This window comes from Streptomyces sp. NPDC005435 (genome assembly GCF_040703155.1).
Lineage (GTDB): Bacteria > Actinomycetota > Actinomycetes > Streptomycetales > Streptomycetaceae > Streptomyces.
Genome location: NZ_JBEXEQ010000021.1, coordinates 56176 through 113440, shown reverse-complemented (window position 1 = coordinate 113440; position 57265 = coordinate 56176). Strand labels below are relative to the sequence as shown.

Annotated in this window: 48 protein-coding genes and 2 tRNA genes (1 of these 50 cut by a window edge); 38 read left to right on the top strand and 12 right to left on the bottom strand. The window is 72.5% G+C overall.

Annotation, left to right across the window (positions count from 1 at the left end):
• Positions 1-132 precede the first annotated feature (132 nt).
• The 4 genes from AB0898_RS25305 (at position 133) to AB0898_RS25290 (ending at position 2430) form a co-directional block, all read left to right on the top strand.
• Positions 133-1623 (top strand): MFS transporter, encoded by a 1491-nt coding sequence (locus AB0898_RS25305; protein WP_407078400.1) that lies wholly within the window; start codon positions 133-135, stop codon positions 1621-1623.
• Positions 1624-1870: 247 nt separating this feature from the next.
• Entirely contained in the window at positions 1871-2104 is a 234-nt protein-coding gene (locus tag AB0898_RS25300; RefSeq protein WP_006136074.1) for a hypothetical protein, read from the top strand.
• Positions 2105-2229: 125 nt separating this feature from the next.
• Positions 2230-2302, top strand: a tRNA-Ala gene (locus tag AB0898_RS25295).
• 55 nt (positions 2303-2357) lie between these two features.
• A tRNA-Ala gene (locus AB0898_RS25290) sits at positions 2358-2430 on the top strand.
• Positions 2431-2575: 145 nt separating this feature from the next.
• On the opposite strand, the gene AB0898_RS25285 is transcribed toward AB0898_RS25290, so the two are convergent.
• Both AB0898_RS25285 and AB0898_RS25280 read right to left on the bottom strand, forming a co-directional pair.
• The gene (locus AB0898_RS25285) at positions 2576-4189 is read right to left on the bottom strand and encodes an NADH-ubiquinone oxidoreductase-F iron-sulfur binding region domain-containing protein (RefSeq protein WP_366805261.1); all 1614 of its coding nucleotides are present in this window, start codon (positions 4187-4189) and stop codon (positions 2576-2578) included.
• Positions 4186-5430, bottom strand: a complete 1245-nt coding sequence (locus AB0898_RS25280; RefSeq protein ID WP_366805260.1) for a cytochrome b/b6 domain-containing protein — start codon at positions 5428-5430, stop codon at positions 4186-4188. The genes AB0898_RS25285 and AB0898_RS25280 overlap by 4 nt, the downstream gene beginning before the upstream one ends.
• Before the next feature lie 401 nt (positions 5431-5831).
• On the opposite strand from AB0898_RS25280, the gene leuS reads away from it, so the two are divergent.
• The 9 genes from leuS to AB0898_RS25235 all read left to right on the top strand — a co-directional run bounded on the left by leuS (position 5832) and on the right by AB0898_RS25235 (position 18224).
• Positions 5832-8720, top strand: coding sequence for a leucine--tRNA ligase (leuS, locus tag AB0898_RS25275; RefSeq protein ID WP_366805259.1), 2889 nt, complete (start codon positions 5832-5834; stop codon positions 8718-8720).
• Positions 8721-8922: 202 nt separating this feature from the next.
• Positions 8923-9639, top strand: a complete 717-nt coding sequence (locus AB0898_RS25270; protein WP_366805258.1) for a hypothetical protein — start codon at positions 8923-8925, stop codon at positions 9637-9639.
• Between the two features lie 81 nt (positions 9640-9720).
• Positions 9721-10566, top strand: a complete 846-nt coding sequence (locus tag AB0898_RS25265; RefSeq protein WP_366805257.1) for a DegV family protein — start codon at positions 9721-9723, stop codon at positions 10564-10566.
• A gap of 144 nt (positions 10567-10710) precedes the next feature.
• Entirely contained in the window at positions 10711-11700 is a 990-nt protein-coding gene (locus tag AB0898_RS25260; RefSeq protein WP_366805256.1) for a ComEA family DNA-binding protein, read from the top strand.
• Entirely contained in the window at positions 11697-14213 is a 2517-nt protein-coding gene (locus AB0898_RS25255; RefSeq protein ID WP_366805255.1) for a ComEC/Rec2 family competence protein, read from the top strand. Before AB0898_RS25260 ends, AB0898_RS25255 begins: the two co-directional genes overlap by 4 nt.
• A 149-nt stretch (positions 14214-14362) precedes the next feature.
• A complete protein-coding gene (locus AB0898_RS25250) occupies positions 14363-15244 on the top strand; it encodes a YceI family protein (RefSeq protein WP_366805253.1) in 882 nt (293 codons plus the stop codon).
• Between the two features lie 72 nt (positions 15245-15316).
• Positions 15317-15562, top strand: coding sequence for a hypothetical protein (locus AB0898_RS25245; protein ID WP_161178987.1), 246 nt, complete (start codon positions 15317-15319; stop codon positions 15560-15562).
• A gap of 143 nt (positions 15563-15705) precedes the next feature.
• Positions 15706-16695 carry a DNA polymerase III subunit delta gene (gene holA, locus AB0898_RS25240; protein WP_366805250.1) on the top strand — a complete coding sequence of 330 codons (990 nt, stop codon included), beginning with the start codon at positions 15706-15708 and terminating at the stop codon, positions 16693-16695.
• Between the two features lie 554 nt (positions 16696-17249).
• Positions 17250-18224 (top strand): CorA family divalent cation transporter, encoded by a 975-nt coding sequence (locus AB0898_RS25235; protein WP_366805249.1) that lies wholly within the window; start codon positions 17250-17252, stop codon positions 18222-18224.
• Between the two features lie 227 nt (positions 18225-18451).
• Here the strand turns inward: AB0898_RS25235 and rpsT are convergent, their stop codons facing one another.
• Positions 18452-18718 (bottom strand): 30S ribosomal protein S20, encoded by a 267-nt coding sequence (rpsT, locus tag AB0898_RS25230; protein ID WP_161178162.1) that lies wholly within the window; start codon positions 18716-18718, stop codon positions 18452-18454.
• A 226-nt stretch (positions 18719-18944) separates the two neighbouring features.
• Here rpsT and lepA point away from each other — a divergent pair, with 226 nt between their 5' ends.
• The 5 genes from lepA (at position 18945) to AB0898_RS25205 (ending at position 27046) form a co-directional block, all read left to right on the top strand.
• Positions 18945-20819, top strand: coding sequence for a translation elongation factor 4 (gene lepA / locus AB0898_RS25225; protein ID WP_366805248.1), 1875 nt, complete (start codon positions 18945-18947; stop codon positions 20817-20819).
• Positions 20820-21110: 291 nt separating this feature from the next.
• Complete coding sequence (locus AB0898_RS25220; protein WP_366805247.1) at positions 21111-22985, top strand: long-chain fatty acid--CoA ligase; 1875 nt, start codon at positions 21111-21113, stop codon at positions 22983-22985.
• Positions 22986-23175: 190 nt separating this feature from the next.
• Complete coding sequence (locus tag AB0898_RS25215; protein ID WP_366805286.1) at positions 23176-25047, top strand: SpoIIE family protein phosphatase; 1872 nt, start codon at positions 23176-23178, stop codon at positions 25045-25047.
• 87 nt (positions 25048-25134) lie between these two features.
• Entirely contained in the window at positions 25135-26367 is a 1233-nt protein-coding gene (gene hemW, locus AB0898_RS25210) for a radical SAM family heme chaperone HemW (RefSeq protein ID WP_366805246.1), read from the top strand.
• A 100-nt stretch (positions 26368-26467) separates the two neighbouring features.
• Positions 26468-27046, top strand: coding sequence for a Uma2 family endonuclease (locus tag AB0898_RS25205; RefSeq protein ID WP_366805245.1), 579 nt, complete (start codon positions 26468-26470; stop codon positions 27044-27046).
• Here the strand turns inward: AB0898_RS25205 and AB0898_RS25200 are convergent.
• Positions 27024-27836, bottom strand: coding sequence for a DUF3097 domain-containing protein (locus tag AB0898_RS25200; RefSeq protein WP_366805244.1), 813 nt, complete (start codon positions 27834-27836; stop codon positions 27024-27026). The two genes, AB0898_RS25205 and AB0898_RS25200, sit on opposite strands and share 23 nt — an antisense overlap.
• A 34-nt stretch (positions 27837-27870) precedes the next feature.
• Positions 27871-28593, bottom strand: coding sequence for an MBL fold metallo-hydrolase (locus AB0898_RS25195; RefSeq protein WP_366805243.1), 723 nt, complete (start codon positions 28591-28593; stop codon positions 27871-27873).
• Positions 28594-28753: 160 nt separating this feature from the next.
• On the opposite strand from AB0898_RS25195, the gene hrcA reads away from it, so the two are divergent.
• The 4 genes from hrcA (at position 28754) to AB0898_RS25175 (ending at position 32840) form a co-directional block, all read left to right on the top strand.
• Entirely contained in the window at positions 28754-29770 is a 1017-nt protein-coding gene (gene hrcA, locus AB0898_RS25190; protein WP_366805242.1) for a heat-inducible transcriptional repressor HrcA, read from the top strand.
• Positions 29771-30916 carry a molecular chaperone DnaJ gene (dnaJ, locus tag AB0898_RS25185; RefSeq protein ID WP_366805241.1) on the top strand — a complete coding sequence of 382 codons (1146 nt, stop codon included), beginning with the start codon at positions 29771-29773 and terminating at the stop codon, positions 30914-30916.
• A gap of 110 nt (positions 30917-31026) precedes the next feature.
• Positions 31027-32097, top strand: coding sequence for a nitronate monooxygenase (locus tag AB0898_RS25180; protein ID WP_366805240.1), 1071 nt, complete (start codon positions 31027-31029; stop codon positions 32095-32097).
• Positions 32094-32840, top strand: coding sequence for a 16S rRNA (uracil(1498)-N(3))-methyltransferase (locus AB0898_RS25175; protein ID WP_366805239.1), 747 nt, complete (start codon positions 32094-32096; stop codon positions 32838-32840). Before AB0898_RS25180 ends, AB0898_RS25175 begins: the two co-directional genes overlap by 4 nt.
• 13 nt (positions 32841-32853) lie before the next feature.
• On the opposite strand, the gene AB0898_RS25170 is transcribed toward AB0898_RS25175, so the two are convergent.
• Positions 32854-33249, bottom strand: coding sequence for a hypothetical protein (locus tag AB0898_RS25170; protein WP_366805238.1), 396 nt, complete (start codon positions 33247-33249; stop codon positions 32854-32856).
• A gap of 112 nt (positions 33250-33361) precedes the next feature.
• Between AB0898_RS25170 and AB0898_RS25165 the strand changes: the two genes are divergently transcribed.
• From AB0898_RS25165 to AB0898_RS25145, 5 genes are all read left to right on the top strand, one after another.
• Positions 33362-33916 (top strand): hypothetical protein, encoded by a 555-nt coding sequence (locus AB0898_RS25165; protein WP_366805237.1) that lies wholly within the window; start codon positions 33362-33364, stop codon positions 33914-33916.
• A 135-nt stretch (positions 33917-34051) separates the two neighbouring features.
• A complete protein-coding gene (locus tag AB0898_RS25160) occupies positions 34052-37198 on the top strand; it encodes a S41 family peptidase (RefSeq protein ID WP_366805285.1) in 3147 nt (1048 codons plus the stop codon).
• Between the two features lie 98 nt (positions 37199-37296).
• On the top strand, positions 37297-37650 hold the full coding sequence (locus tag AB0898_RS25155) for a histidine triad nucleotide-binding protein (protein WP_366805236.1): 354 nt from the start codon (positions 37297-37299) through the stop codon (positions 37648-37650).
• 22 nt (positions 37651-37672) lie between these two features.
• Positions 37673-38578 carry a ribonuclease Z gene (locus tag AB0898_RS25150; protein WP_366805235.1) on the top strand — a complete coding sequence of 302 codons (906 nt, stop codon included), beginning with the start codon at positions 37673-37675 and terminating at the stop codon, positions 38576-38578.
• A gap of 54 nt (positions 38579-38632) precedes the next feature.
• Positions 38633-39625: an adenosine deaminase gene (locus tag AB0898_RS25145; RefSeq protein ID WP_366805234.1), complete on the top strand. Its 993-nt coding sequence runs from the start codon at positions 38633-38635 to the stop codon at positions 39623-39625.
• On the opposite strand, the gene AB0898_RS25140 is transcribed toward AB0898_RS25145, so the two are convergent.
• Positions 39589-41079 carry an MFS transporter gene (locus tag AB0898_RS25140; protein WP_366805233.1) on the bottom strand — a complete coding sequence of 497 codons (1491 nt, stop codon included), beginning with the start codon at positions 41077-41079 and terminating at the stop codon, positions 39589-39591. The two genes, AB0898_RS25145 and AB0898_RS25140, sit on opposite strands and share 37 nt — an antisense overlap.
• Positions 41080-41678: 599 nt before the next feature.
• Between AB0898_RS25140 and AB0898_RS25135 the strand changes: the two genes are divergently transcribed.
• The 7 genes from AB0898_RS25135 (at position 41679) to AB0898_RS25105 (ending at position 48704) form a co-directional block, all read left to right on the top strand.
• A complete protein-coding gene (locus AB0898_RS25135) occupies positions 41679-42629 on the top strand; it encodes a 5-dehydro-4-deoxyglucarate dehydratase (protein WP_366805232.1) in 951 nt (316 codons plus the stop codon).
• On the top strand, positions 42626-43915 hold the full coding sequence (locus AB0898_RS25130) for a glucarate dehydratase family protein (RefSeq protein ID WP_366805231.1): 1290 nt from the start codon (positions 42626-42628) through the stop codon (positions 43913-43915). Before AB0898_RS25135 ends, AB0898_RS25130 begins: the two co-directional genes overlap by 4 nt.
• A gap of 111 nt (positions 43916-44026) precedes the next feature.
• The gene (locus AB0898_RS25125) at positions 44027-45181 is read left to right on the top strand and encodes a carbohydrate kinase family protein (protein WP_407078399.1); all 1155 of its coding nucleotides are present in this window, start codon (positions 44027-44029) and stop codon (positions 45179-45181) included.
• 278 nt (positions 45182-45459) lie between these two features.
• Entirely contained in the window at positions 45460-46530 is a 1071-nt protein-coding gene (locus AB0898_RS25120; RefSeq protein WP_366805229.1) for a PhoH family protein, read from the top strand.
• Between the two features lie 12 nt (positions 46531-46542).
• Positions 46543-47040, top strand: coding sequence for an rRNA maturation RNase YbeY (gene ybeY / locus AB0898_RS25115; RefSeq protein ID WP_199583750.1), 498 nt, complete (start codon positions 46543-46545; stop codon positions 47038-47040).
• 9 nt (positions 47041-47049) lie between these two features.
• Positions 47050-48348, top strand: a complete 1299-nt coding sequence (locus tag AB0898_RS25110) for a hemolysin family protein (RefSeq protein WP_366805228.1) — start codon at positions 47050-47052, stop codon at positions 48346-48348.
• Positions 48345-48704, top strand: a complete 360-nt coding sequence (locus tag AB0898_RS25105) for an MmcQ/YjbR family DNA-binding protein (RefSeq protein ID WP_366805227.1) — start codon at positions 48345-48347, stop codon at positions 48702-48704. Before AB0898_RS25110 ends, AB0898_RS25105 begins: the two co-directional genes overlap by 4 nt.
• 46 nt (positions 48705-48750) lie before the next feature.
• Here AB0898_RS25105 and AB0898_RS25100 read toward each other — a convergent pair whose 3' ends face one another.
• Positions 48751-50181, bottom strand: coding sequence for an MFS transporter (locus AB0898_RS25100; RefSeq protein ID WP_366805225.1), 1431 nt, complete (start codon positions 50179-50181; stop codon positions 48751-48753).
• A 187-nt stretch (positions 50182-50368) separates the two neighbouring features.
• On the opposite strand from AB0898_RS25100, the gene AB0898_RS25095 reads away from it, so the two are divergent.
• Both AB0898_RS25095 and AB0898_RS25090 read left to right on the top strand, forming a co-directional pair.
• Entirely contained in the window at positions 50369-51184 is an 816-nt protein-coding gene (locus AB0898_RS25095) for a helix-turn-helix transcriptional regulator (RefSeq protein ID WP_366805282.1), read from the top strand.
• Complete coding sequence (locus tag AB0898_RS25090; protein ID WP_366805224.1) at positions 51181-51531, top strand: cytidine deaminase; 351 nt, start codon at positions 51181-51183, stop codon at positions 51529-51531. The genes AB0898_RS25095 and AB0898_RS25090 overlap by 4 nt, the downstream gene beginning before the upstream one ends.
• Before the next feature lie 242 nt (positions 51532-51773).
• Here the strand turns inward: AB0898_RS25090 and AB0898_RS25085 are convergent, their stop codons facing one another.
• Together AB0898_RS25085 and AB0898_RS25080 are read right to left on the bottom strand one after the other, a co-directional pair.
• Complete coding sequence (locus AB0898_RS25085) at positions 51774-52112, bottom strand: P-II family nitrogen regulator (RefSeq protein ID WP_361107238.1); 339 nt, start codon at positions 52110-52112, stop codon at positions 51774-51776.
• Entirely contained in the window at positions 52109-53398 is a 1290-nt protein-coding gene (locus tag AB0898_RS25080) for an ammonium transporter (RefSeq protein WP_366805223.1), read from the bottom strand. The genes AB0898_RS25085 and AB0898_RS25080 overlap by 4 nt, the downstream gene beginning before the upstream one ends.
• Before the next feature lie 206 nt (positions 53399-53604).
• Here AB0898_RS25080 and era point away from each other — a divergent pair, with 206 nt between their 5' ends.
• Complete coding sequence (era, locus tag AB0898_RS25075; protein WP_366805222.1) at positions 53605-54558, top strand: GTPase Era; 954 nt, start codon at positions 53605-53607, stop codon at positions 54556-54558.
• A gap of 14 nt (positions 54559-54572) precedes the next feature.
• Here era and AB0898_RS25070 read toward each other — a convergent pair whose 3' ends face one another.
• On the bottom strand, positions 54573-55502 hold the full coding sequence (locus AB0898_RS25070) for an AraC family transcriptional regulator (RefSeq protein WP_366805221.1): 930 nt from the start codon (positions 55500-55502) through the stop codon (positions 54573-54575).
• 147 nt (positions 55503-55649) lie between these two features.
• Here AB0898_RS25070 and AB0898_RS25065 point away from each other — a divergent pair, with 147 nt between their 5' ends.
• A complete protein-coding gene (locus AB0898_RS25065) occupies positions 55650-56408 on the top strand; it encodes an SDR family oxidoreductase (RefSeq protein ID WP_366805220.1) in 759 nt (252 codons plus the stop codon).
• A gap of 14 nt (positions 56409-56422) precedes the next feature.
• Here AB0898_RS25065 and AB0898_RS25060 read toward each other — a convergent pair whose 3' ends face one another.
• Positions 56423-57265: the 3' portion of a GH1 family beta-glucosidase gene (locus AB0898_RS25060; RefSeq protein ID WP_366805219.1), read on the bottom strand. 474 nt of this gene lie beyond the right edge of the window; only the last 843 of its 1317 coding nucleotides appear in the window; its start codon lies beyond the right edge, outside the window — the gene reads right to left on this strand; its stop codon occupies positions 56423-56425.

Sequence of the window (57265 nt, the reverse complement as noted above, 5' to 3'; positions counted from 1 at the left end):
TACCCCGTCTCTCGTTCCCGTGCCCGGGCCCCCGCCATCGTCGGCGACCGGCCGGGTTCCTGCCAGGTGGCGGCAGTACCAGCATCGGCGGGCTCTCGGCACTCGTACCGGCGCGCCGCCAGGCTCGGCGGCATGACGACGACACCACACACCGGGCCCGGCACCACGCCTGTCCCCGACCTCGCGAACAGTGAAGCACCCGCCACGGACAGTGAAGCACCGGGCACTGACAACGGGCCCCGGCTGCTGCTCGCGGCCCTGCTCACGGCCAGTTTCATGGCCGTCCTGGACGTGTTCATCGTGAACGTCGCGGCCCCCGCCATCGGCACCGGACTGCGGGCCTCGGGCTCCGATCTGCAGCTGGTGATCGCGGGCTACACCATCACCTACGCCGTGCTGCTGATCACCGGCGCCCGGCTCGGCGACCTGCTGGGCCACGGCCGGGTCCACCTCGCGGGCCTCGCCCTGTTCACCGCCGCCTCGGCCGCCTGCGGCCTGGCCTCGGGCGTGACCGCGCTCATCGTGTTCCGGCTGGTGCAGGGCGCCGGATCGGCGCTGATGATTCCGCAGGTGCTGAGCCTGATCCAGCGGACCTTCACCGGCGAGGCCCGGGGCCGCGCCCTCGGCGCCTACGCGGCGGTCCTGGCCGTCGGAGCGGCGGCCGGCCAGATCGCCGGCGGAGTCCTGGTGGCCGCCGACCTCTTCGGCACCGGATGGCGGCCGGTGTTCCTGGTCAACGTGCCGGTGGGCGCCGTCCTGCTGCTCGTGGGCGCCAAGGTGCTTCCGCTGGGCGCCCCGGACGGCCGTGAGGCGGCCCGCGGCCTCGACGTGCCCGGACTGGTGCTGCTCGGCGCGAGCGTGTCGCTGCTGACCGTCCCGCTGGTCCTCGGCCAGGGGGAGGGCTGGCCGCTGTGGGCCTGGCTGTCGCTGGCCGCCTCGGCCGTGCTGTTCGCGCTGTTCTGCGGCTACGAGTCCCGCCTTGCCCGGCGCGGCGGTGCCCCGCTGATCGCGCCGAGGGTCCTGCGCATGCCCGGCATGGGGCTCGCCGTCTTCCGGGTCCTCGCGGTGATGTCCGTCAACGCCGGTTTCCTGTTCGCCCTCACCCTGCACTTCCAGGGCGGCCTCGGCTTCAGCGCGCTGCGGGCCGGGCTGACCTTCGCGCCCACCGCCGCCGTCTTCGGCGCGGTCGGCCTGGGCTGGCGTGCCCTGCCCCGCTCCTGGTGGCCCGCGCTCGCCCCGGCCGGGTTCCTGCTCGCGGGCGCGGGCGTCGTCGGGGTGGGCCTGGCGCTGCGCGGCGGGCACAGCGGGGGAGCGGGGCTGTACGCGGGCTGCGTCTGCGCGGGAGCGGGCCTGGCGCTCGCCTTCGGACCGACCTTCACCGGCGCCCTGGCCACCGTGCGGCCCGAGGACGCGGCGGACGCGAGCGGACTGCTGGCCACGGTCAACCAGCTCGGACAGCTGATCGGCGTGGCCGCCTTCGGCACGCTCTTCCTCAACCGGCTTGAGTCACTCGGGGTGCCGCGGGCGTATACATCGGCGGAGGCGTTCTCGGTGACTGCCTGGGCGCTTGCCGCGGCAGCCGTGCCGGCGGCCGTGTCCGGACTGGTACTCAGGCGTCGCTGACCGTATCGGCCCGGCCGTGGCAGAATCAGACGGCCGGAAGGGGACGCGGCCCGCACGGGAGGGAGTGGCGATGCCTGCGAGCATCCTTGGGGAGGTCGGCCACCTCCTCGGGACGGCCTGGATACGGGACACGGCCACCCGGCTCAGCTGCCCTTCCTGCGGTTCCGCGCATGTCGCACAGGTACTCGGTGACAACGGGGGGATCTCCTACGTGTGTACGGCCTGCGGCCACAGCTGGAGCTGAGCGATGGGTGCACACAGGCGGAAGTGCGACTGGTGCGGCAGTGGTACGCCGATCGTCCGCGACATGGAACCGATCAACCCCGACTACCAGTACTGGTGCGAGGAATGCGCCCGGGCGCTGATCATAAAAGGCGACCCCATCGAGACCTACCGTGAGCTGGAGGGCGAGCCGATCTACGGCCGGCTCCTCGAAGAGCACTGCACGCTCAAGCGGTTCTACTCCTTTGTGACGGCCTGAACCGGACACCGCGAAGCGGACATAAGCTCCCTTACGGTGTCATACCGGAAACCGATTTGGTGCTCACCGTCGGGAACCGTGTAAGGTTGGCGACGCCTCCGGGGGAACCCGGAAGGGCACCGCGAGGGGCTATAGCTCAGTTGGTAGAGCGCCTGCATGGCATGCAGGAGGTCAGGAGTTCAATTCTCCTTAGCTCCACAAAAATCGAAGAAGGCTTGCGCCGCCTCCGGAGGAATCCGGAAGAGCGCCGCGAGGGGCTATAGCTCAGTTGGTAGAGCGCCTGCATGGCATGCAGGAGGTCAGGAGTTCAATTCTCCTTAGCTCCACAGAAGTCGAGGGCGGATCATCCGGAAGGATGGTCCGCCCTCGGTGCATTTCCGGGACGTGAGGCGTTTACGGGCCGCGAGACGACAAAAGGCGGGCCACTCGAACCGGGCGCCCGCCTTTCGCCGTTCGGCGACCACGTGTCGTTCAGCGGCCGCCCAGCGCGCGCCGTCCGCGTCCCTGCGAGACCACCGGCAGGTTCTTCGACGGGGCCTTGCCCCGGGTGTCCTCCTCGATCCGCAGCGCGAGCGCCGGGCAGCGCCGCACCGCGCGCAGCGCCTTCGCCTCCGCGTACCGCGGCACCGAGGCCTGGGCGACGGTCGGGAAGCCGTCCGCGCCCAGCTCGAAGACCTCCGGAAGGATGTCCGCGCACAGCCCGTGGCCCCGGCACAGCGTCCAGTCGACGTAGATCTTCTGACGGCTGCCGCCGGCGTCCTCGGGCTCCGCGCCGCCCGGGATGCCCGTGGGCATCTTGCCGCCCTCGAAGAGCGGCAGAACGCCCTCCACGGGCCGTCCGCAGCCATTGCCGAGGACATGGGCGGCCAGGTCGTCCGTGAACGCCTTGATGGTCGACTCCAGGAACATCGCGGAGCCGTCCGGGTGCGAGCACGCCCCGCGCCGCTTCACGCTCTTGGCGACCTGCTTGAGCGCCTCCAGGGCGGCCGGCCCGCCGCCGTTGATGATGTCCTCCATGCCGCGCGCGGCGGCGGGCAGACCGAGGTAGCAGGGCCCGCACTGGCCGGCGCTCTCCTCGGCCAGCCACTGCGCCACGCGCAGCGACTCGCCCAGCGGACAGGTCTCCTGACTGATCGGCAGAATCGCGCCCGCGCCGAGAGCGCCGCCCACCGCGTCCAGCGAGTTGCGGGAGACGATCGCCTCGTTCACGGTCGCCGCGTCGATCCACTTGCCGTGGTAGCCGCCGGTCAGCACGCCCTGCGGGACCGGCGGGGCACCGGCCAGCTGGAGGACGTAGCGCAGCGGCACACCCGTCGGCACCTCGATGACCATGGGGCGCGCGACCGCGCCGGAGACCGTCAGCATGACGGTGCCCGGCTCGTCGTACAGACCGGTGTTGCCGTAGCGCTCGGGACCGATGCGGGCGGCGATGGCGAGCTGGGCGAACGTCTCCGCGTTCGACAGCAGCGTGGGCGCGCCGCCGACGCCGCTCTGCGAGGCGCTGACCTTGCGGCCGGGCGGGATCGCCGGGCCGCCGTCCACCGAGCGGATGAGGGAGGCGGCGGCGCCGGTGACCATGCGCACCGGGTTGCGCTGCACCCAGGCGCGCAGGGCGGAGCGGCGGCTGTTGCTCAGGCCGCGTTCGGCGAGCGCGGCCTCCATGGAGCGCTGGGTGGACTCACGGGTCACGCCGATCACCAGCGTGCGCGCGCCCATGGCCTCGGCGCACAGCAGGGCGCCGTCCAGGATGAGGTGCGGGGCACGGTTGATGAGCACCGTGTCCTTGCGGCAGGCCGGTTCGTCCTCGCTGCCGTTGACGACGACGACCGGCCGTACGCCCTTCTTGATCGCCGATTCGGCGACCGAGCGGAGTTTCTTGTGGAAGGGGAAGCCCGCGCCGCCGCGGCCCTTGAGGTTGATGCTCTCGGCGAGCTGCGCGAGCTGCTCGCCGCCGAGCGGGTCGAGCGGCCCGTGCACCTTGAGATGCATGGGCAGGTCGAGCCGCTCCACAAGGTCGAAGCCCGACGTGAGCTGGGGAAGCCCGACCACGCGGACTTCGGGGACGTCGGGCAGGGCCTCGTTCACCTATAGCCTCCGGAAGGCATGTTCCAAGGTTCGCCCGAACCCGGCGCGTCGAAGGAGGCGCCGGGGGTTGGTTCGGTGGCGGGACCACTGTTGAACGTTTCGGACGAGTTGTACGTGCCGTACCGGGCGTTCGTCTCACCCGTGTTGCGCACATCACCTCCGCCGCCGCCCGGAGCGCCCGGATTGCCGTAGACGGGGATGGTGTATCCCGTGTCCTGGAGCGGGTCGTAGGCCGACGGCGGGGCCTCGCCGACGGGCGGCGGGGACGGGACCGGCCAGCTGGGGCCCGCGGGGTCGTTCACGCGCGGCATGGCCTCCGTGGGGCGCATGTCGGGGGCGTCCGGGCGGCCGCCCGGGTACGGCTGCTGCGGGGAGCCGGCCGTGCGGTACGCGGCGGCGAAACCGGCACCTCCCGCACCCGCGGCCGGAGACTGGTACAGACCACCGGAGCCGGCGCCCGGGCCTCCGCCGCCGCGCCGGGGCTCGCGGTCCCGTACGCCGGACTCGGCGACCCGGTTGCGGCTGGCCTCCAGCTCCTCCATGCCGGGACGGTTCGAGTTCCCGAGCATCGCCATGACGCGGTCGGAGAGCTTGCGCTTGACCGGGCGCGGCGCGGCGCGCAGCGCCAGGGCGGCCATCACGCCGAGCAGGGAGAGGCTGTAGAGGATGGTGAAGATCGGCTTGGCCGCGCGGCCCGCGTACAGGCCGTGGACCAGGGCCGCGCACCATGCCGGGTAGGCGAGCATGTGCATCGCGCGCCAGCGGGCGGCGACCGGGGCCGGGGTGGCGAAGTTGCTGCGCAGGGCGCCGGTGACGCCCACGAAGATCATGAGCAGTCCGGCCAGGGAGCCGAGGCCGATCAGCCCGCCGCTGCCGGTGAAGCCGAGCGAGAACGGGATGAGCGCGGCGATGACCACGGTGTGGTCCAGCGCGATCTTGGTGGTGATGTGCAGCAGCAGGAACGCGATCGAGGCGACCGCCGTCGTCCGGTGGATGGCCTGGCCGACGATCCGCTGCCGGATGTTCAGCAGGATGCGGTCCTGGGCGACCAGGCCCCAGATCACCGAGCAGCTGAGCGAGACGAGGGACAGCACGCCCGCGCCGAAGTTCAGGAACTCTTGGAACTGGCTGCCTCCGACCAGCACGACCACGGGTATGAGCAGCAGGACGACAGCGGACGTCACCCCATAGGCCGAGCGGCCTGGCTTGGGGAGCGAGCTGTTACTACGACGAGGGTTCATGGGGGCAACTCCGAGCAGTTTCGGGAAGGCGGTCCCGCTGCCGAACTCTAAGTGGAGCCATACCGATCAGTACGAGGTTTGAGTTATTGCGTTGTTATCCAAGGACGGAACCACGAGGGTGCCGTCCCTTAGTGACTGTTACGCGAAGTAATCCTTGACCCGGGTTCAGATCTGGCGGCCGTACGGACATGTCTTCATGGCATACGCAAGAGCGTCGCGGCTTGCTCAAGGGCTGCGGTACCCTAGCGCCATGCGTGCTGTACGCCTTCTGCTTAGCGAGCCGCGCTGACAGTGCCGACCACCGGTCGAACCGGACGGTCGGAGCCGGCGCGGCATCCCCTCCTGTGTGAGGGGATTTTTCGTTTCCGCAGGCAGAGACGATCGATGGAGCTTTGAGGATCATGAGCGAGACGAACCCCTCCGCCACCGCTGCCGCGTCGGCGGAGGCCGCGCCGCACCGCTACACGGCCGCCATGGCAGCCGAGATCGAGGCACGCTGGCAGGACTTCTGGGACGCGGACGGCACGTACGCCGCGCCGAACCCCAAGGGCACCCTGGGCGGTGATCCCGAGCTGGTCGCCCGGCCCAAGAAGTTCATCATGGACATGTTCCCGTACCCCTCCGGCGCCGGCCTGCACGTCGGCCACCCGCTGGGCTACATCGCCACCGACGTCTACGCCCGCTTCCAGCGCATGACCGGGCACAACGTCCTGCACACCCTGGGCTTCGACGCCTTCGGCCTGCCCGCCGAGCAGTACGCCGTGCAGACCGGCACGCACCCGCGCGTGTCCACCGAGGCCAACATGGAGAACATGAAGGCCCAGCTGCGCCGGCTGGGCCTGGGCCACGACAACCGCAGGTCGTTCGCCACGATCGACCCGGAGTACTACAAGTGGACGCAGTGGATCTTCCTGCAGATCTTCAACTCCTGGTACGACGAGCAGGCCGGCAAGGCCCGCCCGATCTCCGAGCTGATCGCCCTCTTCGAGTCCGGTGAGCGCCCCGTACCGGGCCACACGCGCGCGTGGAGCGAGCTGAACGCCACCGAGCGCGCCGACGTGCTGAGCGAGTTCCGGCTGGCCTACGCCTCCGACGCGCCGGTCAACTGGTGCCCCGGCCTGGGCACCGTCCTGGCCAACGAGGAGGTCACGGCCGACGGCCGCTCCGAGCGCGGCAACTACCCGGTCTTCAAGGCCAAGCTGCGCCAGTGGAACATGCGCATCACCGCCTACGCCGACCGTCTGCTGGCCGACCTGGACGCGCTGGACTGGCCCGAGGCCATCAAGCTGCAGCAGCGCAACTGGATCGGCCGCAGCGAGGGCGCCCGCGTCGACTTCCCCGTCGACGGCGAGCGCATCACCGTCTTCACCACCCGCCCCGACACCCTGTTCGGCGCGACGTACATGGTGCTCGCCCCCGAGCACCCCCTGGTCGAGAAGTTCACCCCCGGGGCGTGGCCCGAGGGCACCCACGAGGCGTGGACCGGTGGGCACGCCACCCCGGCCGAGGCCGTCGCCGCCTACCGCGCGCAGGCCGCCGCCAAGTCCGACGTGGAGCGCCAGGCCGAGGCCAAGGACAAGACCGGCGTCTTCACCGGTGTGTTCGCCACCAACCCGGTCAACGGCGAGCAGGTCCCGGTCTTCATCGCCGACTACGTGCTGATGGGCTATGGCACCGGCGCCATCATGGCCGTCCCCGCGCACGACACGCGCGACTTCGCCTTCGCCCGCGCCTTCGAGCTGCCCATCCGCTGCGTGGTCGAGCCGACCGACGGCCGCGGCACCGACACCGCCGCCTGGGACGACGCGTTCTCCTCCTACGAGGCCAAGCTCGTCAACTCCGCGGGCGACGGCGTCACCCTGGACGGCCTGGCCGTCCCCGAGGCCAAGGCCCGCATCATCGAGTGGCTGGCCGCCGAGGGGATCGGCGAGGGCACCGTCAACTTCCGCCTGCGCGACTGGCTGTTCAGCCGCCAGCGCTACTGGGGCGAGCCCTTCCCGATCGTCTACGACGAGGACGGCGTCGCCCACGCGCTGCCCGAGTCGATGCTGCCGCTGGAGCTGCCCGAGGTCGAGGACTACAGCCCGCGCACCTTCGACGCCGACGACGCCGACACCCAGCCCGAGCCGCCGCTGTCGCGCAACGAGGAATGGGTCAACGTCACCCTGGACCTGGGCGACGGGCGCGGTCCGCGCAAGTACCGCCGCGAGACCAACACCATGCCCAACTGGGCCGGTTCCTGCTGGTACGAGTTCCGCTACCTGGACCCGCGCAACGACCGGGCCATGGTCGACCCCGAGACCGAGCAGTACTGGATGGGTCCGCGCGAGGGCATGCCGCACGGCGGTGTCGACCTGTACGTCGGCGGCGCCGAGCACGCGGTGCTGCACCTGCTGTACGCCCGCTTCTGGTCCAAGGTCCTCTTCGACCTGGGGCACGTCTCGTCCGCCGAGCCGTTCCACAAGCTGTTCAACCAGGGCATGATCCAGGCCTACGTCTACCGCGACAGCCGGGGCATCGCCGTCCCGGCCGCCGAGGTCGAGGAGCGCGACGGCGCCTTCTACTACGAGGGCGAGAAGGTCTCCCGGCTGCTCGGCAAGATGGGCAAGTCCCTGAAGAACGCCGTCACCCCGGACGAGATCGCCGCCGAGTACGGCGCCGACACCCTGCGCCTGTACGAGATGGCGATGGGCCCGCTGGACGTCTCCCGCCCCTGGGACACGCGCGCGGTGGTCGGCCAGTTCCGGCTGCTGCAGCGGCTGTGGCGCAACATCGTCGACGAGAACACCGGCGAGATCACCGTCACCGACGCCGAGCCCGACGAGGACACGCTGCGTGCCCTGCACAAGGCGATCGACGGCGTGCGCCAGGACCTGGAGGGACTGCGCTTCAACACGGCGATCGCCAAGCTCACCGAGCTGAACAACCACCTGACCAAGTCCGGCGCCGCGCTGCCGCGCACCGTCGCCGAGTCGCTGGTCCTGCTGGTCGCGCCGCTGGCTCCGCACATCGCCGAGGAGCTGTGGCGCAAGCTGGGCCGCACCGACTCGGTCGTCCACCAGGACTTCCCCATGGCCGACCCGCGGTACGTGGTGGACGAGACCGTCACCTGCGTCGTGCAGATCAAGGGCAAGGTCAAGGCCCGCCTGGAGGTGTCCCCGGCCATCTCCGACGAGGAGCTGGAGAAGGCCGCGCTGGCCGACGAGAAGGTCGTCGCGGCCCTGGACGGCGCGGTCATCCGCAAGGTGATCGTGCGGGCGCCCAAGCTGGTTAACATCGTGACCGGCTGACGCACACCGGGACATCGGCGGGACACCGGCCGCCGGGCGCGTGCCGTCCGGCGGCCGGGCGGTGCCGCGCCCGGGGAAACCGGACGTCGGGGTGATCCCCTACGGGCAGGTTCGGGGTTCGGACGGAACCCCGGGCCTGCCCGTTGCGTTTACCGTAAAGAGCGAGGCGGTGCGTGCCGCCCAGGGGTCGAGGAGGAGCGTCATGGAAACCGTGCTCACCGTGGTCGCCCTGCTCTTCCTGCTCTGCCTCGGCCTCGGCGTCTACGCCACGGTCAAGGTGGTCGGCGCCGCCAAGCGCACCGTGGACCGCACGGTCGCCCAGGCCCGCCGCACGGTCGAGGACCACACCCTGCGTGCCAAGTCCTACGGCCGTCCCGGCCCGGCCGGCGAGATCGCCCAGCTCCGGCTCACCCTGCGCACCTCGATGCGCGCCACCCAGGACGCGCTGCATTCGGGCGTCGTCCAGGACGAGTCGCTGAAGGAGTCCCTCGGCCTCTTCGAGCGGCTGAGCTCGCACGGGCAGGAACTGGACGCGGTCCTGCGGCGGCTGGAGTCCGAGCCGGACCGCTCCACGCTCGCCGCCCGGCTGCCCGAGCTGCGCACCCGCACCGAGCGCATCACCGCCTCCGCCGACTCCCTGCGCTGGGCCGTCCGCGACCGCGCGGGCCGCTTCGCCGACGACGACCTGGACTCGCTCAGCGCCCAGATCGACATCGAGACCGGCGCCCTGCGCCACTGGACCCGGACCGGAACCGACGGCACGGCCGCCTCCTGGCCCGAGGCCCCGGCGGGCGCCGACTGGCCCCCGGCAGCCGGTGCCGACCACCCGGAGCCGGTCCCACCGCAGGCGATCACCCCGCCGGGACCGCCCCCCGTCCACCCCTGGCAGCGCAAGCCGCGCCCCGAGACCACCGCCTGATCCCGCCCCCTCGGTCCGTCCCGCCTCCACCGGCCGGGGGCGGGCTGCCACACCCCTCCTACGCCAGGTAACCTCCAGCTCATGTCCCGCCATGTCGCGATCGTCACCGATTCAACGGCCTACCTGCCGCCGGGAGCGATGGAGCGCCACGGCATCACAGCGGTGCCGCTGACCGTGGTCCTCGGCGACCGGGCACTCGAAGAGGGCACCGAGATCTCCACCCGCTCCCTCGCCCAGGCGCTCCAGAAACGGCGCCCGGTCACCACCTCCCGGCCCAGCCCCGAGGAGTTCGCCGCGGTCTACCGCGAGGTCGCCGCCTCCGGCGCGAGCGGCATCGTCTCCCTCCACCTGTCCGCCGAGCTGTCCGGCACCTATGACGCGGCCGTCCTGGCGGCCCGTCAGGCGCCCGTGCCGGTACGGGTCGTGGACACGCAGATGGTCGCCATGGCGCTCGGTTTCTGCGCGCTCGCGGCGGCCGGAACCGCGGAGGCGGGCGGCACGATGGACGAGGCCGTGGCCGCCGCCGAGAAACGCGCGGCGACCACCTCCGCCCACTTCTACGTGGACACCCTCGACTATCTGCGCCGGGGCGGCCGCATCGGCACCGCACAGGCCCTGCTCGGCTCCGCGCTCGCCGTCAAACCCCTGCTCCAGCTCGCCGGCGGCCGCATCGAACTCCTGGAGAAGGTCCGCACGGCCTCCAAGGCGATCGCCCGGCTTGAGGAGATCGTCGTGGAACGGGCGGGCAGCGGAGAGGTGGACATCGCCGTCCACCATCTCGCCGCGCCCGAGCGGGCCGCAGCGCTGGGAGAGCGGCTGCGGGAGCGGGTGCCCGGGCTGAGCGAGATGCATGTGAGCGAGGTCGGGGCGGTGATCGGGGCGCACACGGGGCCCGGGCTGCTGGGGGTTGTGGTCTCGCCTCGGTGAGGGGCTCCTGCGGGGGCTGCCGCGAGGGGCTGTTGAGGGGCTGTGGTCACTCGTAGGAGTGGCGGAGTTATCCACAACCGGGTCCCGTTCCACGGAAATCGACCAAGATCATCGCGTGTCGGCGGAATGCCCGATCCTCGTCGCATGGCACTTCGATCAGATACGCGTACAGCCGTCCCCACCAGCGGTCCGGGCCGGGGTCCCGACTCCGACGGCCGCACCCGGCACCGCCGTCCGCCGCAGAACGGCCGTGCCCGGCACCGCTCACCCGTACCGGCGGACGAGCTGCGCCGCCGCGCGGGCCTTCTCTTCAATGAACCACCCGCGGAATGGCGGGAGTCGGGCAACGCCCCACCGGGAGGCGACCGGCCCCGGTACCAAGCCCGCTATGTACGTGCCCCGTTGGAGGAACCCGAGCCGCCGCCTCCCGGTCCCGACTGGCGAGAGCGGACCGGGCTCGCCCTGCGGGAGCGGATGCCGCTGTGGATCCAGACCCGGTGCGGGGTCGAACGGCGGGGCGTGATCGCGCTCGCCGTGGTGCTCCTGGTCGCCGCCGCGCTCGCGGCGCAGCACTTCTGGAGCGGGCGCACGCAGACGGTGAGCGCGCCCGAGGTGGTGCACGCGAAGAAACCGCATGCGGGGCCGGAGGAGCCGTCCGGTGCGAAATTCCCCGTCTCCGTGGGCGGTTCGGCGCCGCCGGGCGGTCAGATCGTGGTGGACGTCGGCGGCAAGGTGCGGGAACCGGGGATCCGGGAGCTGCCCGCCGGTTCACGGGTGGCCGACGCGTTGAAGGCGGCCGGCGGGATGCGGCCGGGGGTGAGCGCCGAGGGGCTCAACAGGGCGCGCTTCCTGGTGGACGGGGAACAGATCCTCGTGGGCTCGACCGTGGCTCCGGCCGCTCCGCCGGGACCCGGCGGCGGTACGGGAGCCGGCGGTCCCGTCTCCCCGGTCTCCCTCAACACCGCGACCGCCGATCAGCTCGACACCCTCCCCGGAGTCGGTCCGGTCCTCGCCCAGCACATCCTCGACTACCGCACCCGGCACGGCGGATTCCGCGCGGTGGAGGAGCTGAAGCAGGTCAACGGCATCGGGAACAGCCGGTTCTCGGATCTGAAGCCGCTGGTGCGGCCATGAGCGCGGTACGCGGCGATGCCGCCGAGGCCGCCTCCGGCGAGAGGTCCACCGGCCGGGAGCCCCCGGAGACAGGCCCGGCGGACCTGCGGCTCGTCCCGCCCGCCCTCGCGGCCTGGGCCGCCGCCGCGCTGCTCGTCGTGGCCCCGCTGGGGTGGAGCCTCGGAGTGGCGGGTGGCTGCCTGGTCGCCGGGCTGCTGTTGGTCCGGCGTCCGCCGGGAGGACGGTTCGCCTGGCCCCGGGCACCGGTCGCGGCCGTGCTGCTGTGCACCGCGGCGGCGGCCGTCTCGGCTGGGCTGCACGGCGAGGACGTACGGCGCGGACCGGTGCCCGAGGCGGCCCGGCGGTTCGCGACGGTCGGTGTCGAAGTCGAGCTGACGGGCGACCCCTGGCTGAGCAGGCCCCGGGTACGGGGCGACCACGCGGCACCGGTGGCGGTGCTGGCCAGGGCCGAGGTACGGGAGGTGACGGAGGAGGACGGGGCCGGAGCGCGGGTGCGTACCCGGAGTCCGGTGCTGCTGATCGTCGACGCGAAGGTCCCGCCGCCGACCGGCGTCACGGGGGAGCGGGGCCGGCCGCCGTGGCTCGCCCTGCTGCCCTCCACCCGGCTGCGGGTGGGCGGCCGGCTGGCACCGGCCGATACGGACGGCGACCGGAGCGCCGCCGTGCTGCGGGTGCGCGACTGGCCGGCGCCCCGGGTCGTACGGGGCCCGAGCGGGCCCCAGCGGCTGGCGGGCGGGCTCAGGGCCGGGCTGCGCGAGGCGACCGAGGAACTGCCGCCGGACGCGCGGGCCCTGCTGCCCGGGCTGGTCGTCGGGGACACCTCACGGATCACCCCTGAGCTGGACGAGGCGTTCAAGGAGACCGACCTCGCGCACACGCTCGCCGTCTCCGGCAGCAACCTCACGATCCTGCTCGCCCTGCTCATCGGACCACCCGCCCTGGCCCAGCGCGCCGAACGGCGCGGACTCGCCCCGCGCCTCGGCCTCTCGCTGCGGACCACCGCGCTCCTCGCGGCGGCCCTGACCCTGGGCTTCGTGATCGTCTGCCGCCCCGATCCGAGCGTGCTGCGGGCGGCGGCCTGCGGTGCGGTCGCCCTGCTGGCGCTGGCCACCGGCCGCCGCAGATCCCTGGTCCCCGCCCTGGCCGCGACGGTCCTGCTGCTGGTCCTCTACGACCCGTGGCTGTCCCGGAGTTACGGCTTCCTGCTTTCCGTGCTGGCGACCGGCGCGCTGCTGCTTCTCGCGCCGCGCTGGAGCGAGGCGCTGCGCCGGCGCCGGGTTCCCGCCCGCCTGGCCGAGGCACTGGCCGCCGCTGCCGCCGCCCAGGCCGTGTGCGCGCCGGTGGTCGCGGTGCTGTCCGCGCGGGTGAGCCTGGTGGCGGTGCCGTGCAACCTGCTCGCCGAGGTGGCCGTCGCCCCGGCAACGGTGCTGGGGTTCGCCGCGCTCGCGGCCGCCCCGGTGGCCATGCCCGCCGCCAAGGCCCTTGCCTGGTGCGCGGGGTGGCCCGCCGGATGGATCGCCGGGGTGGCCAGGACCGGGGCGGCGCTGCCCGGTGCCGGAGTGGACTGGCCGGGAAGCTGGGCGGGGGCGCTCCTGCTGGCCGTCGTCACGGTGGTCCTCGTGCTCGCCGGGCGGCGACTGGTCCGGCACCCGTGGTGGTGCGGGGCGCTCGGCGTGGTCCTGCTGCTCGCGGTGGTGCGGCCCGTTCCGCTCACCCGGGTGGTCACGGGCTGGCCGCCGCCGGGCTGGCGGTACGCCATGTGCGACGTCGGGCAGGGCGACGCCACCGTCCTCGCGGCGGGCCCGGGCGCCGGGGTGGTCGTGGACGCCGGACCCGAACCGGCGCCGGTCGACCACTGCCTGCGTGAGCTGGGCATCACCCGCGTCCCCCTGGTGATCCTCACGCACTTCCACGCCGACCATGTCGCGGGCCTCCCCGGAGTGCTGCGCGGCCGCTCGGTGGCCGCCATCGAGACCACCGGCTTCGCGGAACCGCCGGACCAGGCCGAGGCCGTGCGCCGGGAGGCCGCCGCACGGCACATCCCCGTCACCCGCGCCGTGGCGGGAGAGGAACGCCGCGTCGGACCGCTCGCCTGGCGGGTGTTGTGGCCCCCGGCGGGCCCCGCGCCGGACCCGGGCGGGCCGAACGACGCGAGCGTCGCCGTGCTCGTACGGACCGGCGGGCTGCGGCTCCTGCTGCTGGGCGACCTCGAACCGCCCGCGCAACGGGAGTTGCTGCTGTCACCGGAGGCGGCCGGCCTGGCGCGCGTGGACGTACTGAAGGTCGCCCACCACGGCTCCGCCTACCAGGACCCCGACCTGATACGCCTGGCGTCCCCACGGCTCGCCCTCGTGTCCTGTGGTGCCGACAATCCCTATGGGCATCCGGCACCGTCCACGGTGGCCGCGCTGCGCGCGGGCGGAGCGGTGGTGCTGCGCACGGACCGGGACGGCGCGCTGGCGGTCACCGGAGGCGGCGGGGCGGACGGGCCGCTCCAGGCGGCGAAGGGCTGACCGGAGGGCCCCGTAACCACCAATTCGGTCGAGTCCGGCGCATGGGCCGGATTGCCTTGATGTGGGCCCGTGTTGCCCGAAAGCCGCATCAGGTGATCGAATGAATCTTCGGCAACATATGATGTCGAGGCGCACAAGAGGTGTCGTACATGTTCGGCCGGTGGCTGGAAAAACGAACGAACCGGTTCCACCGGACGAGTCCCCTGGCGGGAGTCCGCACGCCCCCGGACGCCGGTGTGCTGAGCTGCCGGGTGCTCGATCCGGTCTACGAGCCTGTGGGCAACGCGGACTTGACGGTCATCGACAGCGTGGGCCGCAAGGTGGTCAGCGGCGGCACCGATCCCTACGGCCTGTTCATGGCCACGGTCCCGGCGGGGGAGTACCGGCTCGCGGTCGCGGCCGAGGGGTACGCGCCCTATCGCGCGACAGCGATGGTCGGCCAGAACTCCCTCGCCTCCCTGGGCGATGTGACTCTCCAGGTCGCGCAGCCCCCGGAGCCCCCGGCCCGCGGCGACTGGGAGATCGACCCCGCGCACTCCTCCATCGCCTTCACCGCGCGGCACATCGGACTGGCCCGGGTCCACGGGCGGTTCAACTCCTTCGCGGGCGCCGTACGCATCGCCGACCGCATGGAGAACTCCGCGATGCACGTGGTGATCGACGCCGCGGCCATCGACACCGGCGTCCGCATGCGTGACGACCATCTGCGCTCCCCGGACTTCCTGGATGTGCAGCGGTACCCGACGCTGGAGTTCTACAGCGAGCGCTTCACCCACCGCGGCGGCAACCGCTGGGCCGTCACCGGCGCGCTCTCCCTGCACGGTGTGACACGGACGGTCACCCTCGACGCCGAATACCTCGGCCTCGGCAACGGCATGGAAGGCGAACCCCGCGCCGCCTGCCGTGCCACCACCGAACTCCACCGCGACGACTACACCATCAGCTGGCAGACCATGCTGGCCCGCGGCATCGCGGTGGTCGGCCGGAGCATCCGCGTGGACCTGGACATACAGATCGTCCCGAAGGTCTGAGGTGCTGCGGAGGGTCGTGAGGAGCCGGGGGTGCCGCCTCCGGCCTCCCGGGGCGTGCCGGAGAATGTCCCGGTGAGCGATGTGAGACACGTGCTGGTGCTGCCCGACCGGGATGCCGCCGAGGAGGCGGCCGAGGCGCTGGGGGAGCGGTTCGGGATCGACGAGGAGCCCCGGCTCGTACGGGACGCCCTGGCGGGCGAGGACGACGCCGAGGACGCCCAGTGGCTGGTGGTCCTGCGGGACGAGGCAGGCCGCCTGGACCCCGCCGAGCTGGACGCCTTCGCGGGCGAGTGGGACGGCTGGCGCGAGGAGCCGTGATGCCGGCCCGCCCCGGCCGTACCCGCGCGGGAACCCCGAGCACGCCCCGGGCGTGACCCCGAGACCGTCTCGGGGTCGGTTCGGGGGCCGGTCAGGGTGTGCGGGCCGGTTCGTTGTCGGTGGCGCGTGGGATGCTTTGAGCGATGGCAAGAAAGACTGCGAATGACGACCCTCTCGCCCCGGTGACTCTCGCCGTGGGCCAGGAGGACCTCCTGCTCGACCGTGCCGTGCGGGAGGTGGTGGCCGCCGCCAGGGCCTCCGACGCCGACACGGACGTACGCGACCTCACCCCGGACCAGCTGCAGCCCGGCACCCTCGCCGAGCTGACCAGCCCCTCGCTCTTCTCCGAGCGCAAAGTCGTGGTCGTACGCAACGCGCAGGACTTGTCCGCCGACACGGTCAAGGACGTGAAGGCATACCTCGGCTCGCCCGCGGAGGAGATCACCCTCGTACTCCTGCACGCGGGCGGAGCCAAGGGCAAGGGGCTGCTCGACGCCGCGCGCAAGGCGGGCGCGCGGGAGGTGGCCTGTCCGAAGATGACCAAGCCGGCCGACCGGCTGGCGTTCGTGAGAGGGGAGTTCAGGGGGCTCGGGCGGTCGGCCACGCCGGAGGCGTGTCAGGCGCTCGTGGACGCGATCGGCAGCGATCTGCGTGAGCTGGCCTCCGCGGTGACCCAGCTCGTGGCCGATGTCGAGGGCACGATCGACGAGGCGGTCGTCGGGCGGTACTACACCGGCCGCGCGGAGGCGTCGAGCTTCACCGTCGCCGACAAGGCGGTCGAGGGCCGGACCGCCGAGGCGCTGGAGGCGCTGCGGTGGTCGCTGTCCACCGGAGTGGCCCCGGTGATGATCACCAGCGCGCTCGCCCAGGGCGTGCGGGCGATCGGCAAGCTGTCCTCGGCACGCGGCGGCCGTCCCGCCGACCTCGCCCGCGAACTGGGGATGCCCCCCTGGAAGATCGACCGCGTCCGGCAGCAGATGCGCGGCTGGACCCCGGACGGCGTCGCCGAGGCCCTGCGCGCGGTGGCCGAGGCCGACGCGGGAGTAAAGGGCGGCGGCGACGACCCGGAGTACGCCCTGGAAAAGGCGGTCGTCATCATCGCCCGAGCGGCCCGCTCCAGGGGCCGGTCCTAACGGTCGCCCCTGGCCGGGGGGTGCACGCGTCGAGCCTCGACCGCCCGGTCCGAGCCGCGCCCCTCGGCTCGACTCGCGTCCCTCGGGCCCGAGCCGCGTCCGCATCGCTGGGCACGGAAGCCTGCCTCGTGCGGGCCCGCGCCCCGCACACCCGGCGCCCGGGCCTCACCGCCCGGCACCGGCCCCCGTCCAAGTCCACGCCCGCACCGTCCATGTCGCACGCACCACCGGCCACCGGCCACCAGCACACGCACCACCGGCCATCAGCACACGCACCGCCGGCCACCAGCACCAGCACACGCACCACCCCCCGGCACCAGCGCCCGCCCCGCCCGGCACCCCAACCCCCCGCCACTAGACACCGCCCCCGGGCCGCCTGGACACCGCCCCCGGCCCCCCTCCCCAGCCGTACGCCTAACCGCCGCCCCCGGCCGTCCCGGGCCCCTCGCCCGTTCGCCCCGACCCGCAACCCGCACGAGTGTCCCCACGTGCGGAAGCACCGGCCCGGGCGCCAGGCTGGAACTCGCAGCATCCGGTGCGGACGGCGAGGGGCGATGATCGTAACGGTGGTGTCGATGCCGGAGGCGGCGGTCACGCGTGCGGATGTCGCGGAGGCGCGGGAGAGGCTGGCGAGGGACCGGTTCGTGCTTGTCGACATCGAGCTGCCGGCGGAGGAGGGGCCGGAGGAGTGGTCGGTGGCCGAGCAGCTGGGCCTGGACGCCGAGGGGCTGGACTGGTTCGGGAGGGCGGACGAGCCGCCGCGGGCCGAGTATCTGGGGGACAGGGCCGGGCTCGTCGTCCCCGTGGTGCACGGTGAGCGGATCGCCCTGCTCCATGTGCTGGTGACCGAACGCTTCCTGGCCACCGTGCACCGGGGGCAGGCCGGTCTGGCGGTGCCCATGGGCAGGGCGTTGACGCACGAGCGGCCCACCGACGCCGTGGCGGTGCTCTTCCTCCTGCTCGGGGAGGCCCTGGGCACCTTCCGCCGGGCGGCGGTGGAGGCGCTGCTGGAGACCGAGGAGCTGGAGGACGACATGTTCGAGGAGCGGCTTCCGGAGCAGGTGCGGCGGCTGGCGCAGCTGCGGCGCCGTTCGGCCCTCCTGCACCACTACCTGCGGCCGTTCCTGGAGCTGACCGACGAGATACTCACCCGGCGGATGATGAGCCCGAGCTTCCCCGAGCAGCGGCAGCGGCTCGCCCGGGAGTTCCAGACCAGCGGGAGGCTGGTGCTCGCGGACATGGAGTCGTTGCAGGAGGCCACGCGCAGGGCGTTCGCCAGTTATTCGTCGCTGGTGGCGGGTGAGCAGAACGGCGTGATCAACCGGCTGGCCATCGTGTCGGTGGTGTTCCTGCCGCTGTCGTTCCTGACGGGGTTCTTCGGCATGAACTTCACGTTTCTGACGGACAAGCTGGAGAGCAGGGACGAGTTCTGGCTGTTCGCCATCGGGCTGCAGGTGCTGGTCCTGCTGCTCTCCTTCTACGTGCTGCACCGCACCAGGATCTGGCGCAGGCTGCGCGAGGGCGACTGAGCGGCCGCCGGCCGGCAGGGCCGGTGCCCCCGTATGCCGAAGGCCCGGGTACGCCGAAGACCCCGCCCGGCGCCCTTGGGGAAGGGGTCGGACGGGGTCTGCGGTTGAAGAATCTGAACTCGCACCCGCGTGGCGAACGCAGGCCGCGTGCGAGTTCGGGAGCCGGCCGGGGGCGGATGAGAGAGGGCCCGCCCTGGGTCCCGCCGGCGTTCAGATCAGGTGAGAACTCAGCCCTTGAGGTCGGTGACCTTGGCGGCCAGCGCCGACTTCTTGTTGGCGGCCTGGTTCTTGTGGATGACGCCCTTCGAGACGGCCTTGTCGAGCTGACGCGCGGCAGCGCGCTGGTACTCGGTGGCCTTCTCGACGTCACCCGCGGCAGCGGCCTCACGGGCCTTGCGGATCGCGGTCTTCAGGGAGGACTTGACGGCCTTGTTGCGCAGGCGCGCCTTCTCGTTGGTCTTGATCCGCTTGATCTGGGACTTGATGTTCGCCACGAAGGAGCCTTTTCAGGTTCAGGTACGGGACCGCTCGGGCCCCGGACCGGTGATCCAAGGATTTCAGTACGTGCCTCGCGCTGAGAGGGCATGAGGCACAGCCATCAACAGTACCAGTGGCCGTCTCGTCGGCCCAAAACGGCCCCCGGTCGCTCCCCGTGGGACCATGGAGACTACGTATCGATCCGACCCGAGGCATAAGGCGCCTCAAGAGACAGGACCCTGCGTGCCCGCGACCCCTAAGCATGTGCCCGAGCCGAGCCGTACCGACCCGGCTCTGATCCGCAACTTCTGCATCATCGCGCACATCGACCACGGCAAGTCCACGCTCGCCGACCGGATGCTCCAGCTCACTGGTGTGGTCGAGCAGCGGCAGATGCGTGCTCAGTACCTCGACCGGATGGACATCGAGCGCGAGCGCGGCATCACGATCAAGTCCCAGGCGGTGCGTCTGCCCTGGGCCCCGACCCAGGGCCCCGACCAGGGCACGACGCACATCCTCAACATGATCGACACCCCGGGGCACGTCGACTTCACCTATGAGGTCTCGCGGTCGCTGGCCGCCTGCGAGGGGACCGTCCTCCTCGTCGACGCCGCCCAGGGCATCGAGGCGCAGACCCTCGCCAACCTCTACCTGGCGATGGAGAACGACCTCACGATCATCCCCGTGCTGAACAAGATCGACCTGCCGGCCGCGCAGCCGGAGAAGTTCGCCGAGGAGCTGGCGAACCTGATCGGCTGCGACCCGGCGGACGTGCTCAAGGTCTCCGCGAAGACCGGCCTCGGCGTCGACGCGCTGCTGGACAAGGTCGTCAAGGAGATCCCGGCCCCGGTCGGCGTCAAGGACGCCCCGGCCCGCGCGATGATCTTCGACTCGGTCTACGACTCCTACCGCGGTGTCGTGACGTACGTCCGTGTCATCGACGGCCAGCTCAACAAGCGCGAGCGCATCAAGATGATGTCGACCGGCGCGACCCACGAGCTGCTGGAGATCGGCACCAACTCGCCCGAGATGCTCCCGGCCGACGGCCTGGGCGTCGGCGAGGTGGGCTATCTGATCACCGGTGTGAAGGACGTCCGCCAGTCCAAGGTCGGTGACACCGTCACCAGCCAGGCCAAGGGCGCGACCGAGGCCCTCGGCGGCTACAAGGACCCGAAGCCGATGGTGTTCTCGGGCCTGTACCCGCTGGACGGCTCGGACTACCCGGAGCTGCGCGAGGCCCTGGACAAGCTCCAGCTCAACGACGCCGCTCTGGTGTACGAGCCGGAGACCTCCGCCGCCCTCGGCTTCGGTTTCCGCGTCGGCTTCCTCGGCCTGCTGCACCTGGACGTGATCCGGGAGCGCCTGGAGCGCGAGTTCGGTCTCGACCTGATCGCCACCGCCCCCAACGTGGTCTACCGCGTGGTCATGGAGGACGGCAGCGAGCACACGGTCACCAACCCGAGCGAGTTCCCCGAGGGGAAGATCAACGAGGTGTACGAGCCGGTCGTGCGCGCCACGATCCTCGCGCCCACCGAGTTCATCGGCTCGATCATGGAGCTGTGCCAGACCCGGCGCGGCACCCTCCTCGGCATGGACTACCTCTCCGAGGACCGCGTCGAGATCCGGTACACGCTGCCGCTCGCGGAGATCGTCTTCGACTTCTTCGACCAGCTGAAGTCCAAGACCCGCGGCTACGCCTCGCTGGACTACGAGCCCACGGGCGAGCAGACCTCCAGCCTGGTCAAGGTCGACATCCTCCTGCACGGCGACAAGGTCGACGCCTTCTCGGCGATCACCCACAAGGACGCCGCGTACGCGTACGGCGTGCGGCTCGTCGCCAAGCTGCGCGAGCTGATCCCCCGGCAGGCCTTCGAGGTGCCGATCCAGGCCGCCATCGGCTCGCGGGTCATCGCCCGCGAGACCATCCGCGCCATCCGCAAGGACGTCCTCGCCAAGTGCTACGGCGGTGACATCTCCCGTAAGCGGAAGCTGCTGGAGAAGCAGAAGGAAGGCAAGAAGCGGATGAAGATGGTGGGTTCCGTGGAGGTTCCGCAGGAGGCCTTCATCGCGGTGCTCTCCAGCGACGACAACGCGGCGTCGGGCAAGGCCAAGAAGTAACCGCGCGCGGCGCCGGGCCGTACACGCAATTCCGGGCACAAGGGGCTCGTCGCACACAAGTGCGGCGGGCCCTCGCGTGTGCGGGGGGTCGCTCTGTGTGGACGTTCCGTGGGGGCCTGTGGGGAAGTCGCAGGCCGCGTCCCCTTACGCGACGGGCGGCAGCGCCTTACCCTGATCCCTGCCCCATAGTTACTCGCGAGTTAAACAACAGGCCGTACCCGTTCGAATCCCCACGTGAGTCAACCCAGCCGCACCGAGTCAGCCGCACTGTCGCGGGCCCCGGAGGATGTCGTGAGCGACACACAGACCCTGATCGAGAACCGACCGCCCTCCGTGGCGGCCCTCTTCCTGGAGCGCGTGGCGGCGACACCGGACGCCGAGGCATACCGCTACCCCGTCCCGTCCGCGACGGGCACCGGTCCGGACGAGTGGAAGTCGCTGAGCTGGAGCCAGGCCGCCGGCCGTGTGTACGCCATCGCGGCCGGCCTCATCGAGCTGGGCATCGAGCCCGAGCAGCGCGTGGCGCTCGCCTCCTCCACCCGGGTCGAGTGGATCCTCGCCGACCTCGGCATCCTCTGCGCGGGCGGCGCCACCACCACGGTCTATCCGCAGACCAACTCCGACGAGTCGGCGTTCATCCTCTCCGACTCAGAGAGCCGGGTGCTGATCGCGGAGGACGCCGCCCAGGTCGCCAAGGCGGTCGAGCGCCGTGCCGAGCTGCCCGCGCTCACCAAGGTGGTCGTCATCGACCCCGAGGGCGTGGAGACCGACGACTGGGTCGTCACCCTCGCCGAGCTGGAGAAGCGCGGCGCGGCCTATCTGGAGACCCACCCCGAGCTGATCAAGGAGCGCGTCGGCGCGATCACCGCCGACCAGCTCGCCACCCTGATCTACACCTCCGGCACCACCGGCCGCCCCAAGGGCGTGCGCCTGCCGCACGACAACTGGTCGTACATGGCGAAGGCCATCTCGGCGACCGGGCTGCTCGGTCCGGACGACACGCAGTACCTGTGGCTGCCGCTCGCCCACGTCTTCGGCAAGGTGCTCACCTCCGGGCAGATCGAGATCGGCCACGTCACCGCCGTGGACGGCCGCGTGGACAAGATCATCGAGAATCTGCCGGTCGTACGGCCGACGTACATGGCCTCCGTACCGCGCATCTTCGAGAAGGTCTACAACGGCGTGGCGGCCAAGGCCCGCGAGGGCGGCGCCGCCAAGTACAAGATCTTCCAGTGGGCCGCCGAGGTCGCCCGCGAGTACGCCAAGGCGTCCCAGGACAGCTTCCGGCGCACCGGTACCGCCTCCGTGCCGTTCGCGCTCGCCGCCAAGCACAAGGTGGCCGACGCCCTCGTCTACGCCAAGATCCGCGAGGCGTTCGGCGGGCAGCTGCGCGCCTGCGTCTCCGGTGCCTCCGCCCTCGCCCCCGAGATCGGCTACTTCTTCTCCGGCGCCGGCATCCACATCCTGGAGGGCTACGGCCTCACCGAGACCTCCGCCGCCTCCTTCGTGAACCCGGGCGAGGCGTACCGCACCGGCACGGTCGGCAAGCCGGTGCCCGGCACCGAGGTGCGCATCGCGGACGACGGCGAGATCCTGCTGCGCGGCCCCGGCGTCATGCAGGGCTACCACCAGCAGCCCGAGAAGACCGCCGAAGTCCTGGAGCCCGACGGCTGGTTCCACACCGGCGACATCGGCGAGCTGTCGGCCGACGGCTATCTGCGCATCACCGACCGCAAGAAGGACCTCATCAAGACCTCCGGCGGCAAGTACGTGGCGCCGGCCGAGGTCGAGGGACAGTTCAAGGCGGTGTGCCCGTACGTCTCCAACATCCTGGTGCACGGCGCCGACCGGAACTACTGCACCGCCCTCATCGCCCTGGACGAGCCCACCATCCTCCAGTGGGCCGCCGACAACGGCCTGGAGGGCAAGTCGTACGCCGAGGTCGTCGCCGCGCCGCAGACCGTCGAACTGGTCGACGGCTATGTGAAGCAGCTCAACGAGGGTCTCCAGCGCTGGCAGACGATCAAGAAGTTCCGGCTGCTGCCCCGCGACCTCGACGTGGAGCACGGCGAGATCACCCCGAGCCTGAAGCTGAAGCGGCCGGTGGTCGAGCGGGAGTACCGCGGGCTGATCGACGAGATGTACTCCGGGGCGCGCGAGGCCTGAGGGGCGCGGACCGGGCCGCGGATCCCGGCGGGGCGGACGGGAAACCCCCGGAAAGGGGAGTTCGCGTCCGCCTTCGCTCGAAAGTGTTCGTCTGTCGGCACACCAGTAGCACAGTTCCCCGTCACGACCGCTCATTTCGGTGACACAGTGCTTATGCGCGCCCCCTGTCTGTCACCCTGGCCGCATGGACATGGCGGCCATACCGACCCAGCGGGCGACCGACGCCCCCGTCGGTGACACGCCCGCGCACCCCGGCGCGGCCCCGCTCGGCGCGGGGCGGGCCACCCTCGCCGGGAGCCTCGCCGCGCCCGGCACTGCCCGCGCTCTCGTGCGCGACGCCTTCGCCGAGTGGGCCGGTCTCGGACTGACCGGGCCGGACGGCGACGCGCGCCTCGTGGACGACGCGATGGCCGTCGTCAGCGAACTCGTCACCAACGCGGTCGTGCACGCGGGGACCGAGGTCGAGATCGACTGGCGCCTCGAGGCGACCGGCGCGTTCACCGTGGAGGTCCACGACCGGCACCCCGCGCGCGCCCCGCGCGACCCCTCCGGCGCCGACGAGCCCCCCGGGACGCCCGAGCACGGGCGTGGCCTGCGCCTGGTCGCCACCCTCGCGGAGACCTGGGGCGTCACCTACCGCGCCGGCGGCAAGACCCTGTGGGCCCGGCTGCCGCCCGGCGGCAAGGAGGAACCCGAGGGCCCCGCGCCGCTGCCGGTCCTGCGCTCCGCCGAGGCCCTGGCACCGCAGCCGCAGCGCCCCGGCGGCGACCGGGACTGGCTCGGCCGGGGCGCGCTGTCCTTCCTCGCCGAGGCGTCCGACCTGCTCGCCGGCCAGCTCGACGAGAACCTCGTCGCCGCCCTCACCGGCCAGCTCCTGGTGCCCCGGCTCGCGGACTGGTGCGCGGTCTGGCTGGAGGACGAGGCGACCGCGCGCACCGGCTGCGGCACCGGGCCCGTCCGGGTCTGGCACGCCCACGAGAGCCGCATCGAGGAGCTGCACCGCGCGCTGGAGAAGGAGCCGCCGCGCCCCGACGGCGTGCGCTCGGGTCCCGAGCCGTACCCCTGGCCCGGCGGCGCGCTCGGGCCCGAGGGCACCCATGGCACCGCGCTCGCCTACCGGCTCATCGCGGGCGGCCGCCCGCTGGGCACCCTGGTGATCGGCCGCTGCGGGCTGCTCCGCTTCCCCGACGAGGTCACCGGGCTGGTCGAGGACCTCGGCCGGCGGGTGGCGCTGGCCATCGGCGCCGCCCGGCAGTACGCCCGCCAGGCCACCATCAGCGCCGTCCTCCAGCGTGGTCTGCTGCCCGGCGCGGTCGCGGAGATCCCGGGCGTGCGCAGCGCGCTGGTCTACGAGCCCCGCGATAAGGGCGGCCCCAGCGGCGACTTCTACGACCTGTTCCCGGCGGGCGACGGCCGCTGGTGTTTCGCCGTGGGCGACGTCCAGGGCAAGGGCCCCGAGGCGGCGGTGGTGATCGGTCTGGCCCGGCCCTGGATCAGGCTGCTGGCCCGCGAGGGCTACCCGGTCGCGGGCGTCCTCGACCGCCTCAACCAGCTCCTCCTGGACGACGCCACCGAGGCCGCCGACGCGGCCGCCCGCGCCCTGGTCGCGGCGGGCGGCGTCCCCGTCGCGCCGGGTGAGGGCCCGCAGAGCCGTTTCCTCTCCCTGCTTTACGGCGAGCTGACCCCGCACGCCGACGGCGGCTTCCGCTGCGTCCTCGCCTCCGCCGGACACCCGCTGCCGCTGGTGCTGAGCCCCGACGGCGCGGTGCGCGGCGCCGCCCGGCCGCAGACCCTGCTCGGCGTGGTCGAGGACGAGACGTACTCCAGCGAGAGCGTCGAGCTGCGGCCCGGCGACAGCCTGCTGTGCGTCACGGACGGGGTGACCGAGCGCCGCTCCGGCTCCCGCCAGTTCGACGACGAGGACGGCCTCGCGTACGCCCTGGCCGGCTGCGCGGGCCTGGACGCCGAGCACATCGCGGAGCGCATCCACGGCCTGGTGCTCGGCTTCTCCGCCGACCTGCCGGACGACGACCTGGCGCTGCTGGTGCTCCAGGCGGAGTGAGGCGGCCATGTCCTGTACAGGACACGCCTCCGGGACAGGACACCGGTACGGGACAGGACAGGACACCGGTACGGGACAATGGAGTACATGCCTTCCGCACTCCCCGACGGCGAGCCCGTCCCCGACGACGGCGCGCTGCCCCCCGCCGCGCTCGCCGGCGCCGCCGAGCGGCCCCTCGGGTTCTATCTGCACGTCCCCTACTGCGCGACCCGCTGCGGCTACTGCGACTTCAACACCTACACCGCCACCGAGCTGCGCGGCACCGGCGGCGTCCTCGCCTCCCGGGACAACTACGCGGACACCCTCACCGACGAGATCCGCCTGGCCCGCAAGGTGCTCGGCGACGACCCGCGCCAGGTCCGCACGGTCTTCGTCGGCGGCGGCACGCCGACCCTGCTGGCCGCCGGGGACCTGGTACGGATGCTGGGCGCGATCCGCGACGAGTTCGGACTCGCGCCGGACGCCGAGATCACCACCGAGGCCAACCCGGAGACGATCACCCCCGCCTACCTCGCCGAACTGCGCGCGGGCGGCTTCAACCGGATCTCCTTCGGCATGCAGAGCGCGAAGCCGCACGTCCTGAAGATCCTCGACCGCACGCACACCCCGGGCCGCCCCGAGGCCTGTGTCGCGGAGGCCCGCGCGGCCGGGTTCGAGCACGTCAACCTCGACCTGATCTACGGCACGCCCGGCGAGTCCGACGACGACTGGCGCGCCTCCCTGGAAGCGGCGCTCGGCGCGGGCCCCGACCACGTCAGCGCGTACGCCCTGATCGTCGAGGAGGGCACCCAGCTGGCCCGCCGTATCCGCCGGGGCGAGGTCCCCATGACGGACGACGACGTCCACGCCGACCGCTATCTCATCGCCGAGGAGCTGCTCACGGCGGCGGGCTTCGACTGGTACGAGGTCTCCAACTGGGCCACCTCCGAGGCGGGCCGCTGCCTCCACAACGAGCTGTACTGGCGCGGCGCCGACTGGTGGGGCGCCGGCCCCGGCGCCCACAGCCACGTGGGCGGCGTCCGCTGGTGGAACGTCAAGCACCCGGGCGCGTACGCCGCCGCGCTGGCTTCGGGCCGCTCTCCGGGGGCGGGCCGTGAGCTGTTGTCCGAGGAGGACCGCCGGGTGGAGCGCATCCTGCTGGAGCTGCGGCTGCGGGAGGGGGTTCCGCTGTCCTTGCTGAAGGCGGACGGGCTCGCGGCTTCCCGGCGGGCGCTGGCGGACGGCCTGCTCGACTCCGGTCCGTACGACGAGGGGCACGCGGTGCTGACGCTGCGGGGGCGGCTCCTTGCGGACGCGGTGGTGCGGGACCTGGTGGACTGATCACTCGCCGGGGTGAATCGGTGCGGGACGCCGGTTCACTCCCTAATCTGGTCCGTAGGCTGCCGTCAAAAGCTCGCGGCGGATGTGGAGGGCCACGGAGATGACCGCTGTGGACGAACGCGGGATGACAAAGTACTTCGAGGAGCTCGAGCCCCCCGAGGGGGTCAAGGTTGAGCTTCTCCGGGGGGTAATCGTGATGATGGCCAGCCCTGACATCGTGCACAACATGATCGTGACCGATGTGCAGGACCAGATCCCACGGCAGCGCTGGTCGCGTCTTCAGACGCAGGACATCGACATCTCCGGCGAGGCCAGTGAGCCCGTTCCTGACCTGGTGGTCCTTGCGCGAGACCTGCTGCCGGACAGTGGACGCCTGGTGCCGTGTCGGGTGATCAGCCTGGTGATAGAAGTCGTTTCCAAGTCCAGCGTGCACCACGATTACGTGATCAAGCGTTCGATCTACGCTGCGGGAGAGATTCCCGCGTACCTCATCATCGACCCGATCATGGGGCACTCCGTATTGCTCACCAAGCCCTCAGGCCAGGGCGAGGACGCGGACTACCGCAGCCAAGAGATCATCAAATTCGGTGACCGACTGCCGCTAGATGTACTTGGCGCCGAACTGGATACGAGCGAATTCGGGACGCTGCCGGGGGTCAGGCCCCACCGCTACCCGTAACGAAATCGATCAGCTCCTCCACCCGCCCCAGCAACGCCGGCTCCAGCTCCCGATACGACGTCACCTTCGCCAGGATCGCCTGCCACACCGCCCCCGTGTTGTCCGACGGCCACCCCAGCGCCCGGCACACCCCCGTCTTCCAGTCCTGACCGTGGGGGACCCGGGGCCAGGCGGGGATGCCGAGGGCGGAGGGCTTCACGGCTTCCCAGATGTCGATGTACGGGTGGCCGACGACCAGGGCGTGGTCGCTCGTGACCGACTGGGAGATGCGCCACTCCTTCGTGCCGGGGAGCAGATGGTCCACCAGGACGCCGAGGCGGGCGTCGGGACCGGGGGAGAAGTCGGCCACGATCGAGGGCAGGTCGTCCACGCCCTCCAGGTACTCCACGACCACGCCCTCGATGCGCAGGTCGTCGCCCCAGACCTTCTCGACCAGTTCGGCGTCGTGGCGGCCCTCGACGTAGATGCGGCCTGCGCGGGCCACGCGGGCGCGGGCGCCCGGGACGGCCACGGAGCCGGAGGCGGTGCGGACGGGGCGTGCCGGGGCGGCGGAGGGGCGTACGAGGGTCACCACGCGCCCCTCAAGCAGGAAGCCGCGCGGCTCCAGCGGGAACACCCGGTGCTTGCCGAAGCGGTCCTCCAGCGTCACCGTGCCCGCCTCGCAGCGGATCACCGCCCCGCAGAACCCGGTGCCGGGCTCCTCCACCACCAGTCCCGGTTCTGCCGCGACCTCCGGCACCGGCTGCGGCTTCTTCCAGGGGGCGGTCAGATCGGGGGAGTACTCGCGCATTCTGATGACGATAGGAGAACCCGTACCGCCCCCGTCACGACACGCCGAAACGGGCCGCCAGGGCGTCGCGTTGGCGCCGTACGAAGTCCGCGTCGACCACCGCTCCGTGACCGGGCACGTACAGTGCGTCCGCGCCGCCGAGGGCGAGCAGCCGGTCCAGGGCGGCGGGCCAGCGGGCGGGGACGGCGTCCGGGCCCGCCTGGGGTTCGCCGGACTCCTCGACCAGGTCGCCGCAGAAGACCACCTCGGGCGAACCGGGGACCAGGACCGCGAGATCGTGGGCGGTGTGGGCCGGCCCGACGTTGGCGAGGAGCACCTGGCGGCCGCCGCCGAGGTCGAGCGTCCACTCGCCGGAGACCGGGTGTCCGGGCGGGGTCAGGGCGGCCGTCGCGGCGTCGGCCTCGCCGGCGGGCAGACCGTTCCCGATCGCGTCCCGGCGCAGCTCCTCGCGGGCGTGCGCGGAGGTCATGTCCACGCCGACGGCGGCGTACGTCTTCGCTCCGGTGAAGGCGGGAGTGCCCAGGACGTGATCGAAATGCGGGTGGGTCAGCGCGAGATGGGTCACATCCCGCCCCGCCAGCCGCCGGGCCGCCGCCGCGATCCGGGCCCCCTCCGCGAGGCTCGACCCCGCGTCCACGAGCAGCGCCGTGTCCGCCCCGACGACCAGCCCCGCCGTACAGTCCCAGCCGGGCAGCCGGCACCGCCCGACCCCCTCGGCCAACCTCTCCCACCCCAGGTCTTCCCAAGTCACGCTCATACCGGGACGCTAGCCGCAACAAGCCGGGCAGTACCGCTGACCTTGCCCGGGCGGTACCCCACGGCCGTACACTGGGCCGGGGAAGTCTGGCACTCGCACGAGCCGAGTGCCAGGGGAGAGAGCCGAGTGCCGTGGGGCGACAAGATGGAGGTGCGCGCCGATGCTGAGTGAACGCAGGCTTCAGGTGCTGCGCGCCATCGTCCAGGACTACGTGGGCACCGAGGAGCCGGTCGGGTCGAAGGCGCTCACCGAGCGGCACAACCTCGGCGTCTCCCCGGCCACCGTGCGCAACGACATGGCCGCCCTGGAGGACGAGGGCTTCATCGCCCAGCCGCACACCAGCGCCGGCCGCATCCCCACCGACAAGGGGTACCGCCTCTTCGTCGACAAGCTCGCGGGCGTCAAGCCGATGTCGGCGCCCGAGCGGCGCGCGATCCAGAACTTCCTGGACGGCGCCGTCGACCTGGACGACGTGGTGGCCCGTACGGTCCGGCTGCTCGCGCAGCTCACCCGGCAGGTCGCCGTCGTGCAGTACCCCTCGCTGACCCGCTCGACCGTGCGGCACGTGGAGCTGCTCTCGCTCGCCCCGGCGCGCCTGATGCTCGTGCTGATCACGGACACCGGCCGGGTCGAGCAGCGCATGGTCGACTGCCCGGTGCCGTTCGGCGAATCCTCGCTCGCCGATCTGCGCGCCCGGCTCAACAGCCGGGTCGCCGGACGCCGGTTCAGCGATGTGCCGCGACTGGTCGAAGACCTCCCCGATGCGTTCGAGGCCGACGATCGCGGTACCGTCTCCACAGTGCTCTCCACACTGCTGGAGACACTGGTCGAGGAGAACGAGGAACGGCTGATGATCGGCGGCACCGCCAATCTCACCCGTTTCGGACACGACTTCCCCCTGGTGATCAGGCCCGTCCTGGAGGCACTTGAGGAGCAGGTCGTGCTGCTCAAGCTCCTCGGCGAGGCCAAAGATCCGGGCGTCACCGTGCGTATCGGGCACGAGAACGCCCACGAAGGACTCAACTCCACGTCCGTCGTGTCGGTCGGCTACGGTTCGGGCGGCGAGGCGGTTGCCAAGCTCGGCGTGGTCGGACCGACCCGCATGGACTACCCGGGAACGATGGGAGCGGTACGCGCAGTGGCACGGTACGTCGGACAGATCCTGGCGGAGTCGTAAGTGGCCACGGATTACTACGCCGTTCTCGGCGTGCGCCGCGACGCGTCGCAGGATGAGATCAAGAAGGCGTTCCGCAGGCTCGCACGCGAGCTGCACCCGGACGTCAATCCCGATCCGAAGACGCAGGAGCGGTTCAAGGAGATCAACGCCGCTTACGAGGTGTTGTCGGACCCGCAGAAGAAGCAGGTCTACGACCTCGGCGGCGACCCGCTCTCCCAGTCGGGCGGCGCGGGCGCCGGTGCGGCCGGCGGCTTCGGCGCCGGTGGCTTCGGCAACTTCTCCGACATCATGGACGCGTTCTTCGGCACGGCGTCGCAGCGCGGCCCGCGCTCGCGTACGCGGCGCGGCCAGGACGCCATGATCCGGATCGAGGTCGAGCTGGACGAGGCGGCCTTCGGTACGACCAAGGACATCCAGGTCGACACCGCGGTCGTCTGCAACACCTGCAGCGGCGAGGGCGCCGCCCCCGGCACCACCGCGCAGACCTGTGACATGTGCCGCGGCCGGGGTGAGGTCTCCCAGGTCACCCGGTCCTTCCTGGGCCAGGTCATGACCTCGCGGCCCTGCCCCCAGTGCCAGGGCTTCGGCACCGTGGTCCCGACCCCGTGCCCCGAGTGCGCGGGCGACGGCCGGGTCCGCTCCCGGCGCACCCTGACGGTGAAGATCCCGGCCGGTGTCGACAACGGCACCCGCATCCAGCTCGCGGGCGAGGGTGAGGTCGGCCCCGGCGGCGGCCCCGCCGGTGACCTGTACGTCGAGATCCACGAGCTGCCGCACTCCACCTTCCAGCGGCGCGGCGACGACCTGCACTGCACGGTCACCATCCCGATGACGGCCGCGGCCCTCGGCACCAAGGTGCCGCTGGAGACGCTGGACGGCATGGAGGAGGTCGACATACGGCCCGGCACCCAGTCCGGCCAGTCGATCCCGCTGCACAACCGGGGCGTCACGCATCTGCGCGGCGGCGGCCGGGGCGACCTGATCGTGCACGTCGAGGTGACCACCCCGACCAAGCTCGACCCGGAGCAGGAGCGGCTGCTGCGCGAACTGGCCAAGCTGCGTGGCGAGGAGCGGCCCACGGGTCAGTTCCAGCCCGGTCAGCAGGGGCTGTTCTCGCGGCTGAAGGACGCGTTCAACGGCCGCTGACCGCGAGCGTTGATGTGGGGAGGGGGCGCCCGGCGCCCCCTCCCCTCGTTTCGGGGCACGGTCACCGGGTTCGATTCGGACTCGCGCGGCGGACGTGACACGATGCGGACATGCCCCTCGCCGATCTCCTCACGCTTCCGATCGTGCAGGCACCCATGGCGGGCGGCGTCTCCACCCCGGAACTGGCCGCCGCCGTCTGCGAGGCGGGCGGCCTCGGCTTCCTCGCCGGGGGTTATCGGGCCCCGGACGCGCTGCGCGCGGACATCGAGCGGCTGCGCGGCCTGACCGGCCGCCCCTTCGGCGTCAACCTCTTCCTGCCCCAGCCGCACCCGGCCGACCCCGCCGCCGTCGAGCCGTACGCCCGGAGCCTCGCCGGGGAGAGCGAGCGCTACGGCACCGCGACCGGCGACCCGTACGGCCCGGCCGACGACGGCTACGACGCCAAGCTGGCCCTGCTCCTCGCCGACCCGGTCCCCGTCGTCTCCTTCCACTTCGGCGTGCCCGAGCCCGGGGTGCTGGACGCGCTGCGCCGCGCCGGGACGCTCACCCTGGTCACCGCCACCACCGCCGAGGAGGCCCGCGCGGTCGAGCGCGCCGGGGCCGCCGCCGTCATCGCGCAGGGCGTGGAGGCGGGCGGCCACCAGGGCACCCACACCGACGACCCCGGGCGCGACGGAACGGGCCTCGGCCTCCTCGCGCTGCTCGCGCAGGTCACCGAGGCCGTGGACCTCCCGGTCGTCGCGGCCGGCGGCCTCATGCGCGGCGCGCAGATCGCCGCCGTGCTCGCCGCCGGGGCCAGTGCCGCCCAGCTTGGTACGGCCTTCCTCGCGACCCCCGAGTCCGGCGCGCCCGAACTCCACAAGCGGGCGCTGACCGACCCCGGCTTCCCGTACACCGCGCCGACCCGCGCCTTCACCGGACGCCCCGCCCGCGCCCTGGTCAACCGCTTCCTGCGCGAGCACGGCCCCGAGGCCCCCGCCGCCTACCCGGCCGTCCACCACCTGACCGCCCCGCTGCGCCGGGCCGCCGCCGGGGCCGGGGACGCGCAGGGCATGGCGCTGTGGGCGGGACAAGGACACCGGCTGGCCCGCGCGCTGCCGGCCGGGCGGCTTGTGGAGACACTGGCCGCCGAACTGCGCGCTGCGACAACAGAGTTGGCTGACGGAGGTGGCGCGGGATGACCGCTCCCGTGTTCGTGGTGGAGGACTTCGGCCCGGAGGGCGGACCGTTCGTCCTGGACGGCCCCGAGGGACGGCACGCCGTCTCCGTGAAGCGGCTCCAGGCGGGCGAGGAGGTCGTCCTCACCGACGGCGCCGGACGCCACGCCGTGGCCGAGGTGACCGGCACCGAGGGCAAGGACCGGCTGCTCGTCCGGCTCGGCGCGGTCGTGGAGGAGCCCGAGCCCGCCCCGCGTATCACCGTCGTCCAGGCGCTGCCCAAGGGCGACCGGGGCGAACTCGCCGTCGAGACCATGACCGAGGTCGGCGTCGACCGCGTCGTGCCCTGGCAGGCGGCCCGCTGCATCACCCAGTGGAAGGGCGACCGGGGCCTGAAGGCGCTCGGCAAGTGGCGCTCCACCGCGCGCGAGGCGGGCAAGCAGTCCCGCCGGGTCCGCTTCCCCGAGGTCGCGGAGGCGGCCACCACCAAGCAGGTCGCCGCGCTGCTCGCGGAGGCCGACTTCGCCGCCGTGCTGCACTCGGACTTCGAGCACGAGAGCGTGCCGCTGGCCACCGTGGACCTCCCCGCGACGGGCGACATCGTGCTCGTCGTCGGACCCGAAGGGGGCGTCTCCCGCGACGAGTTGGCGCTCTTCGAGGAGGCCGGCGCCCGCGCCTGCGTCCTCGGTCCGTCCGTCCTGCGCACCTCCACCGCCGGAACGGCGGCCGCCGCCCTCCTCCTGGGCCGCACCGGCCGCTGGTCCTGACCGGGGGCCCGCCTCAAGGACCCGGAGGGCCGTGCGGTGGAGCTTCAGGAGTGGCCGCGCTCGCGAGGGTGACCGTGACGGCGGGCAGGAGTTCCCAGCCGTCCAACTCCCCGGATGTGTACCCGCTTTGGCGTGCCGCGTCCACGAACGCCCGTACGACGGCGGGCCGGTGCAGATTCACCGAACGGCCGTGCCCGTCGCCCACCAGCCCGGAGTGGGCGTAGGCCGCGCCGGTGCCCAGGACGCGCCCCGGGCCGTCCCGGAAGACGATCCGCAGCACGGTCCCCTCCCGGCTCAGGGTCAGCACCTCCTGGCACCCGGTGTCCGGGGTGTGCCGGTGCCGGACGGTCCACCGGTGGACGGTGCCGTCCGGAAGGGCCAGCCGCCTCACCCTGCGTACGCTGCGCATCCCGGGAAGGTAGCGCACGCCGCGCACGGGCCGCCCGGCGTGCGCCGCACGTTCGGGTGACTGGCCGGAGGCGGCCTTCCGCGGGGTGGGAGTCGGTGGCACGCTGGACGGCATGGGGGCTTCGAGGTGGGATCGACGCCGTTCCGCGCGGCTGCTTGCCGTGACCGGGCTCGCGGCGCTGGGAGTCGGCACGGTGACGGCCTGTCAGCCGACCGACCTGGGGTCCGCGACCGTCGCCTACACCACCGACTCCACCGCGACCGCCGAGCTGAACCGGCGCCATGTGGACGTGAGTTGGCTGACCTGCACCGGGCAGCAGGGCGACAGCGCCACTCCGAGCCGGAAGAGTTCGCCCTCCACGGCCACCGTCGTCAGCGTGGACTGCCAGGGCCGCACCAAGGACGGCAAGAAGATAGCCGTCACCGGTGAGGTGACGCGTGCGGTCAACGGCGCCTGTGTGCGCGGGCACTTGACCGCCACCGTGGACGGGCGCCGGGTCTTCCGGGTCGGCGGACTCGGCGACTGCGACGCCGAACCCAGCTCCGCCTACACCCCGCCCGCCACCTACCGCCCGCCGGGACAGCCCCGGCCCACCGTGACGGTCACCGTCACCCGGACCCTGTGGTGCAAGGGCGACCCCACCTGCTGGCCCGTCGAAGGCAAGTGATCCAAACCCGGCGCCACGACGCCGGACCGCGCGTAAGGTGACCGCGTGACTCAGGGTGCTGGCAAGGACATCACGGCAGACACGACGACCACGACGACCTCCGGTTATCTCCGATTCCCGCACATCCACGGCGACTTGGTGACCTTCACCGCCGAGGACGACGTCTGGGTGGCCCCGCTCGACGGCGGCCGCGCCTGGCGGGTGAGCGCGGACAACGTGCCCGTGAACCACCCCCGCATATCCCCCGACGGCGCCACCCTCGCCTGGACCTCGACCCGCGACGGCGCCCCCGAGGTGCACCTCGCCCCCGTCGACGGCGGCCCCGCCAAACGGCTGACGTACTGGGGCAGTTGGAAGACCCAGGTGCTCGGCTGGACCCCCGGCGGCGAGGTCCTCGCCCTCAGCACCCAGGGCCAGGCCAGCCTGCGCCGCACCTGGGCCCGCGCGGTCCCGCTCGACGGCGGCCCCGCCACCACCCTGCCCTACGGCCCGGTCGGCGACGTCGCCTACGGCCCGCACACCGTCCTGCTCTCCGCCCCGATGGGCCGCGAGGCCGCCTGGTGGAAGCGCTACCGGGGCGGCACGGCGGGCAAGTTGTGGATCGACCGGGACGGCGACGGCGAGTTCGTCCGGCTCCACGAGGACCTCGACGGCAACATCGAGGACCCCTTCTGGGTCGGCGACCGCATCGCCTTCCTCTCCGACCACGAAGGCACCGGCGCCCTCTACTCTTCCCTCGCCGACGGCACCGACCTGCGCCGCCACACCCCGCTCGGAGGCTTCTACGCCCGCCACGCCGCCACCGACGGCACCCGCGTGATCTGGTCCAGCGCCGGTGAACTCTGGCTCCTGGACGACCTCGACGGCGCCGAACCCCGCCGCCCGGACATCCGCCTCGGCGGCGCCCGCGTCGACCTCCAGCCCCACCAGGTCGGTACCGCCCGCTGGTTCGGCTCCGCCTCCCCGGACCACACCGGACGCGGCAGCGCGGTCGCCGTGCGCGGCACCGTCCACTGGGTCACCCACCGCGGCGGCCCCGCCCGCGCGCTGGCCGCCCAGCCCGGCGTCCGCGCCCGGCTGCCGCGCACCTTCCGCGCCGACGGCGAGGAGTGGGTGGTCTGGGTGACCGACGCCGAGGGCGACGACGCCCTGGAGTTCGCCCCCGCCACCGGCCTCGCCCCCGGCGCCGTACCCCGCCGGATCGCCGCCGGACAGCTCGGCCGCATCCTCGCCCTCGCCATGTCCCCCGACGGCACCCGCGCCGCCGTCGCCTCGCACGACGGCCGGCTGCTGCTCGTCGAGCGCGAGACGGGCGAGGTCCGCGAGGTGGACCGCAGCGAACACGGCGACGTGCACGGCCTCGCCTTCTCCCCCGACTCCGGCTGGCTCGCCTGGGCCCACCCCGGTCCCCGCCCGCTCTCCCAGATCCGCCTCGCGAGCACCACCGACCTCACGGTCACCGAGGCCACCCCGCTGCGCTTCCAGGACTACGCGCCCGCCTTCACCCTGGACGGCAAGCACCTCGCCTTCCTCTCCAGCCGCTCCTTCGACCCCGTCTACGACCGGCACGTCTTCGACCTCGCCTTCGTCGACAGCGTGCGCCCGCACCTGATCACGCTGGCCGCGACCACGCCGTCCCCCTTCGGACCGCAGCGGCACGGCCGCCCCTTCGGCACCCCGGACAAGGACGAGACCCCGGAGAGCGAGGGCGCCCCGGTCACCCGGATCGACCTCGAAGGGCTCGCCGACCGCATCGTGCCCTTCCCGGTCGAGGCCGCCAGCTACACCAACCTGCGTGCCGCCCGCGACGGCGTCCTCTGGCTGCGCCACCCCGTGCGCGGTGTCCTCGGCGCCGCCCGCGCCACGCCCGACGCCCCCGACCCCAAGACCGAGCTGGAGCGCTACGACCTCGCCCAGCAGCGCCTGGAGCACCTGGCCGCCGACGCCGACCACTTCCGGGTCAGCGGCGACGGCAAGCGGGTCCTGCTGTGGAGCGACGGCCGGCTGCGCGTCGTCCCCGCCGACCGGCGCGCCTCCGACGACGAGGAGAGCGACTCCAACATCGTCGTCGACCTCGGCCGCATCCGGCACACCGTCGACCCGGTCGCCGAGTGGCGCCAGATGTACGAAGAGACCGGCCGCGTCATGCGGGACAACTTCTGGCGGCCCGACATGGGCGGAGTCGACTGGGACGGCGTCCTCGACCGCTACCGCCCCCTCCTCGGCCGCCTCGCCACCCACGACGACCTGGTGGACCTCCTCTGGGAGGTGCACGGCGAACTCGGCACCTCGCACGCCTACGTCAACTCCGGCGGCGGCTACGGCCGCGGACCCCGGCAGGGCCTGCTCGGCGCCGACATCTCCCGTCACGAGGACGGCAGTTGGCGGGTGGACCGCATCCTGCCCTCCGAGACCTCCGACCCCGAGGCCCGCTCCCCGCTCGCCGCGCCCGGCGTCGCCGTACGCCCCGGCGACGCGATCGTGGCCGTCGGCGGCCGCCCCGTCGACCCGGTCACCGGGCCGGCCCCGCTGCTCACCGGCACCGCAGGAAAGCCCGTCGAGCTGACGATCTCCCCGGCGGGCGGCGGCGAGGCCCGGCACGCCGTGGTCGTCCCCCTCACCGACGAGGAGCCGCTGCGCTACCACGCCTGGGTCGCCGACCGCCGCGCCTACGTCCACGAGAAGTCCGGCGGCCGCCTCGGCTACCTCCACGTCCCCGACATGCAGGCCCCCGGCTGGGCCCAGATCCACCGCGACCTGCGCGTCGAGGTCGCCCGCGAGGGCCTGATCGTGGACGTCCGCGAGAACCGCGGCGGCCACACCTCCCAGCTGGTCGTGGAGAAACTGGCCCGCCGCGTCATCGGCTGGGACCTCCCGCGCGGCATGCGCCCCGAGAGCTACCCCCAGGACGCCCCGCGCGGCCCGGTCGTCGCCGTCGCCAACGAGTTCTCCGGCTCCGACGGCGACATCGTCAACGCCGCCATCCGCGCCCTGAACATCGGCCCCGTCGTCGGCACCCGCACCTGGGGCGGCGTCATCGGCATCGACAGCCGCTACCACCTGGTCGACGGCACGCTCATCACCCAGCCGAAATACGCCTTCTGGCTGGAGGGCCACGGCTGGGGCGTAGAGAACCACGGCGTGGACCCGGACGTAGAGGTCATCCAGAAACCCCAGGACTACGCAGCGGCCAGGGACACCCAGCTGGACGAGGCGATAAGGCTGGCATTGGAGGAGTTGGAAAGGGTGCCGCCGAAAACTCCCCCGGGCTTGCCAACCTAAAGGGGCGCGGGGAACTGCGCGACCAGCCCAAACGCACCCGCACCCAACCGACTACGATGCCCCAAGACCACCGACCCGGCGAAAGCGAGCGCAGCGAAATGGCGGGAGAGCCGCAGGAGGACTGCCTGTTCTGCAAGATCGTCGCAGGCCAGATCCCCGCAACCGTGGTCCGCGAGACGGACACCACCCTCGCGTTCCGGGACATCAACCCCCAGGCCCCGACCCACATCCTGGTGATTCCCAAGGCGCACTACAAGAACGCCGCCACCCTCGCGGCAGCGGCCCCGCAGCTCGCCGCAGACGTACTCGCCGAGACGCAGGTCATCGCCGACGAGGAAAAGCTGGAGAGCTACCGCACCGTGTTCAACACGGGCGCCGGCGCAGGCCAGACCGTCTGGCACGCCCACGCACACGTTCTCGGCGGCCGCGGCCTCGAATGGCCCCCCGGCTAAGCCGCGGAACCCGTAGAAGAACATGTCCGTACGCGAACTCGTCGTCCTCGGCACCGCCAGCCAGGTCCCGACCCGGCACCGCAACCACAACGGCTATCTGCTCCGCTGGGACGGCGAGGGCATCCTGTTCGACCCCGGCGAGGGCACCCAGCGGCAGATGCTGCGCGCCGGGGTCGCCGCGCACGACCTGAACCGGATCTGCGTCACCCACTTCCACGGCGACCACAGCCTCGGCCTCGCCGGGGTGATCCAGCGCATCAACCTCGACCGGGTGCCGCACGAGATCACCGCGCACTACCCGCGCTCCGGGCAGCGTTTCTTCGACCGGCTGCGGTACGCCACCGCCTACCGCGAGACCGTCGCCCTCACCGAGGCCCCGGCCGACTCCGACGGCGTGCTGGCGCGGACCCCCGCCTACACGCTGGAGGCCCGCCGCCTCTCCCACCCCGTCGAGTCCTACGGTTACCGGCTCACCGAGCCCGACGCCGTACGGATGCTGCCCGACCGGCTCGCCGCGCACGGCATCGCGGGCCCGGACGTGGGCCGTCTCCGCCGTGAGGGCGCGCTTCGCGGAGTCGCGCTGGAGGAGGTCAGCGAGATCCGGCGCGGGCAGCGGTTCGCGTTCGTCATGGACACCCGGCTGTGCGAGGGCGTCCATGCGCTGGCCGAGGGCTGCGACCTGCTCGTCATCGAGTCCACCTTCCTGGACGAGGACGTACAACTGGCCGAGGAACACGGGCACTTGACCGCAGGGCAGGCCGCGACCGTGGCCCGGGACGCGGGCGTGCGGCACCTGGTCCTCACCCACTTCAGCCAGCGTTACTCCGACCCCGAGGCCTTCGAGCACCAGGCCCGCGCGGCCGGCTTCACCGGGGAGCTGACCGTGGCCCGCGACCTCCAGCGTGTACCCGTCCCCAAACGCCGCTGAGCGCCACCCGGGCGCCCGGATGAAGGGGCGGGTAAAGGGCCGTACGATGCTCTGATGCCCCTCCCCAAAGCTGAACTGCACCTGCACATCGAAGGCACCCTGGAGCCCGAGCTGGCCTTCCGGCTGGCCGGGCGCAACGGCGTGACGCTGCCCTACGCCGACACCGAGGCGCTGCGCGAGGCGTACCGGTTCGAGGACCTCCAGTCCTTCCTGAACCTGTACTACGAGCTGATGGCCGTCCTGCGCACCGAGCAGGACTTCGAGGACCTCGCCAACGCCTACCTCGCCCGCGCCGCCGCGCAGGGTGTCCGGCACGCCGAGATCTTCTTCGACCCGCAGGCGCATCTGGCCCGGGGCGTGGACATGGGCACCGTGGTCGAGGGGCTGTGGCGCGCGCTGGGTTCATGCGTGGAGAACCACGGCGTCTCCACCAAGCTGATCATGTGCTTCCTGCGCGACGAGTCCGCCGAGTCCGCGCTCGCCACCCTGGACGCGGCCAAGCCGTACCTGGACCGGATCACCGGTGTCGGCCTGGACTCCGCCGAGGTCGGCCACCCGCCGGTGAAGTTCCGCGAGGTGTACGAGGCCGCCGCCGCGCTCGGTCTGCGGCGCGTGGCGCACGCGGGCGAGGAGGGGCCGCCGGAGTACATCACCGAGGCGCTGGACGTGCTCGGCGTCGAGCGCGTGGACCACGGGCTGCGCTGCATGGAGGACCCGGCGCTGGTCGAGCGGCTGGTCCGCGACCGCGTCCCGCTGACCCTGTGCCCGCTGTCCAACGTGCGCCTGCGCACCGTGGACACCCTGGCCGACCACCCGCTCCCGGCGATGCTGGAGGCGGGCCTGATGTGCACGGTCAACTCCGACGACCCCGCCTACTTCGGCGGCTACGCGGGCGACAACTTCGCCGCGGTCCACGAGACCCTCGACCTGTCCCAGGACCGCCTGCGCGAACTGGCCCGCAACTCCTTCCTCGCCTCCTTCCTGGAGGACGACGAGGAGCTGCGCGCCCGCTACCTCGCCGAGGTGGAGGCGTACGAGTTCGAGTGACCGGGGAGCGCGCGGACCGGGAGGCCGGGGGCGGTTTCCGCCAGGAGGGGTTCCAGGAACGGGACCGTCTCGGGGCGGGGCGCCCGGTCCGCGAGCACCGGGCCGGGGAGCAGCGGGTCCAGGAGCGCTGGGCCGGGCAGCATCGGGTCCGCGAGCACCGAGTCCGGGAGCGTCGAGCCGGATAGCGCCGGGTCCGTGATCTCGGCGAGGGGGATTCCGGCGAGAGAGATCTCCGCGAGGGAAGCCTCCGCGAGAGCGGTCTCCGCGTGCGGGAGTTCCGCGAGCGGGATCTCCACCACCGGCAGGTCCGCGACCCGCGTCGTCCGCCGTGCCGGGGCGGTCGCGCGCAGAGCCGCCGCCGTCATCGGCACCGCTGAGACCAGCAGGACGAGGGCCAGTATCCGGCCCATCGCCGGGTAGCCCGCCCACACCGACAGCAGGCTGCCGGCCAGCGGTCCGGCCGCCGTGCCCAGCGAGCCGGCCGAGCCGACCAGCACCGCCCAGCGCCCGCGCGGATCGAGGGAGGCGGCGAGCCCGATGACGTACGACAGGACGAGCGGGTAGCAGGCGTTCCAGGCGATCTCCCCGCCCGCGAACGACACAGGGCCCGAGGCCGACGCGCTGACCACGACACAGGCCGCGATGAGCGCCGTACCCACGCCGATCGGCACCGCGCGGCCCATGCGCGGGCCGAGCGCGCCCGCGCCGAGGACGCCGAGCAGCCCGGCGCCGAGCGCGGCGGCGAACACCGCGCCGACGGTGACCTCGGTCAGATGCGCCTGGGCCAGCCCGATCCGGCCGCTGACGCCCCACAGGGAGTTCTGCGCGAGGGACCAGCAGGGCATGGCGGCGGCAAGGAGCAGCCCGGTGCCCCGGTGGGGGAGCGGGGCGGGAGCGGCGGTGGCCGTGGTGGCGGCCGTACGGGAGGGCAGGCGGCCGGTGAGGGGGAGGACCGCGAGCGCGGTCAGGGCGATCGCCGCGAGCGGCAGGCCGTGGCCCGGGCCGAGATGCGGGATCGTCAGATAGAGGGCGCCGGCGAGGGCGGAGACGGTGAGCAGTCCGAGCGTGGTGACCCGGTGCGGGTCGGGGCGGCCCGCTATGCCGCTCGCGGCGACGGCCGTGGCGGTGCCCGAGCCGAGGCCGCCGACGAGCACGCCCGCGACGACCGCCGGGACGGAGCCGGTGAGGGCGGCGGTGCCGTAGCCGAGGACGGCCAGGGTGAGGCCGGCGCGGGCGAGGGCGCGCGCCCCGGCCCGTCCGCCGCGCGCGGCGAGCAGGAAGCCGGCCGTGGCGGAACTCAGCAGCAGCGCGCTGCCGGTGGCCCCGGCCTCGGTGGCGGTGAGAGGGAGCCCGGCGTCGAGCCGGCCGACGGTGGTGGGCAGCAGATACGGCGCGAGATACCCGGCCGTGAAAAGGGCGACGAGGGGCCAGGGGGTGGTGCGGGGGGCGGACACGGGCGTTCCCAGGGCAGGCGAGAGCGACGGCTCGAAAGGATGCGGGAGAGGGGGGAGAGACGCCGGTGGTCCGGGGGACGGGAGGGCGCGAGCAAGTTGTATCAAGCACGTGGTTTCGAGCAGAAGTTGAATGCGTGTGATCTGGGTCACATGTGGTTTGGGGTGTGCGAGTGCGGGTAATGGCTTGCGCTCCTCCGGGTGGGTGGCCGGGTGAACGGTCGGTTTGTGATCTCGGGTGATCACAAACGGCCGTGGATGCGCTATGGTTGATCACGTCGCGGTCGCCGGAACTCCCGGTGGCGGACAGTGCGTTGGTGGTCCAAGGAAAGACGCCCCGCTTCCTGCGGGGAAATGCAGGTGCAAGGCCTGCCCGGCGCTCGATCGAGCCCCATCCCGCCGCTCGGCGGGGTGGGGCTCTTTGCTGTGCGCCGCCGTGCGTCGCCGTGCGCCCGCCCGCGCTCCCGTCGTGGCCGCCGTGCCCGCGCTCCGGCCGCGCGCCCCTCCGCCCCCTCCTCGATGCGCCATTGACGGTGTCATGTACGTGTACCTAGCCTCTGTTCTCATACGTGATCGGCATTCACAAGGGGAGATGATGGCCGATGAGCGACGACGGCCCGGGCCCGCGCGACGTGGCACGGCGACTGCGGGAGGGCATGGCGCGCGGCGTGCTGTCCTTCCCGCTCACCGCCTTCCGTGACGACGGCTCCCTCGACCCCGACGGCTTCCGCGCCCATGTGGCCTCCCGGCTCGCGGCCGGACCCGGCGCCCTCTTCCCGGCCTGCGGCACGGGCGAGTTCTTCTCCCTGGACGAGGACGAGTACCGCCAGGTCGTCGCCATCGCCGTCGAGGAGACGGCCGGACGCGTGCCGGTGGTCGCCGGAACCGGGTACGGCTGGGCGCAGGCCGCCCGCTTCGCCCGCATCGCCGAGGAGGCCGGCGCCGACGCCCTGCTGGTCCTCCCGCACTACCTCACCGCCGCCCCGCAGGCCGGCCTCGTCGCCCAGCTGGAGCAGCTCGCCGCCCGCACCCGGCTGCCCCTCATCACCTACCAGCGCGGCCAAGTCGCCTACGACACCGAGGCGTTGCGGCGCCTGGCGCGCATCCCCGGGGTCATCGGCCTCAAGGACGGGCACGGCGACCTCGACCGCCTCCGGCGCCTCACCCTCGCCGCCCCCGAGGACTTCCTCTTCTTCAACGGCGCCGCCACCGCCGAGCTCCAGGCCCGCGCCTACGCCGCCGTCGGCGTCCCCGCCTACTCCTCCGCCGTGCACGCCTTCGCCCCCGAGATCGCCCGCGCCTTCTTCACCGCCCTGCGCGGCGGCGACCACGGCACCACCGAGAAACTGCTCCGGGAGTTCTACGGCCCCTTCGCCGACCTCCGCGACCGGGTGCCCGGCTACGCGGTCTCCCTGGTCAAGGCGGCGGCGATGCTGCGCGGACAGCGGGTCGGACCCGTGCGCGCCCCGCTCACCGACCCCTCCGACGCCGACCTCGGCGCGCTGCGGGAGCTGCTGGCCGCCGGGCTCGACCTCGTGGGGGCCGCGCTGTGAACCGTGAACTGACCGTGGTGGACGTCCGGTTGACCCCCGTCCTGGTGGCCGACCCGCCGCTGCTCAACACCCAGGGCGTGCACCAGCCGTACACCCCCCGGCTCATCGTGGAGGTGGTCACGGCGGGCGGGGCGACCGGGCTCGGGGAGACCTACGGGGACGCCGCGTACCTGGAGCTCGCCCGCCCGCTGGCCGACCGTCTCATCGGCCGCTCGGTCACGGATGTGAACGCGCTCTTCGCGCTCGGGCTCGACGTGGACGAGAGCCGGGTGCGCGGCGCGCTGGACGCGGGCGGGCTGCGCGGGGTGCGCAGCGCGGACAAGCTCCGCCTCTCCGTGCTCTCCGCCTTCGAGGTCGCCTGCCTGGACGCGCAGGGCCGGGCGTCCGGGCTGCCCGTGCACGCGCTGCTCGGGGGCCGGGTGCGGGACTCGGTGGAGTACAGCGCGTACCTCTTCTACAAGTGGGGCGCCCACCCGGACGGCGTGCCGCACGAGCCGGACGACTGGGGTGCCGCGCTCGACCCGGAGGGGATCGTCGCGCAGGCCCGCCTCTTCGCGGAGCGGTACGGGTTCACCTCCTTCAAGCTCAAGGGCGGCGTCTTCCCGCCCGAGCAGGAGGTGGCCGCCGTCCACGCCCTCGCCGAGGCGTTCCCCGGCCATCCGCTCCGGCTCGACCCCAACGGCGCCTGGTCCGTGCCGACCTCGCTGAAGGTGGCGGCCGAACTCGCGGACGTACTGGAGTACTTGGAGGACCCGACGCTGGGTACGGCGGGCATGGCCGAGGTGGCCGCCGGGTGCGGGGTGCCGCTCGCGACCAACATGTGCGTGACCACCTTCGGGGAGATCAGGGAGGCGTTCCTGCGCGACGCCGTGCAGGTCGTCCTCTCCGACCACCACTACTGGGGCGGACTGCGCAACACCCGTCACCTCGCGGCGATATGCGCGGCCTTCGGGGTCGGGGTGTCCATGCACTCCAACACCCATCTCGGCATCAGCCTCGCCGCCATGACCCAGGTCGCGGCGACCGTGCCCAACCTCCACCACGCGTGCGACTCGCACTACCCGTGGCAGTCGGAGGACGTGCTCACCTCGCGGATCGCCTTCACCGAGGGCCGGGTCGCGGTGTCCGAACAACCCGGCCTGGGCGTCGAGTTGGACCGCGACGAGCTGGACCGGCTGCACCGGCGCTGGCTCGAAGACGACGGGCGGCTGCGCGAGCGGGACGACGCGGCGGCGATGCGCGTGGCCGAACCGGGCTGGCGGACACCGGTGATGCCGCGCTGGTGACGCGGGCGCGCGGCCGGTACCACCTGCGGTGGACGTCGTCCCCGGACCCGCCCGGTACGGGGCCGGTGTGGTGCACACTGGCCAGATCCGTACCACGCCAGGGAGCTCGCCGTGACCCCGTCCCCCGCGACCGCCGGAGAGGAAGCCGGAGGAGAACCGGAACACCTCACGCAGGCAGCGCGCCGCCAGGCGCAGGTCGACCCGCTGGCCGGCCTGCGCGCGCCCGGCGATCCGCCCTTCGACGTCTATCTCACCGGCACGGTCTTCCTGGACATCGTCTTCACCGGCCTGGACTCCGCGCCCGTGCGGGGTACGGAGTCCTGGGCGCGGGGGATGGGGTCCAGCCCCGGCGGGGTCGCCAACATGGCCGCCGCGCTGGCCCGGCTCGGCCTGCGCACCTCGCTGGCGGCGGCCTTCGGGGACGACCACTACGGGGACTACTGCTGGGACGCGCTCGCGCAGGGCGAGGGCATCGACCTCAGCGCGTCCCGCACGGTGCCGGGGTGGCACTCGCCGGTGACGGTCTCCATGGCGTACGAGGGCGAGCGGACGATGATCTCCCACGGTCACGAGCCGCCGCCGGAGGAACCGGCCCCCGACTGCCCGCCGTCCGCCCGCGCGGCGATCGCCTCGCTGACCCCCGGCATCCGCGCCCCCTGGATCGCCCAGGCCGCCCGGCGCGGCACCCGCGTCTTCGCGGACGTGGGCTGGGACGACACGGGCGCGTGGGACCTCGCCGGGCTGGCCGACCTGGAGCACTGCGAGGCGTTCCTCCCCAACGCGGAGGAGGCGATGCGGTACACCGGCGCGAGCAGCCCCCGCGCGGCCGCGCACGCCCTGACCGCGCACGTCCCGCTCGCCGTCGTCACCCTCGGCGCGGAGGGCGCCTACGCGGTGGACCGCCGCACGGGGGAAACGGCCGAGGTCCCCGCGATCGAGGTGGAGGCGCTGGACCCCACGGGCGCGGGCGACGTCTTCGTAGCGGGCTTCGTCACAGCCACCCTCGCCGGCTGGCCCCTGGCCGACCGCCTCGCCCTGGCCGGCCTGACGGCCGCCCTCTCCGTCCAGGAATTCGGCGGCTCCTTGTCCGCCCCCGGCTGGTCCGAGATCGGCGCCTGGTGGCGCCGAGTCCAGTCCCTGCCCGCCCAGAACCCCACCCCCCTCCACCGCTACGCCTTCCTCGACGCCCTGGTCCCACCCCACCTGGACCGCCCCTGGCCCCTCCGCCGAGCAGTCCCGACGATCGGCTTCGGCCGGTCGGCGTAGCAGGGCGATTCCGCTGTGCCGCGCAGCGGGATCGTGTCCGCGAGGGCAGCCCCCGTACCTCATCGGCCGCCCTCAGCCCCACCCCGCTGCCCCGCGCAGCGGAATCGCCCCCGGAGGGACAGGCCGCCGTCGGAGCCCAGGGCACCGGCCCCCCACCCCCCAACCGGAGGAAAACCGCTGCGGGGTTGTCGGGGCCCCGTCGTACTCTGGACAGTGCGAGGCCGTCCTTGGATGGGTGGCCGTGATGAGGAGGATTCGCAGGCCCTGAGCGCCGGCCCATGACTCAGACACCCACAGCTCAGACTTCCGCGCAGCGGGCGCGAGCGCAGATCAGCATTCCCGCCCAGCACCCCATGGTGACCGTGCTGGGGTCCGGCGACTCCCTGCTGCGCGTGATCGAGAGGGCCTTCCCGGCGGCCGACATCCATGTCCGGGGCAATGAGATCAGCGCGACGGGCGACCCGGCGGAAGTGGCCCTCATCCAGCGTGTGTTCGACGAGATGATGCTCGTGCTCCGCACCGGGCAGCCGATGACGGAGGACGCAGTGGAACGCTCGATCGCCATGCTCAAGGCGAGCGACAACGGCACGAGCGACGGCCCGGAGACCCCGGCCGAGGTGCTGACGCAGAACATCCTGTCCTCGCGGGGCCGCACCATCCGCCCCAAGACGCTCAACCAGAAGCGTTACGTGGACGCGATCGACAAGCACACGATCGTCTTCGGCATCGGCCCCGCCGGCACCGGCAAGACCTACCTGGCCATGGCCAAGGCGGTCCAGGCCCTGCAGTCCAAGCAGGTCAACCGGATCATCCTCACCCGCCCCGCGGTGGAGGCCGGCGAACGCCTCGGCTTCCTCCCCGGCACGCTCTACGAGAAGATCGACCCCTACCTGCGCCCCCTCTACGACGCCCTGCACGACATGCTCGACCCGGACTCCATCCCGAGACTGATGGCGGCGGGGACCATCGAAGTCGCCCCGCTGGCGTACATGCGCGGCCGTACCTTGAATGACGCCTTCATCATTCTCGACGAGGCCCAGAACACCAGCCCCGAGCAGATGAAGATGTTCCTCACCCGCCTCGGCTTCGACTCGAAGATCGTCATCACCGGTGACGTGACGCAGGTCGACCTGCCGAACGGCACCAAGTCCGGCCTCAGGCAGGTGCAGGAGATCCTGGAGGGCGTGGAGGACGTGCACTTCTCGCGGCTGTCGTCGCAGGATGTCGTCCGGCACAAGCTCGTGGGCCGTATCGTCGACGCGTACGAGCAGTACGACAGCACGCACGGCACCGAGAACGGCGCCCGCAAGGGACACGGTCGCGGCAACGCCGGACACAAGGGGAAGTAGACCAGCACCACCATGTCGATCGACGTCAACAACGAGTCCGGCACCGAGGTAGACGAGCAGGCGATCCTCGACATCGCCCGCTACGCGCTCGCGCGGATGCGCATCCACCCGCTCTCCGAGCTCTCGGTGATCGTCGTGGACGCCGACGCCATGGAGCAGCTGCACATCCAGTGGATGGACCTGCCGGGGCCGACGGACGTCATGTCCTTCCCGATGGACGAACTGCGTCCGCCGGGCAAGGACGACGACGAGCCCCCGCAGGGCCTCCTCGGCGACATCGTGCTCTGCCCCGAGGTCGCCACCCAGCAGGGCAAGGACGCGCCGACCCAGCACTCCATGGACGAGGAGCTCCAGCTGCTCACCGTCCACGGCGTCCTGCACCTCCTCGGCTACGACCACGAGGAGCCCGACGAGAAGGCCGAGATGTTCGGGCTCCAGGCCGCCATCGTGGACGGCTGGCGCGCCGAGCGCGGGATGACCGGGCCGTCCCCGGCGCCGACCGTCTCGTAGGCGGGACACATGAGTCCGCAGATCGTGGTCGGCGCGATCGCGCTGATTGTCGTGGCCTGGCTCGCCGCCTGCGCGGAGGCGGGCCTCGCCCGTGTCTCCAGCTTCCGCGCCGAGGAGGCCGTCAAGTCCGGCCGCCGGGGCAGTGCCAAGCTCGCCCAGGTCGCCGCCGACCCCACCCGCTACCTCAACGTCGCCCTGCTGGTCCGCGTCGCCTGCGAGATGGCGGCGGCCGCGCTCGTGACGTACGCCTGCCTGCGGGAGTTCCCGGACACCTGGGAAGCCCTGCTGATCGCCATCGCGGTGATGGTGCTCGTGTCGTACGTCGCCGTCGGCGTCTCTCCGCGCACCATCGGCCGCCAGCACCCGCTGAACACGGCCACGGTCGCGTCGTACGTCCTGCTGCCGCTGGCCAGGATCATGGGCCCGATCCCCTCGCTGCTGATCCTCATCGGCAACGCGCTCACCCCCGGCAAGGGCTTCCGGCGCGGCCCGTTCGCCTCCGAGGCGGAGCTGCGCGCGATGGTCGACCTCGCGGAGCAGGAGTCGCTGATCGAGGACGAGGAGCGCCGCATGGTGCACTCCGTCTTCGAGCTGGGCGACACCCTGGTGCGCGAGGTGATGGTGCCGCGCACCGACCTGGTCGTCATCGAGCGGTACAAGACCATCCGTCAGGCCCTCACCCTCGCCCTGCGCTCCGGGTTCTCCCGCATCCCGGTCACCGGCGAGAGCGAGGACGACATCGTCGGGATCGTGTATCTCAAGGACCTGGTCCGCAAGACGCACATCAACCGCGACGCCGAGAACGACCTCGTCTCCACCGCGATGCGCCCCGCCGTCTTCGTGCCCGACACCAAGAACGCGGGCGACCTGCTGCGCGAGATGCAGAAGGACCGCAACCACGTCGCCGTCGTGATCGACGAGTACGGCGGCACGGCCGGGATCGTCACCATCGAGGACATCCTGGAGGAGATCGTCGGCGAGATCACCGACGAGTACGACCGCGAGCTGCCGCCCGTGGAGGAGCTGGGCGACGGCCGCTACCGGGTCACCGCCCGCCTGGACATCACCGACCTCGGCGAGCTGTACGGCCTGGAGGAGTACGACGACGAGGACGTGGAGACCGTCGGCGGACTGCTCGCCAAGGCGCTCGGGCGTGTCCCCATCGCCGGCGCCTCGGCCGAGGTCGAACTCCCCGACGAGCGGCGCCTGAAGCTCACGGCGGAGGCCGCGGCGGGCCGCCGGAACAAGATCGTGACGGTGCTGGTCGAGCCCGCCGGAAGCCGGGCCCGGGAGGAGAAACCCGAGTGAAGCCCCAGGAGTTGCGCGCCCTGTGTCTGTCCTTCAACGCGGTCGTGGAGGACTTCCCGTTCAACCCGGAGACCTCGGTCTTCAAGGTGCTGGGCAAGATGTTCGCCCTGACGAACCTGGGCGCGCGGCCCCTGACGGTCAACCTCAAGTGCGACCCGGAGGACGCGGTCCGGCTCCGCACCGAGCACGAGGAACTGATCGTCCCCGGCTGGCACATGAACAAGCGCCACTGGAACACCGTCACGGCGGACGGCGCCCTCCCGGACGCCGTCCTGCGTGAACTGGTCGAGGATTCCTACGACTTGGTCGTGGCCGGACTGCCACGGGCGGAGCGGCTGCGGCTCGACCGCCCGTGACGGCAGGGGGTTCCGGACCCCAACCGGCCCGGCGTACGGGGGGTGTTCAGGCCCCCGCCCGTCCCCGGCGCAGCCCCGCCCCCACCAGTGCGGCGGCCGCCAGCACGATCGCCGCGTCCAGGCCCAGCACGGTGTGGACGCCGGAGAGCAGGTCCGGGGAGGCGGCGGCGAGGCTGCCGAGGAGCGGGATGCCGACCGTGACGCCGACCTGCTGGGTGGAGGTCACCAGGCCCGTGGCCAGGCCCTGTTCGGTGTCCGGGACGCCCGAGGTGACGGTCAGGCCGTACGAGACGATCGCGCCGAGGTGGCACACGCTCGCCAGCGACACGGCGGCGGTGGCGAGCCATGCCGACCAGGAGCCGGTGTCCAGCAGGAGCAGGGTCGCCACCAGCGCGCCCTGACCGGCCAGCGAGACGACCAGGGTGCGCGGGGCGCCCAGCCGGCCGATCACCTTGGGGGCGAGAGTGCCCGCGACGACCGACAGGACGCCCTGCACGCCGAAGACGAGCCCGGTCTCGAACGCGGACAGGCCCAGGATCTCCTGGAGATACAGGGTCAGCACGAAGATGACCGCGGACATCATCGAGAAGGTGACCAGACCGCCCAGGTTGCCCCACGCCACCGTGCGGCGGCGCAGCATCGGCAGCGAGACCAGCGGGGCGGGGGTACGGGACTCGATCATCGTGAACCCGGCCAGCAGGGCGAGCCCCGCGACCAGGCAGACCAGCACGTCGGCGTGGCCGAAGCCGCGGTCGGCGGCGCTGGAGAGGGCGTAGATCAGGGACAGCAGTCCGCCGGTGACGGTGACCGCGCCGGGCACGTCCAGATGGCGGTGCGCGGCGGTGCGGGACTCCGGCAGCAGGGCGGGGGCCAGCGGCAGTACGAGCAGCGTGACGATGGTGAGCAGGGCCATCGTGGAGCGCCAGCCGAGCGTGTCGGTGAGGACGCCGCCCGCGATCATGCCGGTGGTGAAGCCGAGGGAGAGCAGGGCGCCGGAGACACCGAGCGCGCGGTCGCGGGCCGGGCCCTCCGCGAAGGTGGTCGTCAGCAGGGACATGCCGGTCGGCACGATGGCCGCAGCGCCGAGCCCCTGGAGCGCGCGGGCGGCGAGGAAGATCTCGGGGTTCCAGGCCAGCGTCGCCAGCAGCGAGGCCGCGCCGAACAGGCCGAGCCCGCCGAGGAACAGCTTGCGGCGGCCGTAGAGGTCGCCGACGCGGCCGAACAGCAGCAGGAAGCCGCCGGAGGGCAGCGCGAAGGCGGTGACGGCCCACTGGAGGGCGGTACGGCTCATGCCGAGGTCTTCGCCGAGGCGGGGGAGGGCCACGTTCAGGACGGAGAAGTCCAGGGCGACCATGAACTGGGCGGCGCACAGGACGAAGAGGACGAGCTTGTCGTGGGGGGACAGCCGTACGGGGCTTGCGGGGGCGGGGAGTTCGCTTGCGGGACGGTTCGGTTCGGTGGTCGTGTCGATCGCCATGGCACGAGCTTGCGGGCGCGGGAAGAAACGCGGGGAGTCGGAACTTATGGTGGTGGTGGCACCACCAGACACGGCGACGACGGGGGAGCGGCACGTGGCGCCTGCGGGCACGGGTACGGGCACGAGTGCGGGTACGGGCACGGGTACGGCGAGAAGTGAACGGCGCACCGAGCTGCGGGAGTTCCTGATGAGCCGGCGCGCCCGGGTGAGCCCCCAGGAGGCGGGGCTGCCGGCGGGCGGCGTGCGGCGCCGTACGCCCGGGCTGCGGCGCGAGGAGGTGGCCGTGCTCGCGGGCGTCGGCGCGTCCTGGTACCAGTGGCTGGAGCAGGGGCGGGACATCTCCGTCTCCCCGCAGGTGCTCGACGCGGTCGCGCGGGTGCTGCGGCTCAGCGACGCCGAGCGGCGGCACCTCTATCTGCTCGCCGGGCTGAACCCGCCCCCGCCCCAAGTCGTCCCGGACCGGCGGGACATGTGCGAGGGGCTGCGGCGGCTGATCGACACCTGGATGCCGTATCCGGCGCACATCATGGACCGCTACTACAACTGCGTGATGTTCAACCACGCGGCCGCCGTGGTGTTCGGCATGGGGCGCGGAGGTACTCCCGGCAACTGTCTGGTCGACTTCTTCACCGACCCGCTCTACCGGTCGCGCAACCGGAGCTGGGAGCGGAACGCGCGCACGGTCGTCGCGCAGTTCCGCGCGGTGTACGCCGGCTGCCCCGACGACGAGGGCTTCCAGGCCGTCCTCGCCGAAGTCGGCGCGGCCAGCCCCGAGTTCCGCCGGATCTGGGCCGAGCGGGACATCGAGGACCAGGGGCAGATCCGCAAGGAACTGGAACACCCCGTCGCCGGGCGGCTCGTCGTCGAGTCCACGGCGATGCAGGTGCCCGCCCGCCCCGACCTCCTCGTCGTGATGCACACCCCGCTGGACGAGGCGGACACCGCGGCCAAGCTGGAGTGGCTGGCGGGGGAGGGTTCCGCGGTTCGTATGCTCGGGGCATGAGCGAGAACGAGCTTGATCCTGAGGACCGGAAGATCGTGACGCTGGCGCGGTCGGTACGGGCGCGGAACGGCGTCGCCGAGGGGGCGGCGGTACGCGACGAAACCGGGCGTACGTACGTCGCCGGCTCCGTGGAACTCCCGTCCCTGTCCCTGAGCGCGCTGCGCACGGCCGTCGCCATGGCCGTGGCTTCCGGGGCGAGGTCTCTAGAGGCGGCGGCGGTGGTGTCGGAAGCGGTGGCGGTCGCCCCGGCGGACCTCGCCGCAGTCGCCGACCTGGGAGGCACGGGCACGCCGGTGTTGCTCGCCGCCCCCGACGGAGTCGTCCACCTGACCGTCTCCTCCACCTGAGGCCCCACTTTGCCCACCACACCCACCCGTCTCGGGAGACTGAAGAGGGCACCGTCACGGAGTCGCAGCTCGGGTGGGTGAGAAAGGCCCCGGCACTGCCGCCCCTCCCTGTTCGACCGGCGTCAGCCGCCGACGTGAGCTGAGCAGTCCGTCCGGGCGTTGCCGCCGCTCGCTGCCTGACCGGCGTCAGCCGTTGGCTTGGGCTTGAGCAGGGGTAAGGGCGGGCGGGTGGGCAGGCTTGGTCAGAGCGCCGCAGGCCCCCGCTCGCCCGTCCGTACCCGTACCACCGTCTCCACCGGTACCGCCCACACCTTGCCGTCCCCGATGCGCCCGGTCCGTGCCGCTTCCACCACCGCCGAGATCGCGTCGTCGGACACCGCGTCCTCGACCAGGACTTCGAGGCGGACCTTGGGGACGAGGTCGACCTGGTATTCCGCGCCCCGGTAGACCTCGGTGTGGCCGCGCTGGCGGCCGTAGCCGCTGGCTTCGGTGACGGTGAGGCCGTGGATGCCGAGGGCGCGGAGTGCTTCTTTGACCTCGTCGAGGCGGTGGGGCTTGACGACGGCGGTGATGAGCTTCATGCGGGGGTGCCGGCCTTCCGGACGGGGGCGCCATGGCCCAGGACCCCGTGATCGTAGGCGGTCTCGGCGTGCACCGTAAGGTCGAGGCCGGTCCGTTCGTGCTCCTCGCTCGCGCGCAGGCCCATCAGCCGGTCCAACAGCTTCCCGAGGCCGTACGTCATCGCGAAGGCGTACGCGCCCACGGCGAGCACCGCCACCGACTGCCGGCCGAGCAGCGCGAACCCGCCCCCGTGCAGCAGCCCCTCCGCCCCGCCGGTCAGCGCCCGGTCCGCGAAGACCCCGATGAGCAGCGTGCCGATGATCCCGCCGACCAGATGGACGCCGACCACGTCCAGGGAGTCGTCGTAGTTCAGCCGGAACTTCCAGCTCACGGCGTACGAGCAGACGACGCCCGCCGCGAGCCCGACCACCAGCGCGCCCAGCAGGGAGACGACCCCGCAGGCGGGGGTGATGGCGACAAGCCCCGCGACCGCGCCCGAGGCCGCGCCGAGCGTCGTCGGATGGCCGTCCCGCTTCTGCTCGACCAGGAGCCAGCCAAGGAGGCCGGTGCAGCCGGCCGCGAGGGTGTTGAGGAAGGCCGCCGCGGCGAGCCCGTTCGCGCCGAGCGCGGAGCCCGCGTTGAAGCCGAACCAGCCGAACCAGAGCAGACCGGCACCCAGTACGACGAAGGGGATGTTGTGCGGGCGCATCGCGTCCTTCTTGAAGCCGAGGCGCGGGCCGAGGACCAGACACAGCGCGAACCCCGAGGCCCCCGAGGTGATCTCCACCGGCAGCCCGCCCGCGAAGTCCAGCGCCCCCAGGCCGCCGCTGCCTATCCAGCCGCCCGGACCCCACACCCAGTGCGCGACCGGAACGTATACGAGCAGCGTCCACAGCGGCACGAACACCAGCCACGCCGGGAACCGCGTCCGGTCCGCCACCGCCCCGCTGATCAGCGCCGCCGTGATGATCGCGAAGGTGAGCTGGAAGGTCGCGAAGAGGAGGGTGGGGACCGTGCCGTGCAGCGAGGACGGGCCGATGTGGGCCATGCCCGCCTCGCGCAGGCCGCCCAGCAGGCCCGCGCCCAGGTCCGCGCCGAACGCGAGCGAGTAGCCGCCCGCCAGCCACACCACCGTGACCAGGGCGATGGACACGAAGCTCATCATCAGCATGTTCAGCACGCTCTTCGCGCGGACCATGCCGCCGTAGAAGAGGGCCAGACCCGGGGTCATCAGCAGGACCAGGGCGGTGGCGGCGAGCAGCCAGGCGGTGTCGCCGGAGTCGGCGTGCGCGGCGGCGAGGGACACGGGCGTCTCCAGCGGGAAGGGGGGCGCGGGCTCGTCAGAGGGTCACCGGTCCGCGTTTCCGGTCGCCTACAAGGGCGTTACCGTGATGTTTCGGAGCGTGACACCCAAGGACGAGGGCCGCGATGTCCGGCCGTACCGCGCCCCCGCACCGGACCCCCGCACCCGCCCGTGCGGCGCCGCTCCGAGGATCAGGGAGAATGGTCGGCATGAGCGTTCGTACCCAGTCATCCGAGCGGTCGGGCGACCACGTCCACCGCGCAGGCTTCGCGTGCTTCGTGGGCCGCCCCAACGCGGGCAAGTCCACCCTCACGAACGCTCTCGTCGGGCAGAAGGTCGCGATCACCGCGAACCAGCCGCAGACGACGCGGCACACCGTGCGCGGCATCGTCCACCGCGACGACGCCCAGCTGATCCTGGTGGACACCCCCGGCCTGCACAAGCCGCGCACGCTGCTCGGCGAGCGGCTGAACGACGTGGTGCGCACCACCTGGGCCGAGGTCGACGTGATCGGCTTCTGCCTCCCGGCGAACGAGAAGATCGGCCCCGGCGACCGGTTCATCGCCAAGGAGCTGGCCGGGATCAAGAAGACGCCCAAGGTCGCGATCGTCACCAAGACGGACCTGGTCGACTCCAAGACCCTCGCCGAGCAGCTCATCGCCATCGACCAGCTCGGCAAGGAGCTGGGCTTCGAGTGGGCCGAGATCGTGCCCGTGTCGGCGACCGGCGGCCAGCAGGTGGGCCTGCTGGCCGACCTGATCGTCCCGCTGCTGCCCGAGGGTCCGGCGCTCTACCCCGAGGGCGACCTCACCGACGAGCCCGAGCAGGTCATGATCGCGGAGCTGATCCGCGAGGCCGCGCTCGAGGGCGTGCGCGACGAGCTGCCGCACTCCATCGCCGTGGTCGTCGAGGAGATGCTGCCCCGCGAGGACCGCCCGGCCGACAAGCCGCTGCTCGACATCCACGCCAACGTCTACATCGAGCGCCCCAGCCAGAAGGGGATCATCATCGGTCCCAAGGGCAAGCGCCTGAAGGACGTCGGCATCAAGTCCCGCAAGCAGATCGAGGCCCTGCTCGGCACGCCCGTCTTCCTCGACCTGCACGTCAAGGTCGCCAAGGACTGGCAGCGCGACCCCAAGCAGCTCCGCAAGCTCGGCTTCTGACGGACGCCCGGTCGCTACGTCAGCACCCCCGCCGGGCTCCGCGCCGCCTCCCGCAGGCGTGCCGCGTCCCGGCTCGGCGGGGCCCCGAACTGCCGACGGTACTCGCGGCTGAACTGCGACGGGTTGTCGTAGCCCACCCGCCGGCCGACCCCCGTGACGTCGCCGGGGTGCGTCGCGAGGAGCAGCCGCGCCTCCTGGAGGCGGATCTGCTTCTGGAACTGGATGGGGCTCATCGCCGTCACCGCCTGGAAGTTGCGGTGGAACGCCGAGACGCTCATCCCCGACAGCCGCGCCACGTCCGCCACCCGGAACGGCTCCGCGTAGTGTTCCCGGATCCAGCCGACCGCGCGTGAGACATGGCTGAGCCCGCTGTCGGGCAGACCGAGCTGGCGTACCGTGGCGCCCTGCTCCCCGGTGATCAGCCGCCACAGGATCTCCCGCTTGACCAGCGGTGCCAGTACGGCCCGGTCGCGGGGCTCGTCCAGCAGGCGCAGCAGCCGTACGACCGCGTCGAGCAGCTCGGCGGGCGCGTCGCTCACGGCGATTCCCGACGGGGTGCCCTGCGCGGGGCGGGGGAGATCTCCGGGGGCCGCCCGGAGCAGCAGCTCGGCGACGGCCGAGGGGTCCAGGGTGAGGCCGAAGCCGAGGGCCGGATGGCCGGGGTCCGCGCGGATGAAGTGCCCCGTCACCGGCAGATCGACCGACGCCACCAGATACTGCCCGGCGCCGTACGTGAACACCCGCTCACCCAGGGCCAGTTGCTTCGCACCCTGGGCGATCACCGCCAGCACGGTCCCCGACATCGAGGGCTCCGGGGGGTCGGAGCGGTCGACCCGGGAGATGAGCACGCCCTCGACGGCCGTGGTCCAGTCGGGCCGCACATGCCGCTCCAGCAGAGCGCGCAGCTCCTCCAGCAGTGCCTGCGTCCCTCTCTCGTCCCGCATACCGCCATTGCAGCACCTCCGGCCGCCCCGGCTCCCGTCTACGCGAGGATCGTGCAGGTGCGCAAGAGGATCGTTCTATGTTTCCGCAGGTCAGAGGCGCCTAATGGAAGAAGGAAGTCCATCGGCCCGCACTCCTGGAGGAATCCCATGCAGATCGCCCTCGTCACCGGAGCCAGCTCCGGCATCGGACGCGCCGCCGCCGTCGAGATCGCCAAGCGCGGTATCGGTGTCGTCCTCACCTACGGCCGCGACCGGCAGGGCGGGCTCGACACCGTCGCCGCCGTCGAGAAGGAGGGCGGCACGGCCGTCGCGCTGCCGCTGGACCTCGGCGCGTCCGGCACGTTCGACGCCTTCCGGGACGGCGTGGCCGGCGTGCTGCGCGACACCTGGCGGCGGGACACGTTCGACCACCTGGTGAACAACGCCGGACTCGCCCAGTCCGCCCTGATCGAGGACATGACCGAGGACACCTTCGACCTCCTGGCGCGGGTGCTGCTGAAGGGCCCGTACTTCCTGACCCAGAAGCTGCTCCCGCTGATGGCCGACGGGGGTGCGATCGTCAACACGAGCAGCAGCTCGGCGACGGCCGCCGCCCCGGAACCCGGCTACTCCGCCTACGCGGCCCTGAAGGGCGGCCTCAACGTGCTGACCCGGTACATGGCCAAGGAGTTCGCCCCGCGCGGCATCCGCGTCAACGCCGTCTCGCCCGGACCGACCCGCACCCGCCTCGGTGACGACGGCTTCGCCCGCTTCCCCGAGGTCATCCCGGCCCTCGCCGCGCGCACCGCGTTCGGCCGGGTCGGCGAGCCCGAGGACGTCGGCGCGCTGATCGCCGCCCTGGTCTCCGACGAGAGCCGCTGGGTCACCGGCCAGAACATCGAGGTGTCCGGCGGCTACGAGCTCTAGGCGCGCAGGCTCCGCTAGGCGCGCAGGCCGCGCAGCAGCTCCCGGTACCAGCGGTACGACGCCTTCGGGGTGCGTTCCCGCGTCGCGAAGTCCACGTGGACCAGACCGAAGCGGCGGGCGTACCCCTCGGCCCACTCGAAGTTGTCCAGCAGGGACCACACGAAGTAGCCGCGCACGTCGACGCCGGCGGTCAGCGCGCCGTGCAGGGCGCGGACGTGGGCGTCCAGATAGGTGATGCGGTCCTGGTCGTCGAGGCCCTCGTACGAGCAGCCGTTCTCGGTGATGACGACCGGGGGGAGCCGGTCGCCGTAGCGGCCCCGGAAGCCGGTGAGCAGCTCGGTGAGGCCCTCGGGTACGACGGGCCAGCCGAAGTCGGTGACCGGGTAGCCCTCGATCTCCTTGAGGGAGAAGGGGAGTTCGGCCGGGACGGTGACGCCGCCGAACTCGGTGTCGGTGCCCTCGGGGGCGCCCACCCGGGTCGGCGCGTAGTAGTTGATCCCGTACCAGTCCACCGGCTCCCCGATGATCCGGGCGTCCTCCTCGGTGTCGCCCGGCATCAACTCCCCGATGCCGTCCGGGTAGTGGCCGAGGATGACGGGGTCGGCGAACATCCGGTTGAGCAGCAGGTCGTAGAAGGCGGCGGCCTCCTGGTCGGCCGGGTCGGCGGAGGCGGGCCAGGTCGGGCCGTGGGAGTTGGCGATGCCGATGCTTGTCGCACCGGCCGCGCGCAGGGCGCGTACCGCGAGACCGTGGCCCAGGAGCTGGTGGTGGGCGGCGGGGAGCGCGTCGAACAGCAGCTGCCTGCCCGGGGCGTGGATGCCGAGCGCGTGGCCCAGCAGGGTGTGCTCGGCGGGCTC

What these genes read in the sequence shown, in the direction of transcription:
- AB0898_RS25305 (WP_407078400.1), top strand. Translation starts at nt 133, where the DNA reads ATGACGACGACACCACACACCGGGCCCGGCACCACGCCTGTCCCCGAC.
- AB0898_RS25300 (WP_006136074.1), top strand. Translation starts at nt 1,871, where the DNA reads ATGGGTGCACACAGGCGGAAGTGCGACTGGTGCGGCAGTGGTACGCCG.
- AB0898_RS25280 (WP_366805260.1), bottom strand. Translation starts at nt 5,430, where the DNA reads ATGAACCCTCGTCGTAGTAACAGCTCGCTCCCCAAGCCAGGCCGCTCG.
- leuS (WP_366805259.1), top strand. Translation starts at nt 5,832, where the DNA reads ATGAGCGAGACGAACCCCTCCGCCACCGCTGCCGCGTCGGCGGAGGCC.
- AB0898_RS25270 (WP_366805258.1), top strand. Translation starts at nt 8,923, where the DNA reads ATGGAAACCGTGCTCACCGTGGTCGCCCTGCTCTTCCTGCTCTGCCTC.
- AB0898_RS25265 (WP_366805257.1), top strand. Translation starts at nt 9,721, where the DNA reads ATGTCCCGCCATGTCGCGATCGTCACCGATTCAACGGCCTACCTGCCG.
- AB0898_RS25260 (WP_366805256.1), top strand. Translation starts at nt 10,711, where the DNA reads ATGGCACTTCGATCAGATACGCGTACAGCCGTCCCCACCAGCGGTCCG.
- AB0898_RS25255 (WP_366805255.1), top strand. Translation starts at nt 11,697, where the DNA reads ATGAGCGCGGTACGCGGCGATGCCGCCGAGGCCGCCTCCGGCGAGAGG.
- AB0898_RS25250 (WP_366805253.1), top strand. Translation starts at nt 14,363, where the DNA reads ATGTTCGGCCGGTGGCTGGAAAAACGAACGAACCGGTTCCACCGGACG.
- holA (WP_366805250.1), top strand. Translation starts at nt 15,706, where the DNA reads ATGGCAAGAAAGACTGCGAATGACGACCCTCTCGCCCCGGTGACTCTC.
- AB0898_RS25235 (WP_366805249.1), top strand. Translation starts at nt 17,250, where the DNA reads ATGATCGTAACGGTGGTGTCGATGCCGGAGGCGGCGGTCACGCGTGCG.
- AB0898_RS25215 (WP_366805286.1), top strand. Translation starts at nt 23,176, where the DNA reads ATGGCGGCCATACCGACCCAGCGGGCGACCGACGCCCCCGTCGGTGAC.
- hemW (WP_366805246.1), top strand. Translation starts at nt 25,135, where the DNA reads ATGCCTTCCGCACTCCCCGACGGCGAGCCCGTCCCCGACGACGGCGCG.
- AB0898_RS25205 (WP_366805245.1), top strand. Translation starts at nt 26,468, where the DNA reads ATGACCGCTGTGGACGAACGCGGGATGACAAAGTACTTCGAGGAGCTC.
- AB0898_RS25200 (WP_366805244.1), bottom strand. Translation starts at nt 27,836, where the DNA reads ATGCGCGAGTACTCCCCCGATCTGACCGCCCCCTGGAAGAAGCCGCAG.
- AB0898_RS25195 (WP_366805243.1), bottom strand. Translation starts at nt 28,593, where the DNA reads ATGAGCGTGACTTGGGAAGACCTGGGGTGGGAGAGGTTGGCCGAGGGG.
- hrcA (WP_366805242.1), top strand. Translation starts at nt 28,754, where the DNA reads ATGCTGAGTGAACGCAGGCTTCAGGTGCTGCGCGCCATCGTCCAGGAC.
- AB0898_RS25180 (WP_366805240.1), top strand. Translation starts at nt 31,027, where the DNA reads ATGCCCCTCGCCGATCTCCTCACGCTTCCGATCGTGCAGGCACCCATG.
- AB0898_RS25175 (WP_366805239.1), top strand. Translation starts at nt 32,094, where the DNA reads ATGACCGCTCCCGTGTTCGTGGTGGAGGACTTCGGCCCGGAGGGCGGA.
- AB0898_RS25170 (WP_366805238.1), bottom strand. Translation starts at nt 33,249, where the DNA reads ATGCGCAGCGTACGCAGGGTGAGGCGGCTGGCCCTTCCGGACGGCACC.
- AB0898_RS25165 (WP_366805237.1), top strand. Translation starts at nt 33,362, where the DNA reads ATGGGGGCTTCGAGGTGGGATCGACGCCGTTCCGCGCGGCTGCTTGCC.
- AB0898_RS25155 (WP_366805236.1), top strand. Translation starts at nt 37,297, where the DNA reads ATGGCGGGAGAGCCGCAGGAGGACTGCCTGTTCTGCAAGATCGTCGCA.
- AB0898_RS25150 (WP_366805235.1), top strand. Translation starts at nt 37,673, where the DNA reads ATGTCCGTACGCGAACTCGTCGTCCTCGGCACCGCCAGCCAGGTCCCG.
- AB0898_RS25145 (WP_366805234.1), top strand. Translation starts at nt 38,633, where the DNA reads ATGCCCCTCCCCAAAGCTGAACTGCACCTGCACATCGAAGGCACCCTG.
- AB0898_RS25135 (WP_366805232.1), top strand. Translation starts at nt 41,679, where the DNA reads ATGAGCGACGACGGCCCGGGCCCGCGCGACGTGGCACGGCGACTGCGG.
- AB0898_RS25120 (WP_366805229.1), top strand. Translation starts at nt 45,460, where the DNA reads ATGACTCAGACACCCACAGCTCAGACTTCCGCGCAGCGGGCGCGAGCG.
- ybeY (WP_199583750.1), top strand. Translation starts at nt 46,543, where the DNA reads ATGTCGATCGACGTCAACAACGAGTCCGGCACCGAGGTAGACGAGCAG.
- AB0898_RS25110 (WP_366805228.1), top strand. Translation starts at nt 47,050, where the DNA reads ATGAGTCCGCAGATCGTGGTCGGCGCGATCGCGCTGATTGTCGTGGCC.
- AB0898_RS25100 (WP_366805225.1), bottom strand. Translation starts at nt 50,181, where the DNA reads ATGGCGATCGACACGACCACCGAACCGAACCGTCCCGCAAGCGAACTC.
- AB0898_RS25095 (WP_366805282.1), top strand. Translation starts at nt 50,369, where the DNA reads ATGAGCCGGCGCGCCCGGGTGAGCCCCCAGGAGGCGGGGCTGCCGGCG.
- AB0898_RS25090 (WP_366805224.1), top strand. Translation starts at nt 51,181, where the DNA reads ATGAGCGAGAACGAGCTTGATCCTGAGGACCGGAAGATCGTGACGCTG.
- AB0898_RS25085 (WP_361107238.1), bottom strand. Translation starts at nt 52,112, where the DNA reads ATGAAGCTCATCACCGCCGTCGTCAAGCCCCACCGCCTCGACGAGGTC.
- era (WP_366805222.1), top strand. Translation starts at nt 53,605, where the DNA reads ATGAGCGTTCGTACCCAGTCATCCGAGCGGTCGGGCGACCACGTCCAC.
- AB0898_RS25070 (WP_366805221.1), bottom strand. Translation starts at nt 55,502, where the DNA reads ATGCGGGACGAGAGAGGGACGCAGGCACTGCTGGAGGAGCTGCGCGCT.
- AB0898_RS25065 (WP_366805220.1), top strand. Translation starts at nt 55,650, where the DNA reads ATGCAGATCGCCCTCGTCACCGGAGCCAGCTCCGGCATCGGACGCGCC.